A 40,964-nucleotide genomic window follows, 5' to 3' on the forward strand; every position below is an offset into this window, starting at 1 on the left:
CTGAGGCCACGGGCGGCGAAGATGAGAATTTAGATTTTTTCTTTTTCATGCATTAAGCATGACGGCTAGAAATGATCACTCAATTAGGAATGTTGGATCAATTGCGTTAACTCACACTTTTTGTCAATGGACTGCTGGTGAACGCTTACTGTTTTTTTATGTCTATCCGTAACTTAAAAGATGGTTCAACCAAGCCTTGGATTTGTGACTGCTACCCTAATGGACGCAATGGGAAACGCGTTCGCAGACGCTTTGCCACCAAAGGTGAGGCTGTCGGGTTTGAAAAGTTCACAATGAAAGAGGTGGACCAAAAGCCCTGGCTTGGCATGAGTAGTGATCACAGGCGGCTGTCTGATGTTGTGGATACCTGGTTCAGCCACTACGGCCGAACGCTCACCAACGGAGAAGTCATCTACCAAAAGTTTAACCATATGGTTAAAGCCATGGGTAACCCGCCCGCTTCCTTATTTAACACCAAGCAATACGCTGAGTTTCGTAGCTTGAGGATGGCTGGTCAAATCAACTTTGTTGATGACCGCTGGCAAAAAGGCGCTCCAAGTGTTTCTACCCTCAATTCGGAGTTAGCGCGCTTTAAGGCGGTTTTCAGTAAGCTAAAAGAACTCGGTGAATGGAACCTCCCCCACCCTCTAGAAGAGCTCAAGCCATTCAAAGTAGCAGAACGAGAGATGGCTTTTATTCCTAAAGAGAAGCTTCCCCTACTGCTCGAGCTGGTTGGCCAGCATCAGCGTGGAGACATGCTCAAAATAGTAAAAATATGCTTAGCCACAGGTGCGCGGTGGAATGAAGCGGCAAAACTGCGTGGAAGCCAGCTCAGCAAATACAAGATCTCCTATACCAATACTAAAACCAAGAAGAACCGCTCTGTGCCCATCTCTGAAGAGCTTTACCATGAAATCTATAAGCCAACATCAGGAAAACTATTTGAAGAGTGCTACACACCGTTCTGCTACATTCTGAAAAACAAATTGGGTATCGAGCTTCCATCTGGTCAAGCATCCCATGTGTTGCGCCACACGTTCGCTAGCCACTTCATGATGAACGGTGGCAACATTCTTGTCCTTCGAGACATTCTTGGCCATGCCGATATCAGCATGACAATGCGTTATGCACACTTCGCACCTGACCACCTGTCTGAGGCGATAACTCGTAATCCACTCGCGAATTTGTAGTCATCGCCAAAAAATTTTTCGGCGGCTGTCGCCACTTTGTCGCCACTTGGTGATTTTTAGACAAAAAAAGAGCCGCAAAATGCGGCTCTCGATTATTCGTCTTTTTTGAAGTATTGGCTTACTTCTCTTTACCGAATACGTTGTTCTCTTGCTCTTGTACGCGGATGAAAGTCGTACGCTTAGTTAGCTCTTTAAGCTTTGCTGCGCCGACGTAGGTACAGGTTGAGCGTACACCGCCAAGGATGTCTGAAATAGTGCCGTGAACGCTTCCACGGTAAGGCAATAGTACGGTTTTACCTTCAGCTGCGCGGTACTGAGCAACACCACCTGAGTGCTTGTCCATCGCCGACTGAGAAGACATGCCGTAGAATTTCATGAAGGTTTCGCCATCTTTCTCGATGATTTCGCCGCCTGACTCTTCATGACCTGCAAGCATACCGCCTAACATAACGAAGTCTGCGCCGCCGCCGAATGCTTTCGCCACATCACCCGCACATGAACAGCCACCGTCACCGATGATCATACCGCCAAGGCCGTGCGCCGCATCACCACACTCAATGATTGCTGAAAGTTGTGGGTAGCCAACACCCGTTTTCACGCGTGTTGTACATACTGAACCAGGGCCGATACCCACTTTCACAATGTCCGCGCCAGCAAGAATCAACTCTTCACACATATCACCTGTCACAACGTTACCAGCAGAGATCACTTTGTTTGGGAATGCCGCACGTACTCTTTCTACGTACTCAACTAAATGCTCTGAGTAACCATTTGCGATGTCGATACAGATGAAGATAAGTTCTTCTGAAAGTGCCATGATCTCTTTGGTTTTTTCGAAATCAGCATCAGAAGTACCAGTAGAAACAAACACATTGTTTAATGTTTTTTGGTCCGCAGATTCTACAAACTCAGCCCACTGTTCTACTGAGTAGTGTTTATGAACAGCTGTCATAACACCGTGTTCAGCGAGCGCCTTTGCCATTTCGAAGCTACCTACCGAGTCCATATTGGCAGCAATGACTGGAGTACCAGACCATTGACGACCGCTATGCTTGAATGTAAACTCGCGGGTTAACTCAACTTGAGAACGACTTTTAAGAGTAGAACGCTTCGGGCGGAATAGTACATCTTTAAAGCCTAACTTAAGTTCTTGTTCGATACGCATGATAAATTTTCCTGTAAGCAAATTTACGTGTCGTGCGTTTTCGGTAAACGTTGGCAGACGTTTTACTGAGTTTCGGACACAAAAAAACCGGAGCGTTGGCAGACGCTCCGGTTTTCAGCATTATAGGTCGCGATTTATTTCTCGCAAGACTGATATTTTCAAATTTTTTATGCTACAGTTCGGTTAAGTTGCATACCTAGCCGACTGCAACTCACGCCTAAAATACCAATTATCTTTTCAAAACAAACACTTAACAACAGCCACACAAACGTTTACGCAATCCTTTACGTAGGCAATTAAACCAACCTTTAAACTAAATGTTCGACTCAATGTCTCGTTTTGGTTAAAAACAGTGGTGTAGAGCTCAACTATTTTTCGCCACTTGAGTAAAAAAACACGTGATTACTTACTTAGAAAGCCCAAAAACTACAGCTTGAAGAACGACAAATGTTGTTTTTGTTTCTCTGCGAGATCAGAAAGCGCTTCACTGGCGGTGGCGCTTTGAGAAATTCCTAACACGTTTTGATTCACCAACTGGGACATATTCGCCATGTTGCCGTTGATTTCTTGGGTAACGTGAGACTGTTGTTCCGCCGCTGTTGCCACCTGCGCATTGACGGCATTAATACTGGTGACGGTTTGCGTAATACCCAGCAATGCACCGTTAGCCTGATTAGTAAGTTGGCTGCTTTCGTCTAGCATATCCAAACTTTTTTGCATGCTTTCATTGGCAAGATTCGACTGTTTCTGTAGTTCTTCAATGATGGTTTGAATCTCTACCGTGGAGTCTTGTGTTGTCGCCGCCAGTTTTCGTACTTCATCAGCGACAACAGCAAAACCACGCCCAGTTTCTCCTGCTCGCGCCGCTTCTATCGCTGCATTCAACGCCAGTAAGTTGGTCTGCTCGGAGACACCGCGAATCACTTCAATCACGTCATTGACGCGCTCAGATTGAGACTTCAGAGTCATGATAACGTTCGCTGCGTCATTGAGTACTTTGCCCATTTTCACACCTTCCGCATGACTCAGCTCAAATACTTGTTGCCCAGACTTTGCCAACGTATCAGCTTCTTGGGCCGTTAGACCAGCCTGCTGAGCATTAGCACTGACATTGTCGGCAGCACTTGATAGCTCTTTGACAGCAGAAACAATTTGTTCGATTTCTGCCAGTTCTTTCTCTGCATTGGATTCTGATTGGGTCATAACCTTAGCCAATACTGTCGAGGCACTGGCAACTTCGTCACTAATGTTCGTTAAGGTACCGACGATCGAATGGAATTGCTTCGCCGTTAGATTAACGTCATTGATTAGCTTTGAGATTTCGTTTTTACCCTTTGCCTCAGCTCGAATTGTTAAGTCACCTTGTGCTAACTGGCGCATGACATTTTGCAGGTTGAGTATTGGGCGAACGATCATGCCTGACAGAACCCATGCGACATAAAGCGATAAGCCGAATACCGAAGGCACCAAAATAAACGTCAGTCGTTTTACTTTTACATTCTGCGCCGCTCTCATCTCGACAAACTCACTTGCGAAGGTCGCAATTTGTTGGGAAAGCTGATCAGCCACAATCACCATCTCATCGCCTGCTTGACGATAATTGCTAAGAAAGTCGTTATACTCCTCTCTACTCACCTGCCCTAACTCTTTCGCGTTAGTAAATTCCACCACTCGCTCAGACTGCGCAATATAGTTTTTCAGCGCATCGCGAACCGGTTTCACCTGATCGATAAATGTTCCCCGTTGATCAATCAGGGTTAGTTTTGCCTCAATAGCGGACCTTCCATGATCCAATTTGATAGGGAAATCGCTGCGATCTTCACTACCATAGATAGCGTTTAACACACTGAGTCTGAGTGTGTATACCTCTTCGTCAAGCTCGTCCAACGTTTCGGTATAAAACATCAGTGATTCGATGATTTCATTGACCACGGCTTCTTCCGCTAGAATGCTTCTCTTGGTGACAAATAACGCAATAATCAGTGCTAGGGCGGTAAAAAGAACAGGTAACAAAACCTGAGTTCGGATCGAAAAATTATTTAATGATGGCTGCATAATTCACTCTTTGTCAGTCTAAGCTCGCCCTTGTTTGTTATAAGCTCGCGTTGGCTAAAAAGGGACTTAAAGCATTTCAAGTAATAGTGTCTGACTGGAGTGAGGTGCTTTTTCGTCAGCAGTATGTCCTGACCAATACTCTAGGCTCAGACGCCATTATATGCAAACCGACTATAGTGCATATACATTCAGATGACTTTAAAAGTTATATTAAACTAAGATACTTAGCCAAAAAAGGCCAAGCTGAGCTTGGCCATTACCACAGAATCTTCAGGCAATTCTGCGATTAAAAATCGTAGCGAACGCCAAGACGTAAGGTATCTTCACCCGTATCCTTGAATCCGTCGGCGTTCGTATCCGTCGACGTTACGCCATTAGAGTAGTAAGAAACATAGCTACGGAAATTACTGTTGAATTTGTAATAACCGACCAGCTCTACACCATCAGTATCATCATATTTACTACCATTTGCTTGCTTGTTTTCCTGATTGGTATAAAGCAACGCAGCGGAAAACTGCTTGGTAAACTTATATTGAGCCACCACTTCTAAGGCGGTGAACTCTTTGTCGTCCGTCCCTGTCGCTTTATCATCAAGATCACCAATAGAGTAAGTGGCACCAAGATAAAGATTGTCGAGCGTATAACCGAGACCACCAAGCACTTGTGATTGGCTGCCTAGCCCTTTACCTAGATCTGCGACCGAAAATGCCAAACCAATATCCAACCCAAACGGCGCAGAATAGATCCCGGAAATACCATAGCCATCGGTGTCTTCTTCACTATTGGCTTGGTAGGTCGCCTGTAGTTTGAAAGATTCAAATGCTCCGCGATACGCAACCACACTGTCCTGCTTGTCGCTTGATGAATTATTGACTTGCTGGATCCCAGAGAATTCCGTGATGTCCGTTAGATCAGAGACAATGACAGACGCCATATCTTGACGACCGAACGATAAGGCATGACCATCAAAATCGACTCCTGCGTACATATAGCGGTTTTCAAATTCGTCTTTACCTGTGTCTTGCTCTGCTTCGTACACGCCAAATGCTGTCATGCCTTGGGCTATTTCAGACTTCCCTTTTAAATTCAAACGAGCACGGGTACTGTCATCCATCGTGCCCTGAATTTCAGCCCCCTTTGAGGTACCGATAAAGTCACCTCTAAACTCAACACGGCCACCGACTTGAAACTCGGTACCCTCTGCCTTGTACACGGTCGCTGCCAATGAAGATCCTGATACCAATGCTGCACATACTGCAGACGCTGCCACTGCTAATTTCATCTTACGTTACCTTTTAGTTTTCAATGAGCTTGATGCTCGAATGGGTTAATGCGAGATAAATTAATGTGCCAGCGTGACGCTTTGATGGCTGAACCATGACGGTTAAGTGGCGAAATAATGGAAGTAATGTGACAGGGCATGCCAAAGAAGACCTGCCCTATCGAGATGAAACTGATTGCTAACGTTTGTCTTTAGGAGAGTCCATCACTACCATGGTGGTAATCGACTGAACGTGCCTACACTCACCTAATACATCGGCGTGAAACTTTTTATAACTTGGTAAATCCTTGGTTTCTACACGGAGTAAATACTCGTTGGCCCCCGTAATGTTGTGGCACTCCACCACCTCATCGACAAAACGCACATGCTGTTCAAACTCTTGCTGAGCCTGTTTTCTGTGGCTGGCTAAGCCGATTGAAACATAAGCAATAAATCCGATACCAAGGCGGCTGTTATCCAGAATCACACGGTAACCTTTGATGACTCGCTGCTTCTCCAACTCCTGGACCCGTCGCAGCGTCGCTGAAGGCGATAAACCAATACGCTCCGCGAGTTCAACATTGGAGATTCTCCCGTCTAACTTGAGCTCGTGCAATATCCTTTCGTCAAAACGATCCATTTCATCTCTTTATTGTGCAAATAACCAATTAGATTCGAATAAAAACACAAAATTGCTCACTTTTCCACCTAATATAGCCATTGACCGGTCAAGAGAAGCTCATCACGCAACTTTGTTGCGATCACTTTGCAATTAGGAACTCTCATGGAATTTGAACAACTTAGTGCTCTCATTTTATTTGCTTTTGTCTCGACCTTTACTCCAGGCCCCAATAACATCATGTTGATGACTTCTGGAGCCAATGTGGGTTATATGCGCACGCTTCCGCACATGTGTGGGATAGCAGTTGGCTTTGCGTTTATGGTATTGCTTGTTGGCCTAGGCTTGAACAAGGTATTTGAAGCTTATCCAACAGCGCATGTCGTACTAAAATACGTCAGCTTGGCCTATCTGGCTTATTTGGCGCTTAAGATTGCGTTAAGTGGTAGAGCCTCAACAGTTGATGACTTTAGACCAATGAGCTTTCTTGCCGCAGCAAGCTTTCAGTGGGTCAACCCCAAAGGCTGGTCAATGGCTCTCAGTTCCGTCACCTTGTATAGCAATGGTGGAAGTTGGTTTGAGCTAATGATCATATCAGGTACCTTTTTAATCGTGAACTTTCCCTCTGGTACTTTTTGGATACTGGCGGGACGTGAGCTACAACGTTGGCTAACCAGTACACTTCGTATTCGAAGTTTTAATATCGCGATGGCTACACTGCTCGTCGCCTCAACCCTGCCGATGATCTAGCTGGGCTGAATTGCAGTGAGTTCGGCCTGTAACGCGTATTGATTTTTCGCTCTTTGCATCCCTAAAGCGCCAGTAGTCTACTGACCCCACAAGGCACTGATGGCGAGCTAACTCAGATAATGTATAAGGCTCTCCATACCTGTCTAGGTAGCTCGGGCTAGCACAAACGTATAACTGCCGACTTAAGAGACGTTTTGCGATCAAACTCGAATCTTGAAGACGACCAAGGCGAATCGCCACATCAAAGCCCATCTCAATAAGATCCAGCTTCTGGTTGGTCAACATAAGCTCCAGATCGACCTGTGGGTACTGTTCCAGAAACTGATGCAACAAAGGCGCTAAATTTTGCTCACCGAAGGTGACTGGGGCGGTCACTTTTAACAATCCCTTCGGCGTTGACTGCATCTGAGTGACCGCCAGTTCAGCCAATTCTAACCCCTCAACAAGATGCTTGCATTGCTGGAAGTAAACATGTCCAGCTTCGGTGAGGGTGACTTTGCGAGTCGTCCTGTTAAATAGCTTAACGGCCAAACGTTCCTCTAGCGTAGAAATGCGACGGCTGACCTGCGCAACTGAAGTCGCCAGTTTGTTTGCCGCCGCCGTAAATGAGTGTGTTTCCGCCACCGCGACAAACTCACTGGGGTGTTCATTCCTACCCATGTTCGTCTCGGCAACGAAATCCTTAATCAATCAATTGGTGGTGGCTACAAATTGGTCGGTCACAAAGCGATATCAACCGATCCTCAAGCCGGTAAGTTGAACCACTTCTTCCTCATCGATCAATCAGCCAACGTCTCAGACTCAGAACCTTTTTTGATCACATCTGACCCATTTATTACTGTGACTAAGGTTGATGACAACAAATTATCGCTCTCGGTCAATGGTCGAGTTAAGTTCCTTGATAATGACGTTTGGATCGAAAGACCCGACGGTACAGTGCAACATTGGTACGTCAGTGCGAATATCAATTACATCCGCTAGCCTCTCACTGCGCTAGCATTCCAGACACAAACAGGTAAAATCACGCCAGTTGTTTTTACCTGTAGTGAATACCCTAATGCACCACCCTCAAGATCTATTTACCCGTTTCTCCACTGATATCGCACATTATTCACTACCAGAGAAATTTACCTTTCCGTTTTATTATCAACCGCACCCATTGTGCGTGTTAGCGGCTGAGCAACTGCAACAACACTTGACGACCCAGAAGCAATGGCAACACAACTTTAGCATCGACGGTGATGCAGCAGGAACGGGTAAAATGTTTGGCGTTCTACTGGTTAAGTCTCCTCAAGGTGAAATTGGTTATCTCTCTGCTTTTTCTGGCAAGATCGCAGATCAAAACCTACTACCAGGCTTTGTACCACCGGTGTTTGATATGCTGGCAGAGGAAAGCTTCTTTCGTTCAGATCTGGCTAATATAACTGAGATCAATAGTGCGGTTACCCAGCAGCAATCCAACCCCCGCCTTACAGAGCTTAAGCAGACGTTAAGTCAATTACAGCAAGGCTATCAGAGCGAAGAACATCAGCAGCGTCAAGCCATTATTGCTGGCCGAGCAGCGCGTAAAATGCAACGCGAACGCGGCGAACAAACATTAAGTAAAGCGGAGCTCGATGCGCTGTTAGTAGAGTTAGGCAAAGAGAGTGTCGCTGAAAAAAACAAACTCAAATACCTCAAGTTAGAGTGGGAAGAAAGAATCGCGGCGATCAAAGCAGAGCTTGATGTCTTGCAGACGTCACTAGAACAACTCAAGCAACAGAGAAAACAGTTGTCCAATACCCTGCAAAATAAACTATTCAATCAATACCGTTTTCTTAATGCACATGGACAACAACAGTCTCTATCTGCAATATTTGCACCGACGACGAGCCCGACCCCACCCGCAGGAGCAGGCGAATGTGCGGCACCAAAGTTGTTACATTACGCCTTTAAGCACAACTTTAAACCATTAGCGCTGGCGGAATTCTGGTGGGGAGTCTCTCCAAAATCGGAAATTCGACAGCACGCAAAGTTCTATCCATCATGTAATAGCAAGTGCCAGCCAATATTAGGCCACATGTTGCAAGGCTTGCTGGTTGACGACAACCCACTGGAAGAGAGCTGGGCACAAGACAAAGAGTTGGAAATCTTATACGAAGACGAAGCATTAGTCGTCGTAAACAAACCTTCGGGCCTACTATCAGTGCCAGGCAAGACCATCTCGGACTCTGCCTATACACGCTTACAAATGCGTTATCCCGACGCAGAAGGACCATTTGTCATCCATCGATTGGATATGGCCACATCGGGATTGCTGGTTTTTGCACTCACTAAACGCGCCAACAAAAGCCTCCAGAAACAGTTTATCTCCCGCAGCGTACACAAGCGCTATGTCGCTTTGCTCGTGGGTAGTGTTGACCAAGAGAGCGGCCAGATTACTCTACCAATGCGAGGGGATCCCGTTGACCGCCCTCGCCAATTGGTCTGTTTTGAGCATGGCAAACCCGCTGAAACTTACTGGGAAAAAATTAACACCACTGACGGACGAAGCAAGCTCTACCTCTATCCGAAAACTGGACGCACGCACCAACTTAGGGTTCACTGTGCACACCATCTCGGACTAAACCTGCCTATGGTCGGTGATGGATTGTATGGTGAAAAAGCAGATCGCTTACATCTACACGCAGAGCGGTTGGAGTTTGACCACCCTTATAGCAAAGAGAGACTAACCTTTTCAGCACCGGCCGAGTTTTAGCTCGCAGACAGGAGTCACTGCGCGGACTAGAAACCGTCAATGCTGTGAGTCTAGTCAGGCTTTTGTTATCTAAGGGTTCAGACCTCAACCTAATCAGTGTAAGACAATGTCTTAAAGCCAGCCTACAAGGAATGTTCAAATATGTCTGATTACACTGCTACGGTTAAATGGCAACGTGGCGAGCAAGAGCCCTTTAACGACAATCAATACAGCCGTGGCCACACTTGGGAGTTTGATGGCGGAGTCGTTGTTCCCGCCTCGTCTTCACCTCATGTTGTCCCCCTACCCTTTTCAGTGGCGGAAAATGTTGATCCTGAAGAGGCGTATATCGCTGCGATCTCCAGCTGTCACATGCTAACTTTCCTTGGCATAGCCGCCAAACAGCGCTACGTGATCGACCAGTACATCGATCACGCTGTTGGTTATATGGAAGAAGACTCTCAAGGAAGAAGCTCCGTGACACAAGTGATTCTGCGGCCCAACATCATTTTCGTTGGAGACAAGCAACCAACGTTTGAGCAGTTGCAAAAACTCCATCACCTTGCTCATCAACACTGCTTCATCGCGAATTCAGTCAAAACAGAGATAACCACTGAAATCCTTGCTTAGAAGCCGTAAAGCGAGAGAAACAAAGCTAATCAAAATAACTCACTTCATGCTACACTCAGCGTCAATTATGGGGTAAACGCCCACTACGATAAAAAACCTGAGTGTAACCATGCCATTCTCCAAACTTGGCCTGAGCCAACCGATCACCGACGTGATTTCTCAACTTGGCTACAGCAAGCCAACTACAATTCAACAACAAGCGATTCCAGTGATCTTACGTGGTGATGACCTTATCGCTGCGGCACAGACGGGAACCGGTAAAACCGCCAGCTTTGTTCTGCCAATTTTACAAAAGCTCAGTCAAGGGCAAACCCAGCGTAAGAAACGCATTCGCGCTCTCATCCTTGCTCCTACCCGTGAGCTTGCAATGCAAGTTGAGCAAAAGGTACAAGATTATAGTAAGAATCTGTCTCTCACCTCTCTCGCTATGTACGGTGGCGTCGATGAGAGTAGCCAGAAACAAGCATTAATCGATGGTGTCGATATTCTGGTTGCAACACCAGGCCGCCTAATTGATATGTATGGCAAACGCGCAGTGCATTTCGATGAAGTCGAAGTGCTGGTACTCGATGAAGCAGACCGAATGCTCGACATGGGCTTCATTGAAGACATCAACAAGATTCTCGATCGTTTGCCTACCGATATTCAGCATCTTCTGTTTTCGGCGACCCTGTCAAACAAGGTGCGCGATCTGGCTAAAACCGCGGTTCATGACCCGTATGAAATCTCTATTGCGGCCAACCAAGCATCAAAGAAAAACATTGAGCAATGGCTGATAACGGTAGACAAAGACAGAAAATCAGCGCTGCTGAGTCATCTGTTCAATGAGAATGACTGGGATCAGGCGCTGATTTTTATCGAAACTAAACATGGCGCAGCCAAGCTGGCGTCGCAGCTTGAAAAGCGCGGCATCATTGCTGAAGCGTTTCACAGTGGCCGAAGTCAGGCGGTGCGTTCACAACTACTCGCTGACTTCAAAGCAGGCAAAATTAAATACATGATTGCGACAGGCGTCGGCGCTCGCGGTATTGATATTGAAGGGCTATCGAGAGTCATTAACTATGACCTGCCATTCCCAGCAGACGAGTATGTTCATCGCATTGGTCGTACAGGTCGTGCGGATGCGCAAGGCGAAGCGATTTCATTTGTCTCGAAAGATAACTTCAAGAACCTTTGCATGATCGAATCTCGTTTAGGTCACTTGATTGAGCGCCGTGAAATTGAAGGTTTTGAGCCTCGTAAGCCAGTGCCGATTTCTATCTTAAACTATGTGCCAAAACACAAACGCCAACAAAAGGATAATTGATGAACGCACCAACTAAAATTACCTTTTTTGAGTTTCTGACTCCGTTGATCACGGCGGGAAAAAAGACCATTACCATCCGTGATGAGTCTGAGTCCCATTATGTTCCAGGAACGGAAGTGGAGGTGTACACCTTAGAAACTGACCAAAAAGTCTGCAACATTAAGATACTGTCGGTTAACCCCCTCCACTTTGATGATATCAACGAGTTCCATGCCGAGCAGGAGTCGATTGAACTACCAAAACTCAAAGCACTGATTAGGGAGATTTACCCTAATACAGACACCCTTTTCGAAATCAGTTACGAGCTCGTTTAAGTGGCTTAACGCAGGCTACCAACGGTAGCCTGTGTCTTCTCATTAAGTTAATCTAGGTTCCGCCTGTTCGTTCGATCATTCTCTTAGCGAGTCCATGGTCATGTCGCGAAAAACAAAAACTAGACGACTGGTCTAATTTAAAATATAGTAGCGCCATGAACGCTAAAACCCAAGACACTCGTCAACACATACTCGAAGTCGGCTACCAATTGGTCGTGGCTAAAGGCTTTACTGCGGTTGGCCTATCTGAATTGCTTAAAAGTGCAGATGTACCTAAAGGTTCTTTCTATCACTACTTCAAATCAAAAGAACAGTTTGGAGAAGCGCTTATTGAAGAGTATTTCAAAACTTATCTGACACGAGTCGGTGACTTATTGTCGCATGACAAGACAACTGGCCGCGAACGCCTGCTAGATTATTTTTCGCGCTGGTTAGATATCGACAACGGGATGTGTAACGCCAATAAGTGTTTGGTGGTAAAGCTAAGTGCTGAAGTAGCGGATTTATCAGAGCCTATGAGGTCGAAATTGGCGTCCGGTGCAGAAAAGATAGTTCAGTTGCTGGCCAAATGCATTCAATCTGGTATTGAAGATGGCTCAATTCACTGTCGTGATGCGGATCAAATGGCACGTCAGCTCTATCAGCAATGGCTTGGGGCAAGTTTATTGAACAAATTGCATCAAGACGGCCGCAATCTGGAATCTTGCTACATTGCGACTCAACAACTTTTAAACAACTAATAATACCCGCCACTTTACACGACGGGATTTTTTGAAACACCAACTAGACGACTGGTCTAATAATAAGGAACTACCCATGACTAATTCAACGAATCGCCGCATTGTCCTCGCTTCAAGACCGGTAGGTGCTCCGGTCGACAGTAACTTCCGTCTTGAGAATGTCGATAAACCAACACCTGCCGAAGGAGAAATGCTACTTCGCAGTGTTTACCTTTCTCTTGATCCCTACATGCGTGGACGTATGAGCGATGCTAAATCTTACGCCGATCCTGTCGCTTTGGGTGAAGTGATGGTTGGCGGTAGCGTTTGTCAGGTAGAGCAATCCAACCACCCTGACTTTGAAGTCGGTGAATGGGTTCTCGCCTTTACCGGTTGGCAGGACTACGGCATTTCAGATGGAGAAGGTCTCATTAAGATGGGTAAAGCACCTTCTCATCCATCTTATGCGTTAGGCGTTATGGGTATGCCAGGCTTCACCGCTTACATGGGGCTGCTAGACATTGGTCAGCCTAAAGCGGGAGAAACTCTAGTCGTTGCGGCTGCGACTGGCGCAGTGGGCTCTATGGTTGGCCAGATTGGTAAGTTAAAGGGCTGTCGAGTTATCGGTGTCGCTGGTGGCGAAGAAAAATGCCGTTACGCAAAAGAACAGTTAGGCTTTGATGAATGTATTGATCATAAGGCCGACGATTTCGCCGAGCAGCTAGCAAAGGTATGTGATAAGGGTATTGATATCTATTTCGAGAACGTTGGCGGCAAAGTATTTGATGCAGTAATGCCTCTACTAAATACCAGCGCTCGTGTTCCTCTATGTGGGTTAATTTCTCAGTACAACGCGACAGAATTGCCTGCTGGGCCAGACCGCATGTCAATGCTAATGGCTCAACTGCTGATCAAACGCATTAAAATGCAAGGCTTTATCATTTTTGACGACTACGCTCACCGCTATGGCGAATTTGCAGCAGACATGGGGCAATGGCTAGCTGAAGGCAAAATTCACTACTGCGAGCATCTGGTTGAAGGTCTAGAAAACGCACCACAAGCCTTTATCGGCCTGCTGGAAGGAAAAAACTTCGGTAAACTCGTTGTTCAAACCAACGCTGCCCTTTGATCTAAACGTAGTGATCGAACACTAAAACATCATGCCAAAGAGGGCTCACTGTGGTGAACCCTCTTTGCTGTTTCGAATCCAACCCAACCGTCCTCAACGTCTTTTCCAATCCGCGCTATTTGCTGAAGATAAAATTTGGCAATCGTGCAAAACCTAAACTAAATTTATTGTTGAAACCAAATAGGAAAAGAGGTGCATATAGCACCTCTCTATTGGCTTAGCTCTGTAGGAACAATGAGGGGTGAACCATGAAAAGCTTCGATTTTTTTAGACTGTTTGACACCAAAGAGCTGTTTATTTTTTACTGATTTTTGCCTAGCGCTTTAATCAATACAGAAGTATCCATACGGCCATAGCCATCTTTTTGCAGTTGAGCGTATCGTTGGTCAATATCTTTAGTCAGAGGCAACTCGATACCAACTCGTTTTGCTTCTTTAAGACAGAATCCAAGATCTTTACGCATCCAATCGATGGCGAAGCCGAAATCAAACTGATCGTTAGCCATAGTGACCGCGCGATTCTCCATTTGCCATGATCCTGCGGCACCATGCTTTAAAGTATCAACGACTTTTTCAACATCAAGACCCGTTTTCTGCGCAAGCAAAATGGCTTCGCTGAGGCCTTGCAATACCGCACCCACACAAATCTGGTTAACCATCTTACAGCGTTGACCCTGCCCGTTTTCACCAAACAAGCTGACTTGTTTCGCATAGGCATCCATCACGGGAGATACGGCATCAAATACACTCTGATCACCACCGCACATGATGGTCAACACGCCATTTTCTGCGCCTGCTTGTCCACCAGAAACAGGGGCGTCAATAAAGGCATTTCCATTCTCTTTCGCCGCATCTGCCAACTCAATCGCCAACTCTGCCGACGTCGTCGTATGATCAACCAATACTGCTCCTGGTTTTAGCCCTGCCAAGACACCATCTTCACCGTAAACAACGCTGCGCACGTCATCATCGTTACCAACACAGACAAAAACCACATCGCAATCTTGCGCGGCTTCTCGCGGTGTTGCACACGCTGTTCCTTGATACTCTTCAGCCCAACGCTCTGCCTTAGCCGATGTGCGGTTATACACCTTAGTCTCGTTTCCCGCTTTGCTAAGATAACCCGCCATTGGATAGCCCATCACTCCTAATCCGATGAAGGCGACTTTGTTGCTCATGACTCTATCTCTCTGTTATAGATTGTTGTGTTGCCAGTGTACTAAATAATGGCGGACAAATTAACTTCTCAAACGAACTGTTGTTCACATTCGAAAAGTACGCGAACTTAGCATTGTTTGTCACCGATAAGGGCAGATTAACCAACCACCTCTAGCCATTTACAAAACAAATCGCCCCAGCGAAGACGATTAAAATTGTCGAGATATCATTGATATGCTCTTTTACTCACTTGGCTAATTGTGCCAGAATCAACGCAGTTACTTCCATGTTTAATAAGTTGTCACATGAATTATCAAGCCGCTATCTTCGATATGGATGGCCTTCTACTCGACACTGAACGTGTCTGTATGCGCGTCTTCAAACAGGCCTGCGCTACAACCCATCAACCTTTCCATGAAGAGGTTTACCGATCGATTATTGGTTGTAACTCTGCAACGATTGAGAAGATCTTTCGTCACGCTTATGGGGAGCACTACCAAACCGTACACGATGAGTGGCGAGTCAACTACAACACTATCGTCAAGCATCAGGCAATACCTGTCAAAGATGGCGTTATAGAGCTACTTGAGTGGCTAAAAAGCCACAAGATTCCAACGGCTGTCGCCACTTCAACACATAAGGATGTCGCCACTTTTAAGCTTCAACTGGCAGGTCTCGATAAGTATTTTGATAGCCTGACTTGTGGTTGCGAAGTGTCACATGGCAAACCTGATCCAGAGATTTACCTACTCGCCGCAACGCGTTTGGGAGTAGACCCGACTAGGTGTCTCGCGTTTGAAGACTCAAACAATGGTGTACGTAGTGCAGTGGCAGCGCGAATGAATACCTATCAAATCCCAGATCTGCTTGAACCTAGTGAGGATGTGATCGCCCTTGGCCACCAGATCCTGCCATCATTGCATGATGCCCTAGCCGATTTAAAACAGCAGTAATCTCGACAGCGAGTAAGCATTTCTCATCATTGGTTTACTCGCTACTTCTTCGCCGACCATCTTGTCGAACACGGCACCTCACCCTTATACCCTTTACCAATTTTCAATAACTAAGCGTTCTATAGGCAGTTTGTTACTTAGGGTTTTTATCGCCTAAAGTGACCCAATAATAGTATTGAACGCAATCCGAATAAGGAACGACAATGACAACTCAATACGTACCACCTAAAGTTTGGAAGAACGAACCTAGCTCAGGCAACCAATGGGCAAATATTAATCGCCCAGAAGCAGGGGCTCGATTTGAAAGGGATCTACCTGTTGGCGAACATCCCCTTCAGCTCTACTCTTTAGGCACTCCGAATGGCCAAAAAGTCACCATTTTATTGGAAGAGTTACTCGCCCTTGGTATTAAGGAGGCGGAGTATGATGCGCACCTAATTAAAATTGGGGATTCCGATCAGTTCTCTTCAGGATTTGTTGCCGTAAACCCGAACTCTAAGATACCTGCGTTGGTCGACAATTCAGGCGAAACACCTGAGAACGTGTTTGAATCGGCGTCAATTTTGGTTCACTTAGCAGAAAAATTTGGCAAGTTCTTACCACAAAGTGGGCCTGCCCGTACCCAAACCTTCAACTGGTTGTTCTGGGCTCAAGGTTCCGCACCATTCTTAGGTGGAGGCTTTGGCCACTTCTACGCGTATGCCGATGAGAAGCAAGAATACCCGATTAACCGCTTTGCGATGGAAGCCAAACGTCAGTTAGACGTACTGGACAAGCAGTTGGCAAACAACACCTTTGTCGCTGGTGAAGAGTACACGATTGCGGATATGGCGATCTGGCCATGGTATGGAAACCTAGTACTAGGCAAATTGTATAACGCAGCTGAGTTCTTACAGGTAGAGAGTTACACCCATGTGGTCCGTTGGGCAAAACAGATTGAGTCTCGTCAAGCCGTACAGCGAGGACGTATTGTGAACCGACCATTTGGTGAAGAGTGGGAACAGGTGCTCGAACGCCATAGCGCAGAGGATATCGATAAAGTCATGGCGTTAAAGCCAGAGTAAGGATGACCGGTGCAGAAAGAGGATGATGTCAGGAAGGCTAGAAAGTACACATCCTTGTGTCGTATTGCTCTGAGTTAAATCCAAACCAGAGACAACAGCAAAAATGGTAAGGCAATTGCCGACGCCATTTTTGCTAACGCCAAAAATTCTCGCATCATCACTTCACGCATAGGTGAAACAATCGCTTTAGAATATGACGCCGCAACTTGTGCACTGTTCATAAACCCTCAAACGGATAGAGTGTTAAGGAGCGGCGATTCTACAGACTGCCTACTGCAAGTTCAACCATAGTAACAGTTGAATCTGTTTCGTCCGGCTAGCGCCATTAAAGAAACCCAATCTTAGTGATCACCATTTTATGGTCAGAGCCGTTTGGATGATTGATACTTCGTCGTTCACATATCCGCCTTCCTTCCAAGGATGACTTTAACCATAAGTGATCAATCGCAATCATTGAAAAGTCGGGGGTCGCAACCTCTTGAGCCCAATGAGGCCAACTCGCCACTGGCACCGTTTGAAAACTTGGCAAAATCTGACCAAACCTCAGACTGACCGCGGATAGGTTAAAATCTCCAACCACCAGCATTTCATCGCTCGGATAAAGTTCAATGATAGACTCTATCGTCCTTATCAAGGCATTACGTCGATACCAGAGCTCTTTAGTCCTTGGTGAAGGAGGATGTGCAGCAATAAAGGTCACCGCACTATGCTTATTTGGCATCCAAACACCGTGGATGATGGCTTGCTGATCTGGCGTCATGTACACGGAGACGTCTCGCAGTGGCGCTCGACTCAAAATCATCTGACTAGAAGGGTAACCAATTCCCTCTTGTCCGCCGTAGTAATAGGGATAAACATCATCGAGTGTCTTGAGTTTTTCACCTATCTCAGGCGCAACCTCTTGCAGCACGACTAAATCAGTGGGATTCGATAGCAGGCGGTTTATAAATTGATTGATGTTTCTGTTGCCGTAGTAAAGATTAAACTGACTCACTGTGATCGGATTAACGCAGTTAGTGACTAAAGTGTGCTGAGAGTTTGGAGCGAGGATCAAGAACACACCCGATAACAAAACAGACACGACACCCTGCGCCCAACACTTCTTCAATATCAAGGCCAACGCGAGTCCCCAGTAGATCAATAGAAAGACCGCCGGAAACGCGACAATGTTTTCAATCCACCAAGTCGATTCATAAAATGAGAATCCGACCCATGTCAATGTTGGACTGAAGATCAATAACCAGACTAAGCTGCGCTTTATCAATCGGCTCTCCTTATGCACGATATCAACCAAGTATGCGTCAAGCTGTCACATTTCTCCGCTACACTATGAAATATAGCTCAACTCAAGTGACTAATAGTCAGCTTCCCTCCGCACAAATGCATAATTATGCAATTTTAATCTTAAAATCCTAGTTCGCAATGCAATTCAATACATACCGTGATATCTCGAATTGTTAACAATTTACATTGATATCTTTAACATTTCATTAAACGCTTGCTATAATCTAAGTTCTTATTTTTAGGCAACTTACGGTATTACATGACCAAGCTTACGGATAAAAAACTGCTGAACTTAATTACTTATGCTCCAGCTTCCATCGTTGCTGTCTTCACTCTATTCTGGATAATCCTTACCGCAAGAGACGTCATTCTAAACTCAGAAGAGCAATTACGCGCATTACGCCAAGAACATCAACAACAGCAACTGGCAACCCTAACCAGCCGAGTCGAATATGTTGAGCAGCAAATCCGCTACGCACGCACTCAAACAGAAGCCGAATTAGAAAGCACGATAAAAGAGCAGATATATCAAGCTCACAACATCGCGACACGCCTATACGAAAGCAACAAATCTTTGCCCGAGGCTGAAGTCACCAAACTCATTACCGATGCCCTCCGCGATATACGTTTCAATAACGGTCGTGGTTACTTCTTTATCTACAAAACCGATGGTTTGAGCATCATGCATCCCCTACTTCCTCGTGTTGAAGGAACCTCTTTGTGGGATTTTAAAGATGTTCGCGGCAGCTACATCGTCCGCGAGATGGGAGAAGAGGTGAAAAAGCATGGCGAAGCATTCTATCGCTGGTGGTTTGTTAAGCCAGATAACAAAAATAAAGAGTTTGAAAAAGTTGGCTTTGGTAAGTACTTCGAACCCTATGACTGGTTTATCGGTACGGGCGACTATGTCGTCGATGTAGAAAATGATATCAAGAAAAGGGTTCTTCACTGGTTGATAAATCTTAGATTTGATCAATTTGGCTATGTGTTCGTCATCGAAAATGACGGGACGATTCTTTCGCACATTGAGTCTGACTTGATTGGCAAGAATGCGTATAACCTCGACAGTTCCGAATCTTTACAAGGCGCTTCAGCCCTCATGGACGCCAATAGAGAATTTGTACACTACAAAGCCACCTTTGGACCTGAAGATATCTCAGATTACTCTAAAACCAGTTACGTCGTTCAAGATGAAAGCTGGCAATGGACAATCGGCGCTGGTGTGTATGATGAAATCAATATGCGCTATCTGGCCTCTGTCGAGCAGCAGGCTAAACTTGAACAACGCAGCACCTTACAGCAGCTGTTAGTCATTGGGCTAAGCACAACCGCCATCGTGGCTCTTTTCTCCATTGCTTTAAGCCGTCTCATCGCCAAACGCTTTAAGCGATTTGAAAAACGAATCAACAACGACTTCGAGCATTTGCAGTCCACCAAGGATCAATTGGAGTACATTGCTTCCCATGATGAACTCACTGGCCTACCCAACCGTTCTCAGTTACATCAACGTATTAGAGAAGGCATCAAGCAATCGGAGCAAGCATGTTGTCAGTTAGCGGTGATGTTTGTAGACCTTGATGACTTTAAGAAAGTGAACGATTTATATGGCCACTCCGCAGGAGACCGTCTACTCAGTGAAATCGGTAAGAAGTTTGAGGCATTTCTTGGGCCCAACGATTTTGTAGCGCGTTTCGGTGGCGATGAGTTTATCTTCTGTTTCTCCGGCTTAACTAATCTCGCTGAAACCGAAGCAAAAGTTGATAGTATTAAGCAAGTCTTTAAGCAGCAATTTGTCATCGATGGCAAGGTGCTATTTGCCAGTTGCTCGATCGGTGTCTCTATGTACCCTTCCGATGGTGATGAACCCGAAGAACTCATTTCCAAAGCTGATATCGTGCTCTACAAGTCGAAGGCTCGCCAAAAAGGTGATGTCCTGTTTTTCGATAGCAGTATTAACAAACAAGTTCAGTATGACTTCCTACTCGAACGCGAATTACGCGGTGCGGTTGAGCGCGGTGAGCTTTCCGTGGTTTATCAGCCACAGATTTGTGCAGACAGCGGTAAACTGTACGGAGTTGAAAGCTTGCTACGCTGGAGCAATACTCAACTTGGCCATGTCTCTCCACTGGAGTTTATTTCTCTGGCAGAAGAGATTGGTCTGATACATCAGTTAGGCGACTTTGTAATTAATAAGGCGTGCGAGGAGTTTAGCCAACTGTTCCCTTCTCCTCAATTTGATTTGGTTCTTTCAATCAACATCTCACCGATGCAGTTGATGAACGAACAGCTTATTCCTAACTTGCTGGCGGCAACCGATAGGCACCAGTTGCCTAATCATCGAGTGACATTAGAAATCACCGAAAATGTGCTTATTAGCGATCTCCCTAAAGTCGCACCTGTCATTAGCAAACTGAAGGAACTTGGGTTCACTATATCACTAGATGATTTTGGTACAGGCTATTCATCGTTAAGTTATCTGAGCAACCTACCACTCGACGAGCTCAAAATTGATCGAGTCTTCGTCGACAAGATGCTGAGTTCGGAGCAGAGTGATTCGCTCGTTAAAGCGATCCTTGCGATTGCCAAGTCTGCGGAAATGCGTGTCGTTGCTGAAGGGGTCGAAACGGAAGCCCAGAGAAGGATTTTGATCGAATACGGATGTGATGTGCTGCAAGGCTATTTAATTGAACGCCCTATCAGTATCGATCAATTAGCAGAAAGGTACGCGTCGACCATACAAGAAAACTCGACGTCGAAGACAAATCTGTAGCCCGAAGATTTCATATTTGGAATTTATCTTTGCGTTTTTACTGTTTAACCAATCGTGACAAAAGTGTTACTTTAAACGTCATTGGTTACACTGATATAAAGAAATTCCAAAGACCGAACACTCTTTATAACAGTTTAAATAAGGATATGGACCAACAATCTCCAAACAAACAATATGAATTGTTGCCCTTTTTAGCCCGTGCAGTTGCCCACTGTGCGGGCATTTTCTTTTCTAGCATGTCCACTTACGCGATACGTCACAAATTAATCACTTGTTTAAATATTGATTAATTTTTGTCGTGTCGAACAAATCATAGCCACACTATAATTAATCGTCTGTTTAATATAAGAGATTTTGGTGTGACGACTAAGCCACGTAAAGCAGGACGTCCCAGTGACAGTATCGATGCTCGACAACAGCTGATCCATCAAGCCAGAGAGCTGTTTACTGTCATGGCTTACGATAAGGTATCGACTCGACTTATCGCCAATCGCGCAGGCGTCAATGTTGCCATGATCCGCTATTACTTCGGTAACAAAGAAGGATTATTTGAAACCATGTTGCGTGAAACCTTGGAGCCAATGCGACGGCAAATGCAGGTACTGTTAAAAGAGAGTTCTCAGAAGAACTTTCTCGATCTCATGCGAACTTACTATCGTGAGATGGTCAAGGTGCCGCAATTCCCGCGCTTAGTCGCTCAAGTCATGCACATGGACGCAAGTGAAACACAACGCAAATTATTGGAGAAGGTTTTTCTCGATATCAGCCAACCCATGCAACAGGTTATGTTTACGAAACTCGTTGAGGGCAAAATCCTCAGGCCAGATGCTGACCCGAAACTGTGTAAAGTCTCCTACATCAGTCTGATGGTCTTTCCGTTTATTGCACCGCCTGCTTTGCTCGCGATTCATGGCATTGAACTGAATGAAGCCTTCTTAGACCGACTGCTCGAACACAACATCAAACTCATGACTCATGGATTTCTGCAATCCAACCACCAGCAGGATTAACATCAATGAAAATTAACAAGAAACTACTGTTCTTCCCCGCACTCGCTGTTGGCGTGATCACCCTGATTATCGCGGTAAAAATGAAACCTGATCTGCCCGTTAAACCCGCTGGCGATCGCGCCCGTTTAGTCGAAACCGCAACGTTAGAACTCAAGTCAATGGCTCCGCAGGCTATCGGGTTTGGTAAAATTGCCCCTAAATTAGAGTGGAAAGCGATCGCCGAGGTCACAGGTAAAATCGTCTTCCGCCATCCGAGACTTGAAAAAGGGCAGGTTCTTCAAGCCGGAACAGAAATCCTGCGTATCGACCCACTCGATTATGAACTAAAACTGGTTCAAGCTCAGGCTGATCTCAAATCTGCTCAAACCTCTTTAGCTAAGCTGAATCAAGAAGAAGATAACCTTAAACAAACCTTAAAGATCGAACGTAACCGACTTGAGATTGCGAACAAAGAGTTACAACGGAAACAGAATCTGCGCACTAAAGGGCTGACGTCTCAGTCAGATGTCGATCAACAAGAGCAAAGTGCGTTATCACAACGCAAACTGGTTCTGGACATCGAAAACCAAATAGGACTGATGCCAGATGAAAAACGTGTCGCGCAAGCCTTAGTTAAAGTCAATGCATCGAAAGTTGATGAAGCACAGCGTTCCCTTGAGAAAACCATTATTACTCTTCCGTATGATCTGCGAATTGCCTCAGTCAATGTCGAGCAAAATCAAGTTGTGAACCTCCAGCAAACGATGGTCACCGCACATGGTATGGGCGTGATGGAAGTTGAAGCGCAGTTATCGATTCACGACATGCAGACCCTTGCATCTAGTCTTGGAGAGTTTGGCCGTGATGCGAATGGGATTCCTCAGCCTGACATGACCTTCATTGACGCCTATATCGAACTAAGTAGCGGAAGCTTGAAGGCAACATGGCCTGCCAAAGTTGCCCGTATCAGTGAAACGGTTGACCCAAATCAGGCAACAGCGGGCGTGATTCTAGAAATCGCGCAAGACTACCGCAACCTCAATCCGACGTCTGCACCGCCACTGGTCAACGGTATGTTTGTCCGAGCGGTCATTGAAGGTCAGGCCAATCCAAGTTGGGTCATCCCTGAACGCGCTTTGCACGGTGACAAAATCTATCTGATGAATCAGGAAAACCAGTTGGAAATCCATGCTGTCGAAGTACTGTATCGCCGAGACAACCAAGTAGTCATCGATGGTGATTTTAGCCAAGGGGATCAACTGATTGTTAATGATCTTCTTCCTGCCATTGAAGGGATGCTGCTTAAAACAGCGAACAATAGCGATCAGGAGTCAACGCAATGATCCGATTCTTTGCCAAGCATCCGACAGCCGCCAACCTGATGATGCTCGCCCTATTAGTACTCGGCCTTACCTCATTACCCAACATCAAAAGGGAGACTTTCCCCGAGTTTGATCCACCCTATATTATGGCTGGCGTCGTCTATCCTGGTGCATCTCCTCAAGAAGTCGAGGAGAGCATCTGTGTAAGAATGGAAGATGCCGTCGATGGATTAGCCAATATTGAAGAGACCCAATGTGAAGCCGTTGAAGGTTCAGCGCGCCTGATCCTCAAGCTCAATGAGAAAGCCGATATTGGCCGGATGCTGGTTGATGTTCAGACTCAAATTAACTCTATCAATGACTTCCCTCAACAGATTGAGTCCCCTGTCGTTCAAGAACTAGACTGGAACGAGCCTGTCGTTGATGTCGCGATTACTGCCGATACCACTTGGCCTGAGCTAAAAGCGTATGCCGAACAGCTTAAACGAACGTTAAAGCTCGATTATGATGTTTCGTTGGTCGATGTAGCAGGCTTTTCGGATCACCAGTTTAGAGTCGAGCTTGATGGGCAAGCGATGCGTCAATTGGGTCTAAGTGTTGGCGATATCGCTGATCAGATTGGTCGTCAGAATATCAAGCTACCAAGCGGAAACGTTGAAACTCCCGACAAAAACTTCCTGATCCGTTTTGATGAGCGACGCATCACTCCACAAGAAATGGAAAGCATTGTTGTCGGCTCAGGCCCCAATGGATCGCTCATACGTCTTAGAGACATCGCAACCATCACTGATCGCTTCGAACTGGACGAACAAAAAGTGCTATTCGATGGCCATCCTTCTGCACTGCTTAAAGTCAGTAAAAACAAAGAAGATGATGCGCTGCGTATCAAAGAGCGTGTCGCCCTGTTTGTGGAAGAACAACAGGCGATTGCGCCCATGGGTGTCAAACTTGAGCTGACCAATGATCTCTCATCCGTACTCTGGGATCGCTTAACTATGATGGTACGCAACGGCTGGCAAGGTATTGTCTTGGTGTTTGCTACCATGTGGTTGTTCTTCACTCTTCGTTACTCATTTTGGGTTGCCGCCGGTTTGCCAGTCGCGTTTCTTGGCGGTCTGTTCTTAATGGCACAACTCGGACTGTCAATCAACATCATGTCGCTGGTGGGTCTTCTGATGGCAATAGGCATCATGATGGATGATGCAATCGTGATCGCCGAGTCTATCGCATCACACCTAGATCGTGGTGAAGAGGTGGATGACGCAGTGATAAAAGGGGTGAAAAAGGTTCTGCCCGGCGTTATCTCTTCGTTCCTAACCACTGTGTGTATCTTTGGCAGTCTGTTGTTTCTCGAAGGAGAGATGGGGGCGGTTCTGAAAGCCGTTCCGCAAGTGCTCATTTTGGTTCTAACGTTAAGCTTGGTGGAAGCATTTTTAATCCTGCCTAACCACTTATCCCATTCGTTACACCGAGAAAAAAACGATCAACCACCTGCTAAGTTCAAACAAACGCTCCTCGATAAGTTTGAGAACTTCCGTAACACCACCCTAGTCTATGGTGTCGAAAAAGTGGTCGAATACCGCTACGCCTTCCTCGGTAGTATCGTCGCGTTACTTCTGATTTCAATAGCCACCATTGCTGGTGGACTACTTAAATTCCAACCATTTCCAGAATTAGATGGCGATATCGCTGAAGCTCGTATCATTTTACCTCCCGGCTCGTCTCTCTCCCAGACCGAAGCTGTGGTCGATAAAATCGTCGCTTCCGCTCGTAAGCTTGATAAAGAGTGGAGTGAAACTGTCGAAAATGGCACACCGCTGATCGAGCATATTACCAGTCAGTTTAACGCCAACGCGGACGCCAACGAGTCTGGCCCTCATATCGCGACCGTCAGGCTTGACTTGCTCGGGGCAGAAAGCCGCAACACAGTCATCGATGAGTTTATTGCCGCATGGAGAAAAGATATTGGAGAGCTCGCCGATCCTATCTCTCTGGTATTTAAACAACCCACTATGGGACCAGGAGGACGAGCCATTGAAATCCGCGCCAAACATGATGATCTTAACGCCTTAAAAGCGGCCTCGATTGATATTCAGCAGTACTTAAAAGAGTTTGATGGCGTTCACGGCGTACTCGATGACATGCGCATGGGCAAGGAAGAGGTGCTCGTCAAACTAAGACCGGGCGCTGAAACCTACGGAGTCAATGGTCAGCTTATCGCCAACCAACTGAGAGCCGCTTTCTTTGGTCAAACGGCCGATGAGATTCAGGTTGGCGTCGAAAACATCTCCGTTGAGGTGCGATTAAATAAGGTTCAAGCGGGCGATCTGCAACAGTTAGCTAACTTCCCGATCATTGTCGCTGACGGTAGCCAAATTCCCTTGGCAACCATCGCGACGCTCGATTTCCAGAGAAACTATGTACGCATACAGCGCATTGACGGATTAAGAACCATCAGTGTTTTTGGTGACACAGACAATACCAAAGTCAACTCAACCGCTATCATCAATCAGTTCCAGAAAGATGAAGCGCCTAAGTTAATGGCTAAGTATCCGGGGCTACGCTTTGATTTTGAAGGGGAAGCAAAAGACACCGCAGAAACCAGTTCTTCGATGGCGAAAGGCTTCTTGCTCGGACTGTTCGGTGTATTCACCATCTTGAGCTATCAGTTCCGCAGCTACTTAGAACCGTTTGTGGTTATGCTCGCCATTCCACTCGCTTTTATCGGTGTAGTATGGGGACATATTCTGCTTGGTCACTCACTCAGCATGCCAAGTATGATGGGATTTGTTTCTTTGGCGGGGATAGTGGTCAATGACTCTATCCTGCTGGTGCAGTATATCCGTCACCATGTGGATGAAGGAGACAATGTCCATAACTCAGTTGTAAAAGCGAGCAGAGAGAGGTTCCGCGCGGTTTTCTTAACGTCGATGACTACGGCTGCGGGTTTGCTACCACTGCTCACTGAAACCAGCTTGCAGGCGCAAGTGATTCAACCACTAGTGATCTCTATCGTCTTTGGTATTTTTGCCTCCACACTTCTAGTGTTGTTTATGATCCCCGCCGCCTACGCCGTATTGGCTGACTTCGGTTTGGTTCATAAACATCAAGAAATCTGATAGTCGAAACATTAAAATAAAAATAAGCCAGACAAGATGCCTGGCTTATTTTTTATCTATCGAGATCATTGCTCAAGACGTGGTTTGTGCCTTCGCTTTCGCTCGTGGAAACAGGCGTTTTAGCTTGCCAAACACGCCTTTGATATCCTCCAACATCAAATAGAGACATGGTACGAGAACCAGCGTCAGCAGTGTTGCAAACAAAACGGCGAAACCGAGTGCGACCGCCATAGGTATGACAAACCTTGCCTGAAGACTGGTTTCAAACATAATCGGCAGTACACCAACAAAGGTAGTAATGGAAGTTAGTATGATGGCTCGGAATCGAGCACAGCCAGCTTCTATCACGGCTTCTTTGATCGTCACGCCTTGCGCTCGAACCTGATTGACATAATCTGTCATCACCAAGGAGTCGTTAACCACCACCCCCGCGGCAGCGATAAGACCAAATGTCGACATCATGCTCAGATCGAGTCCAAACCAATAGTGTCCCCAGATAGCCCCAGTTAGACTAAACGGAATGACAGACATAATGATCAGCGGCTGAGTGTAGCTCTTGAGCGGCACAGCCAGCAGGATATAAACAATGATCATGCCAGCGACAAAGAAGATTTTTTGCTCATTTTGCTGAGCTTGTTGCTCTTCTATCGAGCCACCAAGTTGGCTCTTAACGCCGGGATAAGATGTCAAAATGTCTGGAATGATTTCATCGGTGATCTGACCAACAACCTGATTCGGCTCAACCAGTTCCTCATCAATAGAACCATAGACATACACACTGCGATAGCCACCTTCTCGTCGAATACTGCTCACGCCAGGTTGCTGATTAATTTCGACCACATCCCCCAGCATCACCTTTTTGCCTTCTGGAGTCGTAATGACGGCATATCGCAGTGAAGAGAACGCTTCACGAGTCAACTGTGGGTAGCGAACCATTACTTTAATTTCTTCACCATCGCGCAGCACTCGTTGTGCTTCGCCACCGTAAAAACTCCCACCGACCTGAGTGGCAATATCGAAGAGATCCAGACCGAGATCGTAGGCAACTGGTGCGAGAGAGAGCAGAACTTCCTGACTACCCGCATCAATAGATGAAGAGATATCAAACAAGCCTTTCTGCTGTTGCAGAGTCAAAATCAGATCGCGTCCAGCCGCATTCAGACTTTCAATATCCGACCCATAAAGCAAGAATCCGAACTCATCCCCTTTCTCATCATCGTTAACGTTGTCAGATACATTGAGCATCTTGAGCCCTGGGATATCTGGCAGACGTTCGCGCCATCTTCGCGCCAACTCAAATGTGGTAAATGGTCTCAGTTCCTCATCAACCAAAGGAATCACCAAGCGCCCCTCTTTTCTACCCTGACTAAAGGTGAGGATGTCACGAATCATTTTCTGACCCGTCTCTTGTTCGATCTCTTTATCAATCGTCAGAACCGTCGATTCGATGAGTTTCAACGCGTCTATCGTCTGTTCGCTAGAAACATTGTCGTTCATCACCAACTTAATACTTGGGAAATCATGAGGTACCTTAGGTGACGGGACGATTCGAACGTAACTCGCCATCACCATAGCGATACTGATAACGAGTATCGCGACAAAGCCAGCAAACACACTCCAACGCCAGTAGGTACAGGTTGTGACAAAACGTTTGTACGGCCCATTGATGAATGCAAAGAAACGAGTATTGAATCGATCTCGCCAACTGCCTTTCTTGATTGGAGTGAAATTAGAATGTGCCAAGTGCACCGGAAGAATCAATTTCGACTCAATCAAACTAAACAACAAACACAGAATAACAATCGACGCGATACCAAAGAAGAAGGCGCGTTCAATACCTTTAGACATCAAGAACGGAGCGAATACTGCCATGGTGGTAAGAACACCAAAGGTCGCTGGAGTCGCGACGCGTTTTACGCCTCGAACCACATTTTCAACCCCGCCACCTTTTTTCTCGATTTCACTATAAGCACTCTCGCCAATCACTATCGCGTCATCGACAACAATACCCAGCACCATAATGAAGGCAAACAGTGAAATAATATTGATACTGACACCAATCGCAGGCATCACCATCACCGCGCCGAGGAAACAGACAGGCAGACCGATCATCACCCACATTGCTAACTTAACGCGCAAGAATAGACTAAGCATGAGTGCGACCAAAACCGCACCTTGCAGTAGGTTCTTCAACATCATGTCTAAACGCGCATTCAGATAATAGGTCATATCAACCAGAGTTTTGATCTTCAGATCGGCTGGCAACGTTTGATTCTTTTGCTCAATATACGCTTTGACTGACTCCGCAACAGCGACCATGTTTTGATCTTTTGTCGCCTTAACCGAAAGGTACATCGCGTTTTGACCCGAATACTTGAAGTATCGATCATCTTCGGTAAAGCCATCTTTAATCGTGGCGATATCTTGTAAAAGAACCTTGCCACCATTGTTACCAATTTTGACTGGGATATCGCGGAACTCTTCACCGCTGTAATACTGATTCTCTATTCGTACCGAGATCATTCCCGCATTGGTGCGCACTTCACCCGCAGAATAGTTCGCTGAGTAACGCTTAATCGCGTTGCTAACGTCATTGAGCGTTAAACTGTACTTTTGCAGCACTTGAGGTTCGATTTCTATGGCGATCTCGTAATCAGGCGCCCCTAAATCAACCAAAGCCACATTCCCCAGTTGTAGCAACTCATCTTCAATCTGTTTAGCAATCGGCTTTAGCTCAAGTAAACTGCGATCACCCACCAGAGCCATCTCAATGACATCTTGACGCCACTCGTATTGGTAAACCTGAATCGGCTCCATGGCATCTGGGAAGTTCGAAGTGGCATCGACCTTCTGCTTAACCTTATCGAGAACATCATCGATATTCTCATTTACGTTCACTTCCAGCTCAATGTTACCGCTACCACGATATGCCGTGGATACCGCTTTTTTAATTCCCGTGACATCCTTCAACGACTCTTCAAGTTTGATTAGGATGCTCTCTTCAATTTCTTGTGGTGACGCCCCCGGATACTGTGCGCTGACATTGATGTAGTTGACCTCAATGTTGGGGAACATTTGTCTTTGTATGAAGAAAAAACTCACCGTCCCGACGATAAGAATGAACACCATCAGCAAGTTTGCCGCCACAGGGTTGTTGGCGAAATAGGCAATCAGCCCTGTTTGTTTCGTCTCTTCCATGCTCAAACCCTACATGCTTGATTGGTTAGTTTTCGCAGCAACTTCGACCTGTAACCCTTGCTGCGGATACTCAGGCACAGTGAGGACTAACATGTCATCATCATTTAATCCCTGATTGATCAGCATGAACTCTTTTTCTGCACGCAACACATTAACGGTTCTTGGTTCTAACTGATTGTTGTCATTAACCACCCAAACCTGACGATTGTTAACCAGTTCTTGCGGCAGACGGTAAATATGCTTCAGCTCTTTGCCTGCGAACTGCACCTCGACATAAGAACCGAATTTCATCGCGGGCTGATCACTATCAATGGCGTAAGGATTCTCGACGCGAACCACCATATTGATCATCCTTGTGCTGCTATCTACTACACCGAGGTCACGGTCGATAACACCTTCACGGAAGGTATTTTCGATACCGCGCTGAATGATCTGAGCTGATGTTCCTGCGTAGTCTTGTGGCAAGAAAGCACTGTCAAAGCCCGCGATTGGAATATGCACTTCTCCCGCTTCGACGTTATTTAACGTTGCGACGTGAGCACCCGCAGTGATGAATTGACCAACACCAATATCCCTCGACACTACCAGTGCATCGTAAGGTGCGATGATCTGGCAGTTTTCTAAATCACGTTTCGCTCTTTTTAGCTCGGCCTGTGCAGATTTCACTTGGGCATTGGCACTGAGCAGTTGCGGTTTACGGAGATATAAATCTGTGACCTGTTTTTCAGGCATACTCTTCGCTTGACGCTTTGCGACTTCGGCTTTTGCTTTCTCCTCGATAAGCGCTGCTTGTGCACTCGCTAACTGAGCTTCAGCCTGCAATACCGCCGCTTGGTAGTTGTCGTTTTCAATACTGAATAGGACCTCGCCTCGTTTTACAATACCACCAACGACAAAGTTGGCGTGCCAGCTGATTACCTCACCTGACACCTGGGCTGAAAGTTGAGTGACTTCCACAGGTCGAAGCTCGCCGTGGCTAGTAATCACGACCTTATGGTCACTCGATTGAACTTTAGAAACGGTGACGACTGGTGGCGCTTTGGGTGGCTTACTCTCTAGTGACTCTGGTGCACTTGAAGCGATAGCTGAGTAGCCCGCATAAGCAGCCCCTAACGTGATAAATGGCAGTAACCAACGTAACGGCTTAGTTGTCATGTGAATTCCTTATCCGCTTGTAATAATACATTTGTGCAATCTCGGCTGACTTCACCGAGTATTAGAATTTATATACGTATGTAGAGAGGTTTTGCACCAATTCAGCCCACACTATACACCCAATAAATGACGTCCATAATAAATCCTTATCAATTCTCATTTTTGTTCATACATTGAATACCTAACTAGGCAATAGCAATTGCAGTGCCAAAATTAACTCTCTGATAAATAAAAGCTTCCACAGGACTAATCAATACTTACTAACTATGCAGTTGGTGAATGTAATCACTAGTAGGTGAAATTTACCTACTAGTGATTACAATAAAACCTGATGAGGCAAATATGACTAACAAGGAAGTCGTCAGATGAAGCGAGTCATTCTATTTGATTGGGGTAACACCCTAATGGTTGGTGATTCACTGTTTAGCTCAGCTATTAGAACAAAAATGGTCACTGGCACTTTACCTCAACTTAGGTTGAGGTTTTATAGTTTCGTCCTAAGCTAGGTATCAACATCAAAAAGGACAACAAGTGAAAACATTGATTCTATTCTCAAGCGCAAACAAACAAGGAAATACGGCTAAAACCATTGATGCGGTCAATCGCAGCCACGAAAGCGAGATTATCGACATTGATGAGCTGGTGATCACTCCCTACAACTACCAAAATGACTATCCTGCCGATGACTTTTATCAATTGGTCGATAAGATGCTCGCGGCTGACAACATTGTGTTTGCCTCTCCGGTATATTGGTATACCGTGACTGCGCCGATGAAAGCCCTGATCGATCGTTTAACCGAGTTGCTCGATGTTGCCGAACTAAAGCCCAAAGCGCGGGCGCTTGAACATAAGCGTGGGTTCTTAGTGACCAGCTCAGGTAGAGCGCAAATATGCCCAATATTTCATGGGCTGTTTCACGGTCTATTTGATTATTTTAATATGGAGTTTACTGCGACTCTGCACGCCGCTTGCAATGATGGCTACTCTTTGTCTGACCAGGATTTGCAGCACTTCACTAACGCCTTGAGTCATAGCCAATCCCATTGCTAAATAAAAAAGGCTTAGCCGAAGCTAAGCCTTTTTCTATGCTGTTGTTGCTTGGGGTTGATAACGACCCGGCTTGTGGTTCATTGCCAGAATCAAGTTGGTCGCGACTGCGCCCATTACCGACAGAGCAATCAACGAAATATCGACAATAAACAAAGACATGATCACAATCGTACAGTCTAATGCCATTTGCACTTTACCTGCACGAATACCAAATCGCTCCTGCAGAAACAGCGCTAAAATATTGAATCCACCTAAGCTCATCTTGTGACGGAATATCACCAGCATCCCAATACCGATCATCCCACCGCCAAGAAGCGCCGCATAAAATGGGTCAATGCGGGCAATCTCTATTACATGGTGTAAGTGGTCAACCGCGAATGAAACAATGGTAACGGCAATGAAGGTATTGAGCGTGAATCGCCATCCCATTCGGGTGACAGATAAAATGTAAAACGGCAAATTGAGCGCAAAAAAGATTTGACCGAAACTGAAATCACTCACCTTAGTCAGGAAGATTGCCAATCCCGCAGTACCGCCTGTCAGCAGACCGACTTTATTGAAAAAGATAACGCCCAGTGAGACCAGAGCACTACCCAAAACAAGCGCAAGTAAGTTTTCGCGCAAACTATGTTCTTTATCCATTTAGACTTCCTATCCATTAGTACCAAAATCGAAATAGACATAACGATGACGTATTTCGATGGGCAATCAGATTCACAAACCAGTGAATCAAACCCGCATAAGATGTCGATTAATGACAAAAATGTCGAGATCTGACAGGAAATCACTTGTAAGGACTGTGTTAAACAAAATGTACACTAGACGCTAAAGTTACTTGGAGCGTTGTGATAAATTGACCACATTTGACTCTGAAGAGGCTGCCGGCTTATTGGCCTTCTCATCCCCACTGCGACCTTTCGCGCTATACATCGCTTCGTCAGCTAAGCTGAGCAATGAATCTTTATCTTTGGTCTGTTCAGGATAATGGCTAACACCAACACTCGCCCCAATAACGAGCGTGTGGCCGTCAAATACAATCGGCTGACTGATGACATCTATGATTTGCTGAACTTTTTTATCGACAATGGACAGATCGTGAAGCAAGTCTAAGCAGATAACAAACTCATCCCCACCTAAACGACCAACAAAGTCCGACTCGCGTACACTCTCTTCTAATCGCTGCGCAATGTTGACTAACACCACATCACCAGCATCATGACCATAGGTGTCGTTAACTTGTTTGAACTCGTCGAGATCAATAAACAGCAACGCCAATTTACAGCCACTGCGATTAGCTTTGATCATCGCATTCTCAAGCTGTTTATCAAATGCGCGGCGGTTCATTAAGTTGGTGAGAGGATCATGTTCGGATAAGAACAGCAGTTGCTCCTGCTTATGTTTGAGCTGTCGAGTCTGTCTGAGCACTTCTTCTTCAAGCTCTTTACGCGTGACCGTCGAACGACACAACGAGACGGTCATTTGATTAAAAAAGCTGGCGATAACACGAAACTCACTGTCCATTTTTACCGCTTCAACCTTGGTGTCCAATTTCCCCTTAGCAAGATCGATGATCGCTGCTTTCATTGCTTCTGCACCCGATTTAAAACGGAACAAAATTAGCCAAGCGGTGACGCTCACTAAAATGGAACAGATGATCAGCCACGCAGCAGCTGTCGCCATAACACTCTGTAAATTGGTGACATTACGATTCAAGACAAGCTGATGAACGTAAGCGAGCTCCTCTGTCATGTTTTGGACAATCATGTTGTAGCGCGAATGCAGCAGGTTACGTGCATTGATATCGTCAGAATCCGTTTCTTTGCGTCTACCAGAACCATCAAAATAGAGCTCTTTTTCTTGCAGTAGCAAAATATGAAGGCTTCGGTTCATGTGTTGAATGTTGTCGAGGAGAATGTTGCTACTCTTATAAGCGGTGAGTTTAGTGTCCAACTCAGCGTGTGCGATCTCGACCTGATGCAAACTTGGCTGGTCACCAAACTGTTTAAACACCCATAATTGGCTGCGCAATAAATCGACGCACAGTTGTAGCTCAATAAGCTGATCCAGCTCGAATTTCGTTAGCTTCTGTTCGGCATGTATCTTTGAGAAAGAGATAACAATGAATAACGTCAACATCATCGTTGTCGTTGAAAGGATAAACATTTTCTTGAACAGAGAATCCAACATAGCGTCAATCCCTCAGTTCCATCGCTTGCTGATACGGATAAGGGTAAAGTAGCTCTCTGAAATCCGGCGGCGAGTTTTCGACTAACCCCATTTCAATCGCCCAGCGAGATTGTAATTGCAAGTTTGAGAGTAGCGAATTACCCAAGGATAAGCGAAACAGGTAGTCCTGCCATGTCCACTTGACTTGGCTAGGCGGAAGGTCAAGTCGTGTCGCGATCATCGCAATCGCCTCCTCTGGGTTGCTGTTTATCCATTCAATCGCCTTATCAAGAGCCTGTAGTAAGCGGGTCGGCTCATCACCAACAAACTCTAGATAAGGTGAGCGAGCAATCAGGTTAAATGACAATTGATAGATCCCTTTAACCCCTAGATTCGCGACATCCGCAACAGAGAATAAATCCGCTTCAAAGCCCATTGGTTCCCATGCCGATATCGCATCAACTCGATACGAAAGCAGTGCCGGTACCATCTCGTGTGGTTGCAAATAGACTTTCTCTACGGGCATATGCTTGAGATTGTTGCTGATAAGTACCGAGTCGAAATAGAACTCACTGGCCGTGCCCTTGATGATGCCTACCCTACGACCTTCCAACTCGTTAACGCTATGAATACTGGCAGGCACGAGTGTGAGAAGTTTGAGGTCGTTGTCTGATTCAACAAAGCTGACAAGCAAAGAAAGATCATCACGCTGAAAGCTTTGGAACATCACAACAGACTCCGATGCCGTTGCATAGTCAACATTGCGATCTAGCATCAGGTTTGTACAAGCGGCACCACTCGAACAAGGGTGTAAGCTGACATCTAGATTAAAGGATTTAAAAAAGCCCAGTTGGTCAGCAACCAAAAAAGGCGATGATAAGGGTGTTAGAGAAACCCCTATTCTTATTTTTGAAGAGGTCGTCATCTGACTCATCTTCACTTCGTTTATCACGCCCCAAGCTACCGCGCACAACATAAGCACAGAAGCACTAAGCGCCAATTTATTATTCTTTATAAAAGGTATCATTGGCAGATCCATTTGCATAAGAAACCTAGCACATATAAATTTAGCCTATGAATTAAAAAAGTGAATCAAGAGCTCAAGTTTTTCAGATTGTCATGAATAATTTCTTTAAAACTTAACGCCAGTTCACAAAAATCAGCCCTTCCGACCCGCAAGCGATATTCCCCCTTCGTCTTACCCGTTCTCTTTTTCTTCATGCTTCCTGTTATATCTGTGCACAGATTCGCTTGACGAATGATCACTATTCCTAGGCAGCGGAATTTGTTTTAATTGCCAGTCTAAATCGACCAACGGAGCCATGTTTTGTTACACGAGATCTATATTGCAGGCGGATGTTTATGGGGTGTGCAAGAGTTTATGCGCCATTTACCCGGCGTTGTCACCACTGAAGCTGGTAGAGCCAATGGCACCTCAAGCACAACCTTGGGGCAATATGATGGCTACGCAGAATGTGTTCGTACTGAGTTCGATCCTGAATTGCTCTCTGTTGAACAGTTAATGGATTATCTGTTCGAGATTATCGATCCTTATAGCGTTAACCAGCAAGGAGAAGACATCGGTAAGAAGTATCGTACCGGTGTTTACAGCCGAGATGAGCAGCACTTAAATCAAGCCCGCCAGTACATTGCTGCGCGTCCTGACAGCAAGAAAATTGCAGTTGAAGTGATGCTGCTGACCAATTACGTCAAGAGCGATGACGAGCACCAAGATCGATTAACTCGATTTCCAAATGACTACTGTCACATTCCCGTCAATGTGCTGCATAAATATCGTAAGTAGTCAGCAGAGCAACCGCGCGTAAATCAACTGACATTGACGTTAAAAGCGACATTACCCTGTTTTAATGATTTAAGATCCAGTAAGTTAGTCTAAGTTGTATAACGCTATTCAAGGATTGAAATGTTTCAACAAGTGGTCGGGATTCTCTTCCCTGTGTTCGCGCTGATTGCCGTTGGCTTTTCCGTTGGTAGATGGCTTAAACCCGACTTTAGGCCGATTAACCGTATAAATATGGATGCGTTCACCCCTGCGTTGGTATTTTCATCGCTGGTCGCTATGCCTCTGGATACTGAGCAAGTGCCGCTTTTAAGCGCTGCCGCCATCGCGGTGCTGTTACCTGGCATCCTCATGCTCCCCGTATGCAAACTCACCAAGCTAAACTATAAAGCTTGGGCGCCTCCACACATGTTTCGTAACAGTGGCAACCTCGCTATCCCGTTGTTCACTTACACTTTCGGAGACAGTGCGCTCGGGTCAGCGGTTTTACTGTTTGTGGTTTCGGCTTGCCTACATATTAGCCTCGGTTTAGCACTCCTCAGTGAAGGTAACCCTTTCAAACAGATCGTAAAGATGCCGATCTTTATCGCGGCAAGCTTAGCGCTAATCCTTAACGTTTCCGATATCGGTGTATGGACACCACTCTATGAAGCGACCTCGTTACTCGGTCAGGCGGCTGTTCCTGTCATGCTGCTTTCGCTTGGAGCACAGATGTGTAACCTAAGGTTGAGCGGCATAAAAGTGGGAATCTTATGTACGTTGCAATCACTGGCAACCGGTGCAGCTGCTTTCACGGTGATCTATCTATTCATTCCTCTACCGCCGATGCAGCTACAAATGATGGTGCTCTTTACCATGCTACCACCAGCGGTGATGAACTATCTGTTTGCTGAGCGCTTTCAGATAGAGCCAACGAAAGTCGCGTCAATGGTGCTGTTCAGTAACTTCTTTAGTGTGCTGACACTACCAATGTTACTCGGGTTCGCCCTCTCCTTGTGACCACTCTTCAGGGTTGGTGAGCATGGTTTTACCTTTGAACGTTTCAGCACGAATATCTTGAGGGTTGTAGATAGCACAGGATTCCATAGACAAACAACCACAGCCGATACAGCCACCTAGATCATCTTGAAGAGCTTTAAGCTGCTGAATTCTGTGCTCCAAACGCTCTTTCCATCCGGATGCCATCTGCTCCCATTCCTGACGGCTAGGAGCCTGATGCTTAGGCAAATGACCCAGTGACTCCGCAATTTCCTCCAGCGTTAGTCCGACTTCCTGAGCGGCTTTAATCACTGCGATACGCCTCAGTACGCTGCGATGATAGCGACGTTGATTGCCCTGATTTCTCCAACTGAAGATCAATCCCTTTTGCTCATAGAAGTGTAGCGCTGAAACTTTGACTTGCGCTCTTTTCGCCACTTCTCCCACACTCATTTCCATATTGCACTCCAAATAAATTAAAATTCGCGCTTTACCTCAAGTTAACTTGAGGTTTTACAGTAGCACTAACTCAGTCAAATTACATAAGGATATTTCGATGAGACTAGTGACGAAAAATAGAACTTTGCCTTACCTTTCAGGGCGCTTTTTTGATGGTATTTCATCCGGTCTTTTCATGATGGCTTTGCCGTGGATCATGTTAAGCACACCCGACATGGGAACATTCATTGCCTTGGTTGCTCTCACCTGTACCGCAACATCATTTGTCCTCACGCCATTTTTTGCGACCTTAATTGATCGTCACTCACGGAAATTATTGCTGATCCTTGTTCAAGTGGTTCAGTCTCTCACCGCAACCAGCGTATTGGTCGCATACCTTATTAATCTCGACTCTCACTGGCTCCTCGCCGGTGCTCAATTGGTGTTTTGGGTCAGTAGCAATTTAGCCTGGTCGACGAACAACGCGTTTACCCAAGAGAACTATCAGCGTCATGAATATGCTTCGATTTCAGGTAAGCAAGAGATTGTAATGCAGGCGACAACCCTTGGTGCTGGTGCATTAGGCGTCGTGTTACTGCAAAGATGGGGAATGGTCGAATTTGCAACGTTTGCCGCCATTGCATCGGCTATCGCTGCTGTGAGTTACATTGTCACACCATATCAACAGCAACTGCGTAGCAACAACCAAAACTCTTTTGTCGAACAGATGAAAGAGAGTCGTACCATCTTTGCTCAACAGCCACACTTCTATGCTTTTCTGCTGATGTCATGCCTTTCTTATCCAATTCTCACTTTCTTAGGAAAACTTGTCCCAATTTGGTTTGCTGAGAATGACATTTCCGGAGACTGGTATGCGGGCTATAACATCACCTTTGGTTTTGGTTCTTTGCTGACGGGTATATTCGTCAGCAGACTGCTCTCACTCAGCTCACATCAAACGACCATGCAATACTCAATGGCTCTCGTAGCGGCGTCCTTAGTGGGTATGAGCATCGCGACACACCCAATGTACATCCTTATGATGACGTTAGTGTTTGGATTTTTTAATGCCTTAAATCGTATCGCTCGCACTAATTGGATGCATCATACGATTGATGTCAGTCAGCGTGGCAGAGTCGAGGGTGGATTGGTGCTATTCTCCACATCTGTACAAAGTGTCAGTTACATCCTGATTGCGTATTTGGCGCGATACGATATGACTCAATGGGGCTTTGCTATTGCAGCGTTTACTATGTTTTTCGCGGTATTGGTCATGTCTCAACTCAACCGCTCTCGCGCTTTACAAGCTCAAATTGCCAACTGAACCCATATTGTCTCTCTCCAATTAAAAACCAAAGAGGCACACGGAGGTACCTCTTATATTTTCAGCCAATAGCAAATGAGCTAAGAGAGTTTAAAACGAGCGACGATATCACTCAGTGTCTGATTCATCTCTGATATTCTCTGCGCCTCTTCTAATGCTTGTTGTCCATTGGCATCCAACTCGCCAACAATGTCATTGATTGCGCTCATATTGCGGCTTAACTCTTGAGTAACGCTACTTTGCTCTTCTGCGGCTGTCGCAATTTGGGTACTGAGGTCGTTTATATCCGTCACAAATTGACTCATCACATCGAGACTTTCTGCTACTTCACCAGCCCCTTGCGCAGTTTGGGCGCACTTCTGTTTGGTCGATTCCATCGAATCCACCACGGATTGGCTGCCACGTAACAAGCTTGCTAACGCCGCTTCAATTTCTTCAGTACTGGTTTTGGTTCGGCTAGCAAGGTTGCGCACCTCGTCGGCCACCACAGCAAAACCACGCCCCTGCTCCCCTGCCCGTGCCGCCTCAATGGCTGCATTTAGCGCCAGTAAATTGGTCTGTTCAGCGATATCGCCAATCACACCAAGGATGGTATTAATTCCATCCGTCTCGGCCGCCATATTATTTACGTTTCCGGATGCCGTGCTTACGTCTTCGACTAACTCTTGAACATTTTTCTGCGCTTGTGTCACGGTATTCTTAGAAGCACTACTCGCCTCACTCGCTTTATGAGTCAATTGCGCCGTATTCGCCGCATCCGTTGCCATCGAATCAGCCGTAGAGTTCATTTCCTCAATGGCTGTCACCACTTGCTCTGTCTCTTGAACATGATTTTGGAGAATAACGCTATTCCTCTGACTCTGATCTTTCATCCGATCGACATTCTCATTGAGATTTTCCGTCATCTGGCGAATCTCTAACATCATGGTCTGCAGGCTACCGATAAAGGAGTTAACACTTTCCGAGATCTCTCCCAAGTCGTCTTTCGTTTTGACTTCGATGCGCTGAGTGAGATCGCCGTTTCCTTGGCTCAAACCAAGCATGGTCTGTTTCAATACTAAAATGGGTCGGTAAAGAACCTGCATAATTAGCATTGCTAGTATGACACTCACCATGGTTGCTATGGATGCCGTGGCGATCGCGGCTTGTTTCGCCGAAACCAAATCAGAGAAAACAACTTCTTTCTCCAGCCCAGTAACGAAGTACCAACTTTTACCTGCAACATTGATTTTGTGCGAAAAAAATAGTTTTTCGACGGAGTCAATCTGACCTTCAAATACCGCCTCATTCACTCCGATTGACTGGCGAGCAACGTTTGCCAACCAAGCGTATTTGTCTGCCTTCTCTCCCGCTTTAACCAGAGAGAGAGAAGAAGCGAGAACGGTATTATCGTGATTAAGGATCATCGCGAATGCACCAGGAATATCGTTGGCACTTTTAACGATTTCGTTGAGAAACCCTAGCTGCATATCGACTGAGATCATGCCACTCAGTGTCTTGCGCACTATCGACACCCAGTAGGTGTCCCCGTCACTGCTTAAATAGGGCTCCGTCATTGCGGCCGTTGGACTTTGTCTTCCGAGCTGATACCAACTTCGAGTTGTAACGTCACCATTGTATTTGTGATTCGGCCACGTGTTTGCTGTCTGGTTCCAGTAGGCATCACCATTGGTAAATGCCACCACTGAACTGTTAAGGTTCATTCCACCCGCTATCAAGTGAGTCAAATCAATGAACTCTTGTTCACTGCCTGTGATGGGTTGATTCGCAAACAACGCCCCAACTTTGTCCAAACCCGCCACTTTTTCATTCAGTTTGCCACCGACCTGCTCAGCTTGAGCTTTGACATACTCCTGATTGCTTCTAGTGATCAGATCAACCAATGTCTCTTTCTGCTTAATGTATGAAACATAGCTCGACACCGTCACAGAAAACACCACCAGTGCGATGATCGATATAAGCAGTAACTTCCTAAATCCTAAATTTCTCATTACAAATTCCTTATTCACTCTATTGCCATAACGACTACAGAGCAGAGCCAATCACTCGAATTTATTATTAAATCTGTAAGTAAATTGTGGTAGGAATATGGTAAAGATCCAGCCTAGAACGCGAGTTCATGACGCATGATTGTCATTTCTTGGTTTGACAAGCATAAAATCGCCATCAGGCACAAAAAAAGCAGCCCCTAGAGCTAACTCCTATCACTTAACGTGTTTGGAACGAACTGGATAGCGAGTCTTATTCATACGAACGGTCCTTGATTTGGGCCGTTTTTTTCGCTCTGGCAGAATGTAGCGCTTCACTCGCTCTCGCATCGCCCTTAACTTTTTAGGGATCGA

General features: G+C 45.9%; 33 protein-coding genes and 2 pseudogenes. 19 read left to right on the plus strand and 16 right to left on the minus strand.

Annotation, left to right across the window (positions count from 1 at the left end):
- Positions 1 to 158 precede the first annotated feature (158 nt).
- Complete coding sequence (locus tag QTN95_RS13315; protein WP_331417798.1) at positions 159 to 1,190, plus strand: phage integrase; 1,032 nt, start codon at positions 159 to 161, stop codon at positions 1,188 to 1,190.
- Positions 1,191 to 1,308: 118 nt separating this feature from the next.
- Here QTN95_RS13315 and QTN95_RS13320 read toward each other — a convergent pair whose 3' ends face one another.
- The 4 genes from QTN95_RS13320 to QTN95_RS13335 all read right to left on the minus strand — a co-directional run bounded on the left by QTN95_RS13320 (position 1,309) and on the right by QTN95_RS13335 (position 6,311).
- Positions 1,309 to 2,355, minus strand: coding sequence for a GMP reductase (locus QTN95_RS13320; RefSeq protein ID WP_331417799.1), 1,047 nt, complete (start codon positions 2,353 to 2,355; stop codon positions 1,309 to 1,311).
- Positions 2,356 to 2,781: 426 nt separating this feature from the next.
- Positions 2,782 to 4,410, minus strand: a complete 1,629-nt coding sequence (locus QTN95_RS13325) for a methyl-accepting chemotaxis protein (RefSeq protein ID WP_331417800.1) — start codon at positions 4,408 to 4,410, stop codon at positions 2,782 to 2,784.
- Positions 4,411 to 4,696: 286 nt separating this feature from the next.
- Complete coding sequence (locus QTN95_RS13330; RefSeq protein ID WP_331417801.1) at positions 4,697 to 5,692, minus strand: porin; 996 nt, start codon at positions 5,690 to 5,692, stop codon at positions 4,697 to 4,699.
- A 178-nt stretch (positions 5,693 to 5,870) separates the two neighbouring features.
- Positions 5,871 to 6,311, minus strand: coding sequence for an Lrp/AsnC family transcriptional regulator (locus tag QTN95_RS13335; RefSeq protein ID WP_138971112.1), 441 nt, complete (start codon positions 6,309 to 6,311; stop codon positions 5,871 to 5,873).
- Between the two features lie 144 nt (positions 6,312 to 6,455).
- On the opposite strand from QTN95_RS13335, the gene QTN95_RS13340 reads away from it, so the two are divergent.
- Positions 6,456 to 7,040, plus strand: coding sequence for a LysE family translocator (locus tag QTN95_RS13340; RefSeq protein WP_331417802.1), 585 nt, complete (start codon positions 6,456 to 6,458; stop codon positions 7,038 to 7,040).
- Positions 7,041 to 7,046: 6 nt separating this feature from the next.
- On the opposite strand, the pseudogene QTN95_RS13345 reads toward QTN95_RS13340, so the two are convergent.
- Positions 7,047 to 7,700: pseudogene (locus QTN95_RS13345) on the minus strand (LysR family transcriptional regulator); the annotation flags it as partial.
- Between QTN95_RS13345 and QTN95_RS13350 the strand changes: the two are divergent.
- The 7 genes from QTN95_RS13350 to QTN95_RS13380 all read left to right on the plus strand — a co-directional run bounded on the left by QTN95_RS13350 (position 7,683) and on the right by QTN95_RS13380 (position 13,854).
- A complete protein-coding gene (locus QTN95_RS13350; RefSeq protein WP_331417803.1) occupies positions 7,683 to 8,021 on the plus strand; it encodes a hypothetical protein in 339 nt (112 codons plus the stop codon). The pseudogene QTN95_RS13345 and the gene QTN95_RS13350 overlap by 18 nt on opposite strands.
- Positions 8,022 to 8,097: 76 nt before the next feature.
- Positions 8,098 to 9,777, plus strand: coding sequence for an RluA family pseudouridine synthase (locus QTN95_RS13355; protein WP_331417804.1), 1,680 nt, complete (start codon positions 8,098 to 8,100; stop codon positions 9,775 to 9,777).
- A 141-nt stretch (positions 9,778 to 9,918) separates the two neighbouring features.
- Entirely contained in the window at positions 9,919 to 10,386 is a 468-nt protein-coding gene (locus QTN95_RS13360; RefSeq protein WP_331417805.1) for an OsmC family protein, read from the plus strand.
- A 109-nt stretch (positions 10,387 to 10,495) separates the two neighbouring features.
- A complete protein-coding gene (locus QTN95_RS13365) occupies positions 10,496 to 11,692 on the plus strand; it encodes a DEAD/DEAH box helicase (RefSeq protein WP_331417806.1) in 1,197 nt (398 codons plus the stop codon).
- The gene (gene yqfB, locus QTN95_RS13370; protein ID WP_138971104.1) at positions 11,689 to 12,006 is read left to right on the plus strand and encodes a N(4)-acetylcytidine aminohydrolase; all 318 of its coding nucleotides are present in this window, start codon (positions 11,689 to 11,691) and stop codon (positions 12,004 to 12,006) included. The genes QTN95_RS13365 and yqfB overlap by 4 nt, the downstream gene beginning before the upstream one ends.
- Positions 12,007 to 12,161: 155 nt before the next feature.
- A complete protein-coding gene (locus tag QTN95_RS13375) occupies positions 12,162 to 12,746 on the plus strand; it encodes a TetR/AcrR family transcriptional regulator (protein WP_331417807.1) in 585 nt (194 codons plus the stop codon).
- Positions 12,747 to 12,822: 76 nt separating this feature from the next.
- Positions 12,823 to 13,854 carry an NADP-dependent oxidoreductase gene (locus QTN95_RS13380; RefSeq protein ID WP_331417808.1) on the plus strand — a complete coding sequence of 344 codons (1,032 nt, stop codon included), beginning with the start codon at positions 12,823 to 12,825 and terminating at the stop codon, positions 13,852 to 13,854.
- A 301-nt stretch (positions 13,855 to 14,155) separates the two neighbouring features.
- On the opposite strand, the gene QTN95_RS13385 is transcribed toward QTN95_RS13380, so the two are convergent.
- Positions 14,156 to 15,031 carry an NAD(P)-dependent oxidoreductase gene (locus QTN95_RS13385; protein ID WP_331417809.1) on the minus strand — a complete coding sequence of 292 codons (876 nt, stop codon included), beginning with the start codon at positions 15,029 to 15,031 and terminating at the stop codon, positions 14,156 to 14,158.
- 285 nt (positions 15,032 to 15,316) lie between these two features.
- On the opposite strand from QTN95_RS13385, the gene QTN95_RS13390 reads away from it, so the two are divergent.
- The gene (locus tag QTN95_RS13390; protein ID WP_331417810.1) at positions 15,317 to 15,964 is read left to right on the plus strand and encodes an HAD family hydrolase; all 648 of its coding nucleotides are present in this window, start codon (positions 15,317 to 15,319) and stop codon (positions 15,962 to 15,964) included.
- A gap of 203 nt (positions 15,965 to 16,167) precedes the next feature.
- On the plus strand, positions 16,168 to 17,028 hold the full coding sequence (yghU, locus tag QTN95_RS13395; protein ID WP_138971101.1) for a glutathione-dependent disulfide-bond oxidoreductase: 861 nt from the start codon (positions 16,168 to 16,170) through the stop codon (positions 17,026 to 17,028).
- Between the two features lie 74 nt (positions 17,029 to 17,102).
- Here the strand turns inward: yghU and QTN95_RS13400 are convergent, their stop codons facing one another.
- Both QTN95_RS13400 and QTN95_RS13405 read right to left on the minus strand, forming a co-directional pair.
- Entirely contained in the window at positions 17,103 to 17,249 is a 147-nt protein-coding gene (locus QTN95_RS13400) for a hypothetical protein (protein ID WP_331417811.1), read from the minus strand.
- Positions 17,250 to 17,353: 104 nt separating this feature from the next.
- A complete protein-coding gene (locus QTN95_RS13405) occupies positions 17,354 to 18,289 on the minus strand; it encodes an endonuclease/exonuclease/phosphatase family protein (protein ID WP_331417825.1) in 936 nt (311 codons plus the stop codon).
- Positions 18,290 to 18,571: 282 nt separating this feature from the next.
- On the opposite strand from QTN95_RS13405, the gene QTN95_RS13410 reads away from it, so the two are divergent.
- The 4 genes from QTN95_RS13410 (at position 18,572) to QTN95_RS13425 (ending at position 26,512) form a co-directional block, all read left to right on the plus strand.
- Complete coding sequence (locus QTN95_RS13410) at positions 18,572 to 21,082, plus strand: bifunctional diguanylate cyclase/phosphodiesterase (protein WP_331417812.1); 2,511 nt, start codon at positions 18,572 to 18,574, stop codon at positions 21,080 to 21,082.
- 359 nt (positions 21,083 to 21,441) lie between these two features.
- On the plus strand, positions 21,442 to 22,092 hold the full coding sequence (locus QTN95_RS13415) for a TetR/AcrR family transcriptional regulator (protein ID WP_331417813.1): 651 nt from the start codon (positions 21,442 to 21,444) through the stop codon (positions 22,090 to 22,092).
- Positions 22,093 to 22,097: 5 nt separating this feature from the next.
- Positions 22,098 to 23,414: an efflux RND transporter periplasmic adaptor subunit gene (locus QTN95_RS13420; RefSeq protein WP_331417814.1), complete on the plus strand. Its 1,317-nt coding sequence runs from the start codon at positions 22,098 to 22,100 to the stop codon at positions 23,412 to 23,414.
- Positions 23,411 to 26,512 (plus strand): efflux RND transporter permease subunit, encoded by a 3,102-nt coding sequence (locus QTN95_RS13425; protein ID WP_331417815.1) that lies wholly within the window; start codon positions 23,411 to 23,413, stop codon positions 26,510 to 26,512. Before QTN95_RS13420 ends, QTN95_RS13425 begins: the two co-directional genes overlap by 4 nt.
- A gap of 72 nt (positions 26,513 to 26,584) precedes the next feature.
- Here the strand turns inward: QTN95_RS13425 and QTN95_RS13430 are convergent, their stop codons facing one another.
- Positions 26,585 to 29,710, minus strand: coding sequence for an efflux RND transporter permease subunit (locus QTN95_RS13430; protein WP_331417816.1), 3,126 nt, complete (start codon positions 29,708 to 29,710; stop codon positions 26,585 to 26,587).
- A 9-nt stretch (positions 29,711 to 29,719) separates the two neighbouring features.
- On the minus strand, positions 29,720 to 30,865 hold the full coding sequence (locus QTN95_RS13435) for an efflux RND transporter periplasmic adaptor subunit (RefSeq protein WP_331417817.1): 1,146 nt from the start codon (positions 30,863 to 30,865) through the stop codon (positions 29,720 to 29,722).
- 531 nt (positions 30,866 to 31,396) lie between these two features.
- Here QTN95_RS13435 and QTN95_RS13440 point away from each other — a divergent pair.
- Positions 31,397 to 31,915 carry a flavodoxin family protein gene (locus QTN95_RS13440; protein ID WP_331417818.1) on the plus strand — a complete coding sequence of 173 codons (519 nt, stop codon included), beginning with the start codon at positions 31,397 to 31,399 and terminating at the stop codon, positions 31,913 to 31,915.
- Between the two features lie 33 nt (positions 31,916 to 31,948).
- Here QTN95_RS13440 and QTN95_RS13445 read toward each other — a convergent pair whose 3' ends face one another.
- The 3 genes from QTN95_RS13445 to QTN95_RS13455 form a co-directional block, all read right to left on the minus strand.
- The gene (locus QTN95_RS13445; protein WP_138971094.1) at positions 31,949 to 32,557 is read right to left on the minus strand and encodes a YitT family protein; all 609 of its coding nucleotides are present in this window, start codon (positions 32,555 to 32,557) and stop codon (positions 31,949 to 31,951) included.
- Between the two features lie 189 nt (positions 32,558 to 32,746).
- Positions 32,747 to 34,102: a GGDEF domain-containing protein gene (locus QTN95_RS13450; RefSeq protein ID WP_331417819.1), complete on the minus strand. Its 1,356-nt coding sequence runs from the start codon at positions 34,100 to 34,102 to the stop codon at positions 32,747 to 32,749.
- Between the two features lie 4 nt (positions 34,103 to 34,106).
- Positions 34,107 to 35,108, minus strand: a complete 1,002-nt coding sequence (locus QTN95_RS13455) for an ABC transporter substrate-binding protein (protein ID WP_331417820.1) — start codon at positions 35,106 to 35,108, stop codon at positions 34,107 to 34,109.
- Between the two features lie 300 nt (positions 35,109 to 35,408).
- On the opposite strand from QTN95_RS13455, the gene QTN95_RS13460 reads away from it, so the two are divergent.
- Both QTN95_RS13460 and QTN95_RS13465 read left to right on the plus strand, forming a co-directional pair.
- On the plus strand, positions 35,409 to 35,885 hold the full coding sequence (locus QTN95_RS13460) for a peptide-methionine (S)-S-oxide reductase (protein ID WP_331417821.1): 477 nt from the start codon (positions 35,409 to 35,411) through the stop codon (positions 35,883 to 35,885).
- Positions 35,886 to 36,005: 120 nt separating this feature from the next.
- A complete protein-coding gene (locus QTN95_RS13465) occupies positions 36,006 to 36,881 on the plus strand; it encodes an AEC family transporter (protein ID WP_138971091.1) in 876 nt (291 codons plus the stop codon).
- Here the strand turns inward: QTN95_RS13465 and soxR are convergent.
- Positions 36,855 to 37,319 carry a redox-sensitive transcriptional activator SoxR gene (gene soxR, locus QTN95_RS13470; protein WP_331417822.1) on the minus strand — a complete coding sequence of 155 codons (465 nt, stop codon included), beginning with the start codon at positions 37,317 to 37,319 and terminating at the stop codon, positions 36,855 to 36,857. The two genes, QTN95_RS13465 and soxR, sit on opposite strands and share 27 nt — an antisense overlap.
- Positions 37,320 to 37,416: 97 nt before the next feature.
- Between soxR and QTN95_RS13475 the strand changes: the two genes are divergently transcribed.
- Positions 37,417 to 38,622, plus strand: coding sequence for an MFS transporter (locus tag QTN95_RS13475; RefSeq protein ID WP_331417823.1), 1,206 nt, complete (start codon positions 37,417 to 37,419; stop codon positions 38,620 to 38,622).
- 80 nt (positions 38,623 to 38,702) lie between these two features.
- Here the strand turns inward: QTN95_RS13475 and QTN95_RS13480 are convergent, their stop codons facing one another.
- Both QTN95_RS13480 and QTN95_RS13485 read right to left on the minus strand, forming a co-directional pair.
- On the minus strand, positions 38,703 to 40,613 hold the full coding sequence (locus QTN95_RS13480; RefSeq protein WP_331417824.1) for a methyl-accepting chemotaxis protein: 1,911 nt from the start codon (positions 40,611 to 40,613) through the stop codon (positions 38,703 to 38,705).
- Positions 40,614 to 40,826: 213 nt separating this feature from the next.
- Positions 40,827 to 40,964: pseudogene (locus tag QTN95_RS13485) on the minus strand (IS4 family transposase); the annotation flags it as partial.

This window comes from Vibrio sp. M260112 (assembly GCF_036533775.1).
In the GTDB taxonomy this organism is placed as follows: Bacteria; Pseudomonadota; Gammaproteobacteria; order Enterobacterales; family Vibrionaceae; genus Vibrio.

Bases quoted from the DNA above. Each gene is read 5' to 3' on its own strand.
- soxR (WP_331417822.1), bottom strand. From the start codon at position 37,319: ATGGAAATGAGTGTGGGAGAAGTGGCGAAAAGAGCGCAAGTCAAAGTT.
- QTN95_RS13355 (WP_331417804.1), top strand. From the start codon at position 8,098: ATGCACCACCCTCAAGATCTATTTACCCGTTTCTCCACTGATATCGCA.
- QTN95_RS13385 (WP_331417809.1), bottom strand. From the start codon at position 15,031: ATGAGCAACAAAGTCGCCTTCATCGGATTAGGAGTGATGGGCTATCCA.
- QTN95_RS13410 (WP_331417812.1), top strand. From the start codon at position 18,572: ATGACCAAGCTTACGGATAAAAAACTGCTGAACTTAATTACTTATGCT.
- QTN95_RS13445 (WP_138971094.1), bottom strand. From the start codon at position 32,557: ATGGATAAAGAACATAGTTTGCGCGAAAACTTACTTGCGCTTGTTTTG.
- QTN95_RS13325 (WP_331417800.1), bottom strand. From the start codon at position 4,410: ATGCAGCCATCATTAAATAATTTTTCGATCCGAACTCAGGTTTTGTTA.
- QTN95_RS13380 (WP_331417808.1), top strand. From the start codon at position 12,823: ATGACTAATTCAACGAATCGCCGCATTGTCCTCGCTTCAAGACCGGTA.
- QTN95_RS13365 (WP_331417806.1), top strand. From the start codon at position 10,496: ATGCCATTCTCCAAACTTGGCCTGAGCCAACCGATCACCGACGTGATT.
- QTN95_RS13480 (WP_331417824.1), bottom strand. From the start codon at position 40,613: ATGAGAAATTTAGGATTTAGGAAGTTACTGCTTATATCGATCATCGCA.
- QTN95_RS13335 (WP_138971112.1), bottom strand. From the start codon at position 6,311: ATGGATCGTTTTGACGAAAGGATATTGCACGAGCTCAAGTTAGACGGG.
- QTN95_RS13455 (WP_331417820.1), bottom strand. From the start codon at position 35,108: ATGATACCTTTTATAAAGAATAATAAATTGGCGCTTAGTGCTTCTGTG.
- QTN95_RS13425 (WP_331417815.1), top strand. From the start codon at position 23,411: ATGATCCGATTCTTTGCCAAGCATCCGACAGCCGCCAACCTGATGATG.
- QTN95_RS13400 (WP_331417811.1), bottom strand. From the start codon at position 17,249: ATGAACAGTGCACAAGTTGCGGCGTCATATTCTAAAGCGATTGTTTCA.
- QTN95_RS13320 (WP_331417799.1), bottom strand. From the start codon at position 2,355: ATGCGTATCGAACAAGAACTTAAGTTAGGCTTTAAAGATGTACTATTC.
- QTN95_RS13330 (WP_331417801.1), bottom strand. From the start codon at position 5,692: ATGAAATTAGCAGTGGCAGCGTCTGCAGTATGTGCAGCATTGGTATCA.
- QTN95_RS13420 (WP_331417814.1), top strand. From the start codon at position 22,098: ATGAAAATTAACAAGAAACTACTGTTCTTCCCCGCACTCGCTGTTGGC.
- QTN95_RS13465 (WP_138971091.1), top strand. From the start codon at position 36,006: ATGTTTCAACAAGTGGTCGGGATTCTCTTCCCTGTGTTCGCGCTGATT.
- QTN95_RS13390 (WP_331417810.1), top strand. From the start codon at position 15,317: ATGAATTATCAAGCCGCTATCTTCGATATGGATGGCCTTCTACTCGAC.
- QTN95_RS13430 (WP_331417816.1), bottom strand. From the start codon at position 29,710: ATGGAAGAGACGAAACAAACAGGGCTGATTGCCTATTTCGCCAACAAC.
- QTN95_RS13315 (WP_331417798.1), top strand. From the start codon at position 159: ATGTCTATCCGTAACTTAAAAGATGGTTCAACCAAGCCTTGGATTTGT.
- QTN95_RS13450 (WP_331417819.1), bottom strand. From the start codon at position 34,102: ATGTTGGATTCTCTGTTCAAGAAAATGTTTATCCTTTCAACGACAACG.
- yghU (WP_138971101.1), top strand. From the start codon at position 16,168: ATGACAACTCAATACGTACCACCTAAAGTTTGGAAGAACGAACCTAGC.
- QTN95_RS13475 (WP_331417823.1), top strand. From the start codon at position 37,417: ATGAGACTAGTGACGAAAAATAGAACTTTGCCTTACCTTTCAGGGCGC.
- QTN95_RS13360 (WP_331417805.1), top strand. From the start codon at position 9,919: ATGTCTGATTACACTGCTACGGTTAAATGGCAACGTGGCGAGCAAGAG.
- QTN95_RS13340 (WP_331417802.1), top strand. From the start codon at position 6,456: ATGGAATTTGAACAACTTAGTGCTCTCATTTTATTTGCTTTTGTCTCG.
- QTN95_RS13375 (WP_331417807.1), top strand. From the start codon at position 12,162: ATGAACGCTAAAACCCAAGACACTCGTCAACACATACTCGAAGTCGGC.
- QTN95_RS13435 (WP_331417817.1), bottom strand. From the start codon at position 30,865: ATGACAACTAAGCCGTTACGTTGGTTACTGCCATTTATCACGTTAGGG.